The organism is Nocardia sp. NPDC102475, assembly GCF_055584605.1.
This window is the reverse complement of sequence record NZ_JBVJLS010000021.1, coordinates 115,344-160,968: the sequence shown is the minus strand read 5'-3', so window position 1 is coordinate 160,968 and position 45,625 is coordinate 115,344. Positions and strand designations below refer to the sequence as shown.

Annotated in this window: 46 protein-coding genes (1 of these 46 running past the window's edge); 22 read left to right on the top strand and 24 right to left on the bottom strand. The window is 65.0% G+C overall.

Translation table 11 applies throughout. The annotated features are described in order from the left end of the window. The first annotated feature begins 167 nt into the window (after positions 1-167). Together ACZ60G_RS32450 and ACZ60G_RS32445 are read left to right on the top strand one after the other, a co-directional pair. The gene (locus ACZ60G_RS32450) at positions 168-905 is read left to right on the top strand and encodes a response regulator transcription factor (RefSeq protein ID WP_063046655.1); all 738 of its coding nucleotides are present in this window, start codon (positions 168-170) and stop codon (positions 903-905) included. Continuing rightward, positions 902-2,398: a sensor histidine kinase gene (locus ACZ60G_RS32445; RefSeq protein WP_465815004.1), complete on the top strand. Its 1,497-nt coding sequence runs from the start codon at positions 902-904 to the stop codon at positions 2,396-2,398. Before ACZ60G_RS32450 ends, ACZ60G_RS32445 begins: the two co-directional genes overlap by 4 nt. Here ACZ60G_RS32445 and ACZ60G_RS32440 read toward each other — a convergent pair. From ACZ60G_RS32440 to ACZ60G_RS32385, 12 genes are all read right to left on the bottom strand, one after another. Beyond that, positions 2,395-2,880, bottom strand: a complete 486-nt coding sequence (locus ACZ60G_RS32440; protein ID WP_465815002.1) for a h domain protein — start codon at positions 2,878-2,880, stop codon at positions 2,395-2,397. The genes ACZ60G_RS32445 and ACZ60G_RS32440 overlap by 4 nt on opposite strands. After that, positions 2,877-3,605, bottom strand: a complete 729-nt coding sequence (locus ACZ60G_RS32435; protein WP_465815000.1) for a hypothetical protein — start codon at positions 3,603-3,605, stop codon at positions 2,877-2,879. The genes ACZ60G_RS32440 and ACZ60G_RS32435 overlap by 4 nt, the downstream gene beginning before the upstream one ends. Before the next feature lie 73 nt (positions 3,606-3,678). Beyond that, positions 3,679-5,088, bottom strand: a complete 1,410-nt coding sequence (locus ACZ60G_RS32430) for an MCE family protein (RefSeq protein ID WP_465814999.1) — start codon at positions 5,086-5,088, stop codon at positions 3,679-3,681. Continuing rightward, positions 5,085-6,305 carry an MCE family protein gene (locus ACZ60G_RS32425; RefSeq protein WP_465814997.1) on the bottom strand — a complete coding sequence of 407 codons (1,221 nt, stop codon included), beginning with the start codon at positions 6,303-6,305 and terminating at the stop codon, positions 5,085-5,087. The genes ACZ60G_RS32430 and ACZ60G_RS32425 overlap by 4 nt, the downstream gene beginning before the upstream one ends. Next, entirely contained in the window at positions 6,302-7,570 is a 1,269-nt protein-coding gene (locus ACZ60G_RS32420; protein ID WP_465814995.1) for an MCE family protein, read from the bottom strand. The genes ACZ60G_RS32425 and ACZ60G_RS32420 overlap by 4 nt, the downstream gene beginning before the upstream one ends. Beyond that, the gene (locus ACZ60G_RS32415; protein WP_063046661.1) at positions 7,567-8,634 is read right to left on the bottom strand and encodes an MCE family protein; all 1,068 of its coding nucleotides are present in this window, start codon (positions 8,632-8,634) and stop codon (positions 7,567-7,569) included. The genes ACZ60G_RS32420 and ACZ60G_RS32415 overlap by 4 nt, the downstream gene beginning before the upstream one ends. After that, on the bottom strand, positions 8,631-9,659 hold the full coding sequence (locus ACZ60G_RS32410; RefSeq protein ID WP_465815029.1) for an MCE family protein: 1,029 nt from the start codon (positions 9,657-9,659) through the stop codon (positions 8,631-8,633). Before ACZ60G_RS32410 ends, ACZ60G_RS32415 begins: the two co-directional genes overlap by 4 nt. 2 nt (positions 9,660-9,661) lie before the next feature. Next, positions 9,662-10,795 (bottom strand): MCE family protein, encoded by a 1,134-nt coding sequence (locus tag ACZ60G_RS32405; protein ID WP_465815028.1) that lies wholly within the window; start codon positions 10,793-10,795, stop codon positions 9,662-9,664. Positions 10,796-10,894: 99 nt separating this feature from the next. Continuing rightward, entirely contained in the window at positions 10,895-11,746 is an 852-nt protein-coding gene (locus tag ACZ60G_RS32400) for an MlaE family ABC transporter permease (RefSeq protein WP_040686323.1), read from the bottom strand. A gap of 4 nt (positions 11,747-11,750) precedes the next feature. Further along, entirely contained in the window at positions 11,751-12,515 is a 765-nt protein-coding gene (locus ACZ60G_RS32395) for an MlaE family ABC transporter permease (RefSeq protein WP_387286415.1), read from the bottom strand. Between the two features lie 296 nt (positions 12,516-12,811). Beyond that, positions 12,812-13,729 carry a 3-oxoacyl-ACP reductase gene (locus ACZ60G_RS32390; RefSeq protein WP_465814993.1) on the bottom strand — a complete coding sequence of 306 codons (918 nt, stop codon included), beginning with the start codon at positions 13,727-13,729 and terminating at the stop codon, positions 12,812-12,814. Between the two features lie 120 nt (positions 13,730-13,849). Beyond that, the gene (locus ACZ60G_RS32385) at positions 13,850-14,038 is read right to left on the bottom strand and encodes a ferredoxin (protein ID WP_063046666.1); all 189 of its coding nucleotides are present in this window, start codon (positions 14,036-14,038) and stop codon (positions 13,850-13,852) included. A gap of 208 nt (positions 14,039-14,246) precedes the next feature. Between ACZ60G_RS32385 and ACZ60G_RS32380 the strand changes: the two genes are divergently transcribed. The 4 genes from ACZ60G_RS32380 to ACZ60G_RS32365 all read left to right on the top strand — a co-directional run bounded on the left by ACZ60G_RS32380 (position 14,247) and on the right by ACZ60G_RS32365 (position 17,407). After that, entirely contained in the window at positions 14,247-15,440 is a 1,194-nt protein-coding gene (locus ACZ60G_RS32380; protein WP_465814990.1) for an acyl-CoA dehydrogenase family protein, read from the top strand. A 20-nt stretch (positions 15,441-15,460) separates the two neighbouring features. Next, positions 15,461-16,567 (top strand): acyl-CoA dehydrogenase family protein, encoded by a 1,107-nt coding sequence (locus ACZ60G_RS32375; RefSeq protein WP_465814989.1) that lies wholly within the window; start codon positions 15,461-15,463, stop codon positions 16,565-16,567. 170 nt (positions 16,568-16,737) lie between these two features. Continuing rightward, positions 16,738-16,980, top strand: coding sequence for an AbrB/MazE/SpoVT family DNA-binding domain-containing protein (locus tag ACZ60G_RS32370; RefSeq protein WP_465814987.1), 243 nt, complete (start codon positions 16,738-16,740; stop codon positions 16,978-16,980). Then, complete coding sequence (locus ACZ60G_RS32365) at positions 16,970-17,407, top strand: type II toxin-antitoxin system VapC family toxin (RefSeq protein WP_465814985.1); 438 nt, start codon at positions 16,970-16,972, stop codon at positions 17,405-17,407. Before ACZ60G_RS32370 ends, ACZ60G_RS32365 begins: the two co-directional genes overlap by 11 nt. Before the next feature lie 35 nt (positions 17,408-17,442). Here the strand turns inward: ACZ60G_RS32365 and ACZ60G_RS32360 are convergent, their stop codons facing one another. Both ACZ60G_RS32360 and ACZ60G_RS32355 read right to left on the bottom strand, forming a co-directional pair. Continuing rightward, complete coding sequence (locus ACZ60G_RS32360; RefSeq protein WP_465814983.1) at positions 17,443-18,201, bottom strand: helix-turn-helix domain-containing protein; 759 nt, start codon at positions 18,199-18,201, stop codon at positions 17,443-17,445. Positions 18,202-18,248: 47 nt separating this feature from the next. Continuing rightward, a complete protein-coding gene (locus ACZ60G_RS32355) occupies positions 18,249-18,860 on the bottom strand; it encodes a TetR/AcrR family transcriptional regulator (protein ID WP_245721287.1) in 612 nt (203 codons plus the stop codon). An 86-nt stretch (positions 18,861-18,946) separates the two neighbouring features. On the opposite strand from ACZ60G_RS32355, the gene ACZ60G_RS32350 reads away from it, so the two are divergent. The 6 genes from ACZ60G_RS32350 (at position 18,947) to ACZ60G_RS32325 (ending at position 24,920) form a co-directional block, all read left to right on the top strand. Continuing rightward, positions 18,947-20,092 (top strand): cytochrome P450, encoded by a 1,146-nt coding sequence (locus ACZ60G_RS32350; protein WP_465814980.1) that lies wholly within the window; start codon positions 18,947-18,949, stop codon positions 20,090-20,092. After that, positions 20,086-20,988, top strand: a complete 903-nt coding sequence (locus tag ACZ60G_RS32345) for an SMP-30/gluconolactonase/LRE family protein (protein WP_465814979.1) — start codon at positions 20,086-20,088, stop codon at positions 20,986-20,988. Before ACZ60G_RS32350 ends, ACZ60G_RS32345 begins: the two co-directional genes overlap by 7 nt. A gap of 37 nt (positions 20,989-21,025) precedes the next feature. Then, positions 21,026-22,135: a cytochrome P450 gene (locus tag ACZ60G_RS32340; RefSeq protein WP_465814977.1), complete on the top strand. Its 1,110-nt coding sequence runs from the start codon at positions 21,026-21,028 to the stop codon at positions 22,133-22,135. Between the two features lie 71 nt (positions 22,136-22,206). Continuing rightward, on the top strand, positions 22,207-22,998 hold the full coding sequence (locus ACZ60G_RS32335) for an alpha/beta fold hydrolase (RefSeq protein WP_465814975.1): 792 nt from the start codon (positions 22,207-22,209) through the stop codon (positions 22,996-22,998). Between the two features lie 189 nt (positions 22,999-23,187). After that, entirely contained in the window at positions 23,188-24,162 is a 975-nt protein-coding gene (locus tag ACZ60G_RS32330; RefSeq protein ID WP_465814973.1) for a hypothetical protein, read from the top strand. Next, the gene (locus tag ACZ60G_RS32325) at positions 24,159-24,920 is read left to right on the top strand and encodes an SDR family NAD(P)-dependent oxidoreductase (RefSeq protein ID WP_465814972.1); all 762 of its coding nucleotides are present in this window, start codon (positions 24,159-24,161) and stop codon (positions 24,918-24,920) included. Before ACZ60G_RS32330 ends, ACZ60G_RS32325 begins: the two co-directional genes overlap by 4 nt. On the opposite strand, the gene ACZ60G_RS32320 is transcribed toward ACZ60G_RS32325, so the two are convergent. After that, the gene (locus tag ACZ60G_RS32320; RefSeq protein ID WP_387286445.1) at positions 24,917-25,507 is read right to left on the bottom strand and encodes a TetR/AcrR family transcriptional regulator; all 591 of its coding nucleotides are present in this window, start codon (positions 25,505-25,507) and stop codon (positions 24,917-24,919) included. The two genes, ACZ60G_RS32325 and ACZ60G_RS32320, sit on opposite strands and share 4 nt — an antisense overlap. A 100-nt stretch (positions 25,508-25,607) precedes the next feature. Between ACZ60G_RS32320 and ACZ60G_RS32315 the strand changes: the two genes are divergently transcribed. Further along, a complete protein-coding gene (locus ACZ60G_RS32315; protein WP_465814970.1) occupies positions 25,608-26,789 on the top strand; it encodes an FAD-dependent oxidoreductase in 1,182 nt (393 codons plus the stop codon). A gap of 42 nt (positions 26,790-26,831) precedes the next feature. On the opposite strand, the gene ACZ60G_RS32310 is transcribed toward ACZ60G_RS32315, so the two are convergent. Further along, positions 26,832-27,662 carry a thioesterase family protein gene (locus tag ACZ60G_RS32310; RefSeq protein WP_465815026.1) on the bottom strand — a complete coding sequence of 277 codons (831 nt, stop codon included), beginning with the start codon at positions 27,660-27,662 and terminating at the stop codon, positions 26,832-26,834. 7 nt (positions 27,663-27,669) lie between these two features. Next, on the bottom strand, positions 27,670-29,319 hold the full coding sequence (locus ACZ60G_RS32305) for an acyl-CoA synthetase (protein WP_465814968.1): 1,650 nt from the start codon (positions 29,317-29,319) through the stop codon (positions 27,670-27,672). 86 nt (positions 29,320-29,405) lie between these two features. On the opposite strand from ACZ60G_RS32305, the gene ACZ60G_RS32300 reads away from it, so the two are divergent. Beyond that, positions 29,406-30,182 carry a crotonase/enoyl-CoA hydratase family protein gene (locus tag ACZ60G_RS32300; RefSeq protein ID WP_465814966.1) on the top strand — a complete coding sequence of 259 codons (777 nt, stop codon included), beginning with the start codon at positions 29,406-29,408 and terminating at the stop codon, positions 30,180-30,182. Positions 30,183-30,258: 76 nt separating this feature from the next. On the opposite strand, the gene ACZ60G_RS32295 is transcribed toward ACZ60G_RS32300, so the two are convergent. Continuing rightward, on the bottom strand, positions 30,259-30,675 hold the full coding sequence (locus ACZ60G_RS32295; protein ID WP_387286451.1) for a VOC family protein: 417 nt from the start codon (positions 30,673-30,675) through the stop codon (positions 30,259-30,261). Between the two features lie 183 nt (positions 30,676-30,858). Here ACZ60G_RS32295 and ACZ60G_RS32290 point away from each other — a divergent pair, with 183 nt between their 5' ends. Continuing rightward, positions 30,859-31,848 carry a sigma-70 family RNA polymerase sigma factor gene (locus ACZ60G_RS32290; RefSeq protein ID WP_465814964.1) on the top strand — a complete coding sequence of 330 codons (990 nt, stop codon included), beginning with the start codon at positions 30,859-30,861 and terminating at the stop codon, positions 31,846-31,848. A 45-nt stretch (positions 31,849-31,893) separates the two neighbouring features. On the opposite strand, the gene ACZ60G_RS32285 is transcribed toward ACZ60G_RS32290, so the two are convergent. Beyond that, positions 31,894-33,426: an acyl-CoA synthetase gene (locus tag ACZ60G_RS32285; protein WP_465815024.1), complete on the bottom strand. Its 1,533-nt coding sequence runs from the start codon at positions 33,424-33,426 to the stop codon at positions 31,894-31,896. Positions 33,427-33,511: 85 nt separating this feature from the next. Next, positions 33,512-34,549, bottom strand: coding sequence for an LLM class F420-dependent oxidoreductase (locus tag ACZ60G_RS32280; RefSeq protein ID WP_387286455.1), 1,038 nt, complete (start codon positions 34,547-34,549; stop codon positions 33,512-33,514). A gap of 169 nt (positions 34,550-34,718) precedes the next feature. Between ACZ60G_RS32280 and ACZ60G_RS32275 the strand changes: the two genes are divergently transcribed. Genes ACZ60G_RS32275 through ACZ60G_RS32255 form a run of 5 tightly spaced genes read left to right on the top strand, consistent with a single transcriptional unit; the run spans position 34,719 to position 39,212 of the window. Next, a complete protein-coding gene (locus tag ACZ60G_RS32275) occupies positions 34,719-35,684 on the top strand; it encodes a Zn-ribbon domain-containing OB-fold protein (RefSeq protein ID WP_465814962.1) in 966 nt (321 codons plus the stop codon). Positions 35,685-35,693: 9 nt separating this feature from the next. Beyond that, on the top strand, positions 35,694-36,734 hold the full coding sequence (locus ACZ60G_RS32270) for a thiolase domain-containing protein (protein ID WP_465814960.1): 1,041 nt from the start codon (positions 35,694-35,696) through the stop codon (positions 36,732-36,734). Beyond that, entirely contained in the window at positions 36,731-37,900 is a 1,170-nt protein-coding gene (locus ACZ60G_RS32265; protein ID WP_387286459.1) for a thiolase domain-containing protein, read from the top strand. The genes ACZ60G_RS32270 and ACZ60G_RS32265 overlap by 4 nt, the downstream gene beginning before the upstream one ends. A gap of 8 nt (positions 37,901-37,908) precedes the next feature. Further along, positions 37,909-38,799, top strand: a complete 891-nt coding sequence (locus ACZ60G_RS32260) for a TIGR03619 family F420-dependent LLM class oxidoreductase (protein ID WP_465815023.1) — start codon at positions 37,909-37,911, stop codon at positions 38,797-38,799. After that, positions 38,796-39,212 (top strand): nuclear transport factor 2 family protein, encoded by a 417-nt coding sequence (locus tag ACZ60G_RS32255; protein ID WP_433599996.1) that lies wholly within the window; start codon positions 38,796-38,798, stop codon positions 39,210-39,212. The genes ACZ60G_RS32260 and ACZ60G_RS32255 overlap by 4 nt, the downstream gene beginning before the upstream one ends. A 137-nt stretch (positions 39,213-39,349) precedes the next feature. Here the strand turns inward: ACZ60G_RS32255 and ACZ60G_RS32250 are convergent, their stop codons facing one another. Further along, positions 39,350-40,657: a cytochrome P450 gene (locus ACZ60G_RS32250; protein WP_465814957.1), complete on the bottom strand. Its 1,308-nt coding sequence runs from the start codon at positions 40,655-40,657 to the stop codon at positions 39,350-39,352. A gap of 98 nt (positions 40,658-40,755) precedes the next feature. Here ACZ60G_RS32250 and ACZ60G_RS32245 point away from each other — a divergent pair, with 98 nt between their 5' ends. Further along, positions 40,756-41,919, top strand: a complete 1,164-nt coding sequence (locus tag ACZ60G_RS32245) for a steroid 3-ketoacyl-CoA thiolase (protein ID WP_465814955.1) — start codon at positions 40,756-40,758, stop codon at positions 41,917-41,919. A gap of 361 nt (positions 41,920-42,280) precedes the next feature. Next, entirely contained in the window at positions 42,281-42,697 is a 417-nt protein-coding gene (locus tag ACZ60G_RS32240; protein WP_011207048.1) for a helix-turn-helix domain-containing protein, read from the top strand. Between the two features lie 303 nt (positions 42,698-43,000). Here ACZ60G_RS32240 and ACZ60G_RS32235 read toward each other — a convergent pair whose 3' ends face one another. The 3 genes in view from ACZ60G_RS32235 to ACZ60G_RS32225 are tightly spaced (at most 11 nt apart) and all read right to left on the bottom strand, a layout consistent with a single transcriptional unit that may run on beyond the window. Continuing rightward, positions 43,001-44,011, bottom strand: a complete 1,011-nt coding sequence (locus ACZ60G_RS32235; protein WP_465814952.1) for a hypothetical protein — start codon at positions 44,009-44,011, stop codon at positions 43,001-43,003. Then, complete coding sequence (locus tag ACZ60G_RS32230; protein WP_465814950.1) at positions 44,008-44,523, bottom strand: ImmA/IrrE family metallo-endopeptidase; 516 nt, start codon at positions 44,521-44,523, stop codon at positions 44,008-44,010. The genes ACZ60G_RS32235 and ACZ60G_RS32230 overlap by 4 nt, the downstream gene beginning before the upstream one ends. Before the next feature lie 11 nt (positions 44,524-44,534). Beyond that, on the bottom strand, positions 44,535-45,625 hold the 3' portion of the coding sequence (locus ACZ60G_RS32225; protein WP_465814948.1) for a hypothetical protein. The gene runs 16 nt beyond the window's last position; only the last 1,091 of its 1,107 coding nucleotides appear in the window; its start codon lies off the right edge, out of view; the stop codon is at positions 44,535-44,537.

The window sequence follows — 45,625 nt, the reverse complement described above, 5'->3', positions numbered from 1 at the left end:
CGTCGAAGCGCATGCGACGAAGTCGCGAGTCTCGACGGCTCGGACGCGAGACACCAGGGGGCCGCGAACACGCCGCGCCGCAGGCGCGGCAAATCCAACAGAGCACTCACAGGAATCACCCAGCCAAGGTCCAGACAGTTCCCAGTCGATTGCCGGACTATGAAGCAATGAGTGGTGCGCCTGCGGAGTCCACGCCCGAGGCCCGTGTGCTGGTGGTGGACGACGAACCCATGATCGTGGAGTTGCTGTCGGTGAGCCTGCGCTATCAGGGGTTCGCGGTCGATACTGCTATCGACGGGGCGCAGGCGCTGGACAAGGCGCGCACCTTCCGGCCGCAGGCGCTGATCGTCGATGTGATGATGCCCGGCATGGACGGCTTCGGGCTGCTGCGCCGACTGCGCGCCGACGGCATCGACGCACCGGTGCTGTTCCTGACCGCGCGCGACGATGTGCAGGACAAGGTCGCCGGACTCACCCTCGGCGCCGACGACTACATCACCAAACCGTTCAGCCTCGAGGAAGTGGTGGCCCGGCTGCGAGTTGTCCTGCGCCGCTTCGGTCATGCCGCGCCGCAGCGCGAGAGTTCGCGACTCCGGTTCGAGGACATCGAACTCGACGACGATACGCACGAGGTGTGGAAGGCGGGCGAGCCGGTTGCGTTGTCGCCCACCGAATTCACCCTGCTGCGGTATTTCATGGTCAATGCCGGGACGGTGTTGAGTAAGCCGCGCATCCTGGACCATGTGTGGCGCTACGACTTCGGGGGTGAGGTCGGCGTGGTCGAAACCTATGTCTCGTATCTGCGCAAGAAGGTCGACACGGGCGATCAGCGCTTGATTCACACGCTGCGTGGTGTGGGCTACGTGATGCGCGCACCGAATCGCACACGCCAGTCCGACAAATGATCACGTCCCGGCTCGAACAGACCCGTCGCAAACTGGCAAGCGCTTCTTCGGCGATTCCGCTGCGGGTCACGCTGGTGCTGGCGCTCGTACTGCTTTCCGCGCTCGGCCTGTTCGCATCCGGCATGGTCGTCACCTCGGCGCTGGAGAATTCGCTGCTGCACCGGACCGATCAGCAACTTCGCGATGCGGTGATGGCGTGGTCGCGGCCACGGCCGCCGACTCCTTCGAATCCGTCGCATCCGTCCAGCACCTTCTATGTCCACATCGAGCCGACCCCGGGCGGCAACGGCACGACGTATCTCGAGACCAGACCGTTCAACGAGGAGGCCGAGCCGGAACTGCCGCGACTGCCCGATGTGCGGCCGACCGCGGATCCGCCGGGCAGCAAGGTCCTCACCAGAGCGGTAACCGTCGGCTCCAGGAACGGTTCGACGGTCAAATGGCGGACCATGACGGCGGTGTCACCCGATACGACGACGACGGTCGCGATACCGCTCACCGAGAACATCGACACGGTCAATCGACTGATCATGTTGCAGCTCATGGTCGGTGCCGCGGTGCTCGCCGCGCTGGCGGTGCTCGCCTACTTCGTGATCCGACGCAGTCTGCGGCCGTTGCGCGCGGTCGAGAAGACCGCCGCCGCCATCGCCGCCGGTGACCTGCATCGCCGAGTTCCGGTGCGCGGCACCAACACCGAGGTCGACCGGCTTTCCCAATCGCTCAACGGCATGCTGGCCCAGATCCAACGGGCCTTCGCCGCGACGGAAGCCTCCGAATCGGCGGCCCGGCGCTCCGAGGCGAAGATGCGCCGCTTCGTCGCCGACGCGAGCCATGAACTGCGCACCCCGCTCACCACCATCAGCGGCTTCGCCGAACTGTATCGGCAAGGCGCGACCGCGGACCCGGCCATGTTCATGGACCGCATCGAACACGAGGCCCAACGCATGGGGCTCTTGGTCGAGGACCTGTTGATGCTGGCCCGATTGGACGCCCAGCGTCCGCTGGAACTGGGCCCGGTCGACCTGCTCGCTATCGCCAGCGACGCCGTGCACAACGCCCGCGCCGTCACAGCGGCCAACGGCGACGACGGTCCGCGCCGCTCCGTCGAGCTGGAAATCCGTTCGGGCACAGGAACATTGGAAGTAACCGGCGACGAGGCGCGGCTGCGTCAGATACTGGCCAACCTGCTGAACAACGCACTCACGCACACGCCCCCGGACGCCGACGTCAAGGTCCGGCTGACCCCCACCGACGACGAGGTCCTGCTGGAGGTCGCCGACACGGGTCAGGGCTTGCCGCCCGAGGAGGCCGAGCGCATCTTCGAACGCTTCTACCGCACCGACACTTCCCGCACCCGCGCCAGCGGCGGCACCGGCCTCGGCCTGTCCATCGTCCAAGCCCTGGTCGACGCACACAACGGCACCGTGAGCGTCGAAAGCGCCGAGGGCGAAGGCACCACCTTCACCGTCCGCCTACCCCGCGAAATCCACTAGATCGGGGTTACCGCGGAGACGAGCCAGTGGCTGTCGGTTTTGTCGAGGGTTACTCGGACTCGGCTGGTGCTGATGTTGGCTTGGGGGGAGTCCTTGCCGGTGCTTACCTGGTTCAGGTAGAGCATGACTACGGCGTGGGAGGGGTCGGCGGAGACTACGCCGGTGGCCTGGGTGGTGGCCTGGACGTTGAGTTCCTTTTCCTTGGCGCCGGGGGCGATGGCTTCCTTGATCAGTTTCAGGTAATCGTCGCGGAAGCTGCCGCCGAGATTGTCGGCGGCCTTCGGCAATTCGGCGTCCACCGTTTTGAAGTTGTAGGTGAACATCGCTTCGACGGTGCGTTGGGCCGCGGGGACGGCCTGGGTGCGCGCCTGTTCGCTCTTGCGGTCGTTCCAGTACTTGTATCCGGTGACGCCGCAGATGGCCGCCAGCGCGACGATCACGAGGGCGACCGCGGAAGCCACCAGAATCAGACGCCTGCTCATGCGACGAACTCCACTTGTGAGGCGGTGATCCCGTTGTCGCCGCGAGTGACGGTAACCCGGAATCGGTAGAACCGCGTCTGCGGATCCGCCATACCCGCATTGGTCAGGGTCTGCTTGGCGGCGACCAGCACGCGTGCCGAATCCCCGTCCTCGCTCTCGATGGCGGATTCGATGATCTCACCGGTGGCCTTCACCTTGGCCTGTTCGACCACGCTCGCGTAGGCGTCCTTGCGCTGCGAATATTCGGCCTTGAGTTCGCCGGAGGCCACCGCGAGGACGCGATCGATATCGGCCTTGGCGGTGTCGTCCTTGATGGTGGTGAGATTGAGGATCGCCTGCTTGGCGGTCTGCACGTAGTCCGCGCGCCGCGCATCGCGGTCGGATGCGGTGTGCAGGTTGTAGGCGAAGAATCCGGTTCCGATCACCAGCGCGATCGCCACGACCGCGGCCGCGGCGGCACCTGCGATGAGCACCCAGCGCGGCGGCCCGGACTTCGGAGCGTCGTCGACGACATCCGCGACGCTGGGTATTTCCAGCGTGGTCACGGGTTCGGCATCCTCGCTCGGACTGTCCGACTCCGACTTCGTCACCTCGACGGTGACATCGACGGCCTTGGTCAGCTCGACACCTTCGGTCTCGAGCGGGAGGGTGTCCTCCGGCGGCGGACCCGCCGAACGCACCGCCCGTCGCCTGGACCGGGCCTTGACCACACTGGGTTCACTCATGCCTGCACCTCGCTGACGCTCGGTTCCGGCATGCGCGAAGCACGCTGTGACATGGTTCGTTCGCTGCGCTCTCTCACTGCTGCTGCTCCTGAAGCATCGCCTGCCAACTCGACGGTATCGTGCCGGATCCGTCCTTTCCGATATCCCCCTGACGGTACGTGCGTCCGTCCGGTCCTATGAAAGTCCCACTGCTGGGATCCAATGTCGTACTGTGTGCGGCCGGGTGGGTCGAGCCCTGATCGCCGATCGGGTCACCCGACGGTGTCACCGGCTGCGGCGGACCGAAGGCCGGGTTATTGCCTTCGGGCACATAGCCGTTCGGGTCGCGGCACAGCTCCGGCGACGGCGCCCGCTTACCCGGCACCTCCATGCACGGCGTATTGCGGATACCGCGCACGGCTTCCTTGGCGTTCTGCGCCACCTTGCAGTACAGCCCGGGCGGCGTGTCCGGGGTGTCCAGCTGGGCGGGTGAGCGGCGCTGCTCCGGCGTGAGGAAGCCGGTGGTACAGCCGGGCGGATCGTTGAGTTCCAGGTGGAAGTCCACCACGGCACCGTATTCGACGGGACCGCGGATGGCCGTCAGGAACGCGGCGGTCAGCGGTGGAAAAATCACCAGGATCTGTTCCAGACCCGAGTGATAGGTCACCCCCACCTGACCCACACTGACCAGATTCGACAGCAGGATCGGCAGGGTCGGGCGCAGGTCCTGGAACAGCGAACTCACCTGCTGTGCCGCGCCGGGCGTCTTCTCGATGACATTGCGTAGCGCCGGATCATGGGCGCGCAGTTGGTCGGTGACCGTCGCCAGGTCCTGGGTCCACGACCGGATCGCCGCATCGGACCGATTCTGCGTATCCAGCAGCGGCCCGATCTTTTCCAGCAGATCCTTGGTCGGCTCGGCATTCGCCTGGGCCTCCTGCACCAGCAGCGATGCGGAATCGATGAACTTCTGCAGATCCGGTCCGGCCCCGTTGAAGGCCTTGAACGCATCGTCGATCACCTGCCGCAGCTTGGTATCGGCAATGCTGGACAGCAGACGATCGGAGCGATCGAGCACAGTGCCGATATCCTCGGGCAGCTTGGTGCGATCCACCGGAATCACCGAACCGTCGGAAAGGTTGCCGCCCTTGGCATTCGCGACCGGAACAAGATCGACGTACTGCTCACCGATGGCCGAGACGCTGCGCACCCACGCGTCGACATCGGACGGAATCTTGTAATCGCTCTTGATGGACAGCTTCGCGTCCACACCCGTCGGAGTGAGCCGAACCTCTTCCACCTTGCCGACATTCGTGCCGCGGTAGGCGACATTGGCCGTCGGATACAGCCCGCCGGTGGCCAACAGTTTGACGGTCACCTCGTAGCGGCCGATACCGAACATGGCGGGCAGTCCCACATAGGTACCGCCCATCACCACCAAGCCGATCACCGTCAGCACCGAGAAGATGGCCAATTGGATCTTGACGAATCGCGTGAGTTTCATCGGCCGGCACCTTCCTGCCCGGCGGGCGGAACGGTGAGGCCGGGAATCGCGGGCAGACCCGGAATCGGCGGCAGCCCAGGGATAGTCGGCGTCGGAGCCGGAGTCGCGCCCGGTGACTGCAGCGGTGCCGTCGCCGGATTGCTATTGCCCTCCGCCGTCCCGGCCAGACCACCGAGTGCACCCTCTACCCCACCGAACCGACCACCGAGCGGAGTGCCGGTGAGGAAGTTCGAATCCAATCGCTTGCCCGTGATATCGACGGTCATGATCAGGTTCATGTAATCGCCCTTGACCGCGTGATCGAGATTCTTCATCGGGAACGGGAAGGTGAAGAGTATCTTCAGGACCTCGACCAGGCTGTTCCCGGTGCTGGCCAGCGTCTCCAGCACGGGTGCCAGATTCGCCAGATTCGCCTTCAGATTGTCCCCACCCTGCGCGATGATCCGCTGCACCACATCGCTCAGATCACCGAGGGCGGTAAGGGTATGCGTGATGTCCTCGCGCCGATCGGCGAGCACGGTGAGCGCCGGATGGATCTGTTCGATCGCCGCGGCCACCCGGTCCTTCTGCTTGGCCAGTGTGCCTGCGAACCGGTCCAGTCCGCCCATCGCATCGATGATGTCTTTGGTCTGGGAATCCAGTGTGGTGGTCAGCTCGGTCAACTGCGGCAGCAGATCCCGGATCGCATCCTCGCGACCGTTGAATGCGGCATTGAGTTCGTGGGTAATGGTTTCGAGCTGACTGATGCCGCCGCCGTTGAGCACCACCGACAGCGATGACAGGGTCTGCTCGGTGGTCGGATAGACACCGGCCCGATCCAGCGGGATCAGATCGCCGTTCTTCAGCTCACCCTGTGCCGGAACATCTTTCGGTGCGGCGAGTTCGAGATGATTGCTGCCGAGCAGACTCGTCTGCCCGATTCGGGCGGTTGCGTTGGCGGGCAGCTTCACATCGTTGTTCAACGAGACGGTGACCAGCGCGTGCCAGCCCTCGACCTCGATCTTCGATACCGTGCCGACCGTCACGTCGTTCACGCGGACCGGCGAATTGCGGGTCAGCGTGGTGACATTGGGCATCTGGATCTCGACTTCGTAGGCGTTGTCACTTCCGGCCGTACCGGGCATGGGCAGCGAATTGAGCCCGTCCCACTCGCAGCCGCTGACTCCGAGCACGACGGCCAATCCGATTGCCGCACCGGCCATTCGCATGCGCATCATCGCCCTCCTCCCGGAATGGCCAGCCCGGCGATACCGTTCGGCACCGTGACCGGATCCGATTGCGGCACCGAATCACTCGGCCCGCGCGCCGCCAGACTCGGCGGACTGTAGACGAGCTGGTGCGGGAACGCGGTCTGGTTGGAGGCCGGATTCGCGAGCAGCGGTGGGTAATTCATCATGAGCTGCTGGATGACGGGTGCCAGGTACTGGCGGCACAGGGCGGCGCTCTGATCGGAACCGTTCGCATCGTTCGCCTCGACCGCGCCGCAGAGGAAGGCGAACGGATTGGCAAAGTTCGGCGCGACGACGGCACCGGTGAGACTGCCCTGCGCCGGGTCGTAGATCTGATAGAAGTTCGCCAGCGACGTCGGCCCGGAATGCAATACCTGCTCGAGCTGGGGCCGCTTATCCGCGAGGATCTGGGTGACCTCGGCCAGCCGCTGCACACCCTCGGTCAGCGCCCCGCCGCGCTCTTGGATGAACCGCTGCACATCTCCGACGGCGATGTCGAGATTGTCCAGTCCGGCACCGAGATCACCGGAAACATTCGCGAGCACCGACGAGACCGAGGCGAGCCGGCCGCCGAACTGCACGATCTGATCGTTGCTCTTGGACAGCACATCCACGAACTGCTGCAGATTGCGGATGGTGCCGAACAGATCGGTGCGCCCGTCCGACAACGTACTCAGCGTGTGCGACAGCTCGCGCAGGGTATCGCGCAACGCCTCCGCATTGCCATTGCCGAGATTGTCGGCGGCGGTATTCACGAAGCGCCCGAACGAGCCCTGCTTATCGTCGCCGACCGGACCCAATGTCGTTGCCAGCTTAGACAATTCGGCCTTGATGTCATCCCACTCGACCGGAACCGCGGTGTGCTCGATCGGAATCGAGCTGCCATCGTGCATTTTCGGCCCGCCGGTGTAGGCGGGGGCCAACTGGATGAATCGCGCCGACACCAGTGACGGCGAAATGATGACCGCCTTGGCGTCCGCGGGGATCTCGATGCCGCGATCGAGTGTCATCGCGACCCGGACCCGGTCCTTACCGGGATCGATAGAGTCGATCCGGCCGACCTTGACCCCGAGCACGCGCACCTCGTCACCGGCGTACAGGCCGGTCGTCGACGGGAAATACGCGGTGATCGAGGTCTTTCCGATCCGCGATATCAGTGCCCACCCGCCGGCGATCACCAGCGCGGCGATGACGACCAGCGCGAGCACCCGCACCCACTGCGGTGCCGAACGAACAGTGCGCAATGCATTCATCGCGGCGGCTCCTGAATCGCGGGCTCGATCGACGGCAACGCGGGGTCGGTCAGATAGGCGCGGAAGGAGTCCGGCACATGCTGCGGCCAGACCAGCGCGTCGACCAGGATCTGCAGGCCGCGCGTGGTCGCGTTCGAGACATACGCCTGGAAGTACGGGCCGCTGCCGACCTGCTCACCGAGCGCGGCCGAGAACGGACCGAGGCCATCGAGCGCCTTCGACAGGTTGTCTTTATTGGATTGCAGCAGTGCAAGCACCGAATTCAGCCGATCCAGTGTGGGTTTCAGCTGCGCCTCGTTGTCGTTGACGAGGCCGGTCAGCTGTTGGGCCAGCCCGTTGATGTACACGATCAACTGACTGAGCGCGCCGCGCCGCCGATCCAATTCGCCGAGCAGGTCATTGCCGTCGACCAGCAGCGCGTTGATCTGATTGCTGCGATCGGCGAGCACCTTCGTGACGTTCTGCGCCCGGCCGAGCAACTCGGTCAGCGCCTTGTCCCTGGCATTCAGGCTGCGCGAGAGTTGGGTGACGCCGTCGAGTGCCGACCGCAGCGGGGCCGGAGTGTCGGCGAAGGTCGTGGACAGCGCGTCCAGCGTCCGGTTGACCTGATCCATGTCCAGGCCCTTGACGGTATTCGTCAGATCGCCGAGCGCGTCGGTGAGCGAATACGGCGAGGTGGTGCGGTCCAGCGGAATCGTGTCGTTCGTCCGGGTCGAGCCGCTGCCCGACGGGGTCACTTCGAGCGATTTGCGGCCGAGCACCGTATTGGTCTTGATGGCGGCACTCGTCTTATTGCCCAGCACAATTCCCTCGTCCAGCGTGAACCGGACGTAGACCTTCGCACCGTCCAGCTTCACCTGCTCGACGCGTCCCGACTTCACACCAGCGACCTGCACATTGTCACCGGGAACCAGTCCGCCCGCATCGGCGAAGTACGCGGTGTAGGTCGCGCCGGAGCGGATGAACGGCAGCCGGTCGACCTGCAGTGCGGACAGCGAGACCGTGGTCGCGACGACAATGCCGATGATGCCGAGCGAGACTGCGCGTGATCGAGTTTCCTTCATCGGCTCTTCGCACACCTTCCCGTCGTCTGCATACCGGGCAGGGTGATGTGCATCGGCTTGCCGTCCGGCCCGTCGACAATGAAGTTCGTGCCGCACACGTACATATTCAGGAACGAACCGTAGGAACCGATCCGGACCAGCTTCTTGTAGGTTTCGGGCAGTCGGTCCAGCACCCACTGGACGGTGTCGGAGCCGTCGTCGAGGGTGGCGGCGACGGTGCCGGTCTGCTCGATGGTGGTCTTCAGATCGGGCCGGGCCTGCTGCAGCAGATCGGTCAGATCCCCTGTCGCGCCGGCGATCCGTGGCAGGGCGGCGCCGATCGGATCCTTGTCGGCGGCCAAACCGCTGACCAGCCGCTGCAATTCCTCGAGTGTGGTGGCGAACTGCTGATCGCGGTCATCGATCGTGGCGAGCACGGTCTTCAGATTCTCGATCACGCTGCCGATCAACGCATCTCGATCGGCGAGGGTTTTGGCGAATGATCCGGAACTGTTCAGCAGCGCGACAAGCGTGCCGCCCTGGCCTTGGAAAATCTGGAGCAGCGCCTCGGTCAGATCATTGACCTGAGCCGGATCGAGGCCGCGCAGCAGCGGTTTGAAGCCGCCGAGCAACATATCCAGATCGAGTGCGGGCGAGGTCCGATCGAGGCCGATGGTGCCGCCCTTGGACATCACCTTCGCGGAGCCAGGCCCCTCCAGCAGTTCGAGATACCGGTCCCCGACCAGGTTTTCGTAGCGGATGGTCGCCTTGGTGCTGGTGTAGAGCCGGTACTTGCTGTCCACATCGAAATCGACGTGGGCGAGATTGTCCTTGCCGACATGCACCCCGGTCACCGAACCCACCGGCACACCGGCGATTCGAACCTTCGCGCCGTCCAGCATTCCGGAGGAGTTGGTGAAGACCGCGTGATAGCCGGTCTCCCTGGCGAAACGCATCTGGCTGAACACCACCACCAGTCCGGCCAATACCAGGGCCATCACCAGCGTGAAGATCGTCAGCTTGACCGTTGTCGCACGGGGTTTGATGCTCACAGCTGCCCCACCCCCGGCAATCCGGCGAACAGCAGCTGGAACACCTTGGGCCCGTTCAGATGTGCCGTCGTCGACGGCGTCCACACGTGCCCCTCGGCGGTATCGGTGACCACGAAGTTCGCGTGGCTGTCGGGCACCCGGTCCAGCACGCCCTCGCAGTGCGGCCCGCCGGTGGCATTCACCTTCGGCAGATCCTGCGGGTACTGGTAGGCATCGGCGCCCGGCATGAAACTCGCATTCAGCGGCACCGCGTCGAACCGTCCGCCGAAGATGTCCTCACCGATCGGGAGCACATTGGCCAGGCCGACGACCAGGCAGTACAGCGCGGGCTTGTAGTCGTTGAGCAACTGGGTGGTCGGGCGCAGCAGATCCAGCGCCGTCACCAGCGGCTGTTCGTTCTCGTGCAGCACCGAGCCGGTGGTATCGGCCAATCCGATGAGGTTGGCCAGCATCGCATCGACGTTCTCCTGCTCCTCGACGAGCGTTTTGGCCGTCACGGTCACGTTATCGGTGGTGCGCAGCAGATCCGGCACGGTGTCGGCATACAGATTGGTGACACCGGTCGAGGAGACCAGATCCCGTTGCAGCGCGGGCAGACTCGGATTGATATCGCGCAGGTAGGCATCGCTACGGGCGAGCAGATCGCCGAGCTTCTCGCCGCGCCCCTGCAACGCGGTACCCAGCGCCGACAGTGTGGCATTGAGCTTTTCCGGCTCGATCTTCTGCAGCACATCGGTCAGATGCTGGAACAGCGTATTGAATTCGACGGTCACCGATTCGGCCGTCACGGTCGATCCCGGCTTCAGCGGAGTCGACGAAGCCTGGTCCGGCGCAGTGAAATTGATGTACTTGGCGCCGAATACGGTGGTGGACTTGATATCCACGGTCGCATTGGACGGGACCATTTTCAGCAGTTGGGGATCCATCGCCAGCGTCAGCTTCGCACCGTCGGCGGTCTGCTTGATCTCCGAGACGCGACCGATCTCCACACCGCGGATCTTCACCTTGGCGTCGGGATCGAGCACCAAGCCGCTGCGCGGCGCGTCCACCGTGACGGTCACCGTCTTGGTGAATCCGCCGAAGAACATGACCATCGCGATGGACACGACCACGGCCAGCGCGATCACCATGCCGAGCCCGGCGAGCTTGAGCCCGAGCCCGCCGCGCAGTGCCGCGGCCCAGGCTGAAGTGTTTGGGCCGCTTCCCGATTGCTTCGTTGCCATACCGCTCTACCCGGAGAGATGGAAGTTGCCGGAGGTGCCGTAGATGGCCAGCGAGATCAGCAGTGTCACCGTGACCACCGCGACCAGCGAGGCCCGCACCGCATTGCCGACCGCGATCCCGACGCCGACCGGTCCGCCCGCGGCGTTGTAGCCGTAGTAGGTGTGAATCATCATGACCGCCAAGGCCATGAAGATCGCCTGGGCGAAGGACCAGAGGATGTCGCTGGGGATCAGGAAGGTGGAGAAGTAGTGGTCGTAGACGCCCGCCGACTGCCCGTAGATGACCACGGTCGCGAATCGGCTGGCGATGAACGAGCAGATCACCGCGAGCGCGTACAGCGGCACGATCGCGATCATGCCCGCGAGCACCCGGGTGCCGACCAGATACGGCACCGGCCGGATCGCCATGGACTCGAGCGCGTCGATCTCCTCGGCCACCCGCATGGCGCCCAGCTGCGCGGTCGAACCCGCGCCGATGGTTGCGGCCAAACCGATTCCGGAGATCACCGGCGCCGCGATGCGCACATTGATGAATGCCGCAAAGAAGCCCGTCAGCGCCTCGACGCCGATATTGCCGAGCGAACTGTAACCCTGCACCGCGATGGTGCCGCCGGTGAACAGCGTAAGAAATCCGACGATGACCACCGTGCCGCCGATAACCGCCAAAGCACCTGTGCCCATGCTGATTTCGGCGATCAAACGAATGGTCTCGGTGCGATAGTAGATCAGTGCTCGTGGGATGGAACCGATTGTCTGCGCATAGAACACCGCATGTTTACCCAGCGAATCGAGCGAGTTCGAAAAGCGACGCACTCGCCGCACGGTACGCGGGAAGCGGGATTGGATTACGAATGCCATCGCCTCACCGCGCCGCGAACTTGATACCGACGGCGGTGACGACGACATTCACCACGAACAGGGCCATAAAGGCGAAGACAACGGTCTGATTCACCGCATCACCGACACTCTTGGGACCACCTTTGACATTCAGGCCGAGATAACAGGCCACCAGTCCGGCGATCAGCCCGAACAAACCGGCCTTCACTTCGGAGATGACCAGCTCGGGCAGATGGGTGAGCAGCGTGATGCCATTGACGAAAGCGCCCGGATTCACGTCCTGCAGCAGCACCGAGAACAGGAAGCCGCCGACGATGCCGATGGTGCACACCAGGCCGTTCAACATCAATGCCACGAACATCGAGGCCAGCACCCGCGGCACCACCAGCCGCTGCACCGGGTCGATACCGAGTACGCGCATCGCATCGATCTCTTCGCGAATGGTTCGCGCCCCGAGATCGGCGCAGATCGCGGTGGCGCCTGCGCCCGCCACGATCAATACGGTGACAATCGGCCCGACCTGGGTGACCGCACCGAATGCCGCACCGGCGCCACTGAGATCCGCGGCGCCGATTTCGCGCAGCAGAATGTTGAGCGTGAAGCTCACCAGCACGGTGAACGGAATCGCCACCAGCAGTGTCGGAATGATCGAAACGCGTGCGATGAACCAGGCCTGATCAATGAACTCGCGCCCTTGGAACGGACGTCGAATGCTGGCCCGCGCGACGTCGGCAACGAGTTCGAAGAATCCGCCGACTGCCCGCAATGGCACAGCAAGGACCTCGTTCATGCACGATCCTCCTTGCTCATCCTGCTGATTCTGCTCATCGCACGATGCCCCGCACTGGCCACATCGCCGCAACGATTAGAACACGTTCACATTGCTGTAGGAAGCTTTTTGGCATATTTGAACTGCCATTTTTCTCGAATTCGGCCCATGAATTTGTAACAGGTGTCATTTGAGGGTGGCCTAACCCTTGTGGGGCGTCACGCACCGTCGACTCCCATGTCTACCAAGCGCCGCATCGGTGATCAACAACTGGACGAGTGATCAGCTGGTTTCCGATGGCACCTGCCATCACAGTGTCAGTTGTCCAGATCGATCAAAGAAGACGCTGAAAACGTACGCCCCGTGGGCCGCTGCGCGAAGTAACCGCCGAGCGTGGCGGCGAGATCATTTACCGACCAGTGATCATCGGCGGCGTCGAAGCGCTCCTCGACGACCGGCGCGGCCATCAGGGCGACCATCGGCCCGTACACCACGAACAGTTGCCCGTTGACCGCATCGGCGGCGGGCGAAGCGAGATATGCGACCAAGCGCGCCACATGATCCGGCGAGAGCGGATCGATGCCGCCCTCCGGCGCCGCACTGAAGACCGCCTCGGTCATCGCGGTGCGCGCCCGCGGTGCAATGGCATTGGCGCGCACGCCGAATCGGGACAGACCGCGCGCGGCGGAGAGCGTCAGCGCGGTGATACCGGCCTTGGCCGCACCGTAGTTGGCCTGCCCCTCCGGACCGAGCAGGCCCGCCTCGGAAGAGGTGTTGACGAGCCTGCCGTAGATCGGCGCGCCCGCCGCCTTGGACTTGGCCCGCCAGTAGGCGCCCGCATTGCGGGTCAATAGGAAATGACCGCGCAGATGCACCGCGACCACCGCGTCGAAGTCCTCGTCGGACATGTTGAACAACATGCGGTCGCGGGTGATGCCCGCATTGTTCACCACGATGTCGACGCTGCCGAACGCTTCCTCGGCGGTGCTGATGAGCGCGTCGGCGGTCGCCCGCTCGGCAATGCTGCCCGCGACGAACTCGGCCTTGGCGCCGAGCGCACGGATATCGGCGAGAGTTTCGGCCACCGCATCCGACTCCGTAAGGTCGTTGACCACCACCGACGCGCCCGCCCCCGCCAAGGCCAGCGCCTCGGCGCGCCCCAGTCCGGCGCCGCCACCGGTAACGATGGCCACCCGCCCCGCAAGCCTCACACCCGTGTTGTCTACATCACTCACGGCTGCACCTCGCTGCGCTCGGTTCCGCCGTGTGTGATACACGCTGTGTCTTCGGTTCGTTCGCTGCGCTCACTCACGGGCCGACTCTAGAACGTGTTCCTATCTGACGGCAAGCACCGGCTACTGCAACTTCAGCGCCGCCTTCGGACACTGGGCCACCGCGTCCTCGACATCGGCGAGACGATCCGCAGGTACGTCGGCTTCCACGATGTGCAACACGTCCTCATCATCGAGTTCGAAGACGTCGGGGGCGATTCCGACACAGATTCCGTTGGCCTCGCACTGATCCAGATCGACCGTGACCTTCATGGGAACTCCTTAAATGCGACTCTGGTCGAAGCCTAACAACACCAGGTCATATCGGGTACCGCCATTGTGCGGATTCGGTAGCAATACTGGAACATGTTTCAGTTCGTATGCAATGATCGGTTGACCGACACCGAACGAGGGGCTGAGCTATACCCACCCCGCCAACTCCGCAAGCTCCGTCGGCTGACCATCCCCGAGAGGTATTGCCATGCGCATTGCGTACACGCCGCAGCAGGAAGAGCTCCGCGCGGAGCTGCGCGACTACTTCGCGCGGCTGATCACCCCGGAGCGCCGAGCCGCGCTGAGCGCGACCACCGGCGAGTACGGCCACGGCAACGTCTACCGCGAGGTGGTCCAGGAAATGGGCCGCGACGGCTGGCTCACCCTGGCCTGGCCCAAGGAGTTCGGCGGCCAGGACCGCCCGACCATGGACCAGCTGATCTTCACCGATGAGGCGGCCATCGCGGGTGCGCCGGTGCCCTTCCTCACCATCAATTCGGTGGCGCCGACGATCATGCACTACGGCAGCGAGGAGCAGAAGAAGTTCTTCCTGCCCAAGATCGCCGCGGGCGAACTGCACTTCTCCATCGGCTATTCGGAACCGGGCGCGGGCACCGACCTGGCCAGCCTGCGCACCACCGCCGTGCGCGACGGCGACGACTACGTGATCAACGGCCAGAAGATGTGGACCAGCCTGATCGCGTACGCCGACTATGTCTGGCTCGCGGTTCGCACCGATCCGACTGCCAAGAAGCACAAGGGCATCAGCATGCTCATCGTGCCGACCACCGCCGAGGGCTTCTCCTGGACCCCGGTGCACACCATGGCCGGACCGGATACCAGCGCCACCTACTACCAGGACGTCCGGGTACCGACCAGTTCGCTGGTCGGCCAGGAGAACGGCGGCTGGGCGCTGATCACCAATCAGCTCAACCACGAGCGCGTCGCACTCACCTCGGCCGGACCGCTCATGGTCGCGCTGAACCAGACCACCGAATGGGCACGCAACACCAAGGCGGGCGACGGTTCCCGGGTCATCGATCAAGAATGGGTGCGGCTCAATCTGGCCAGGGTGCAGGCCAAGGTCGAATATCTGAAGCTGCTGAACTGGGAGATCGCCAGCCGCGCCGATACGGGCGGGGATGCCGCACCGCGGCCGTGGGACGCCTCGACCTGCAAGGTCTACGGCACCGAACTGTCCACCGAGGCCTACCGGCTGCTGATGGAAATCCTCGGCCCGCAGGCCTATCTGCGTCAGGATTCGCCGGGCGCCGAGCTGCGCGGACGGTTGGAGCGGTTCCATCGCGCCGCGCTGATCCTCACCTTCGGTGGCGGCACCAACGAGGTCCAGCGCGACATCATCGCCATGACCGCACTGAAGCAACCCGCCGCGGCGCGCTGAGCAGAAAGCAGGTAGACACCATGGATTTCACACCCACCGAAGCTCAGCTCGATCTGACCCGCCTGACCGCCGAGGTCTGCGCCAAATTGGTCACCGCAGACCGGATCCGCGAACTCGATGCCGAGGGCCGCTTCGACGGGCCGCTATGGCAGTCGCTCGCGGAGACCGGCGTTTTGGCCGCCGCACTGCCGGAGTCGGTGGGCGGCGGCGATTTCGGCGCGCTCGAGCAGAGTGCCGTGCTGCGCGAGCTCGGCAAGCACGTCGCCGCGGTCCCGTACCTGTGGTCGATCGTGGTTGGCGCGGGTGCGCTCGCGCGTTTCGGCTCGGACGCTCAACAGGATTGGGCGCGCCAGGCGGGTGAGGGCAGCGTCATCCTCACCGCCGGACTCGCCGAGGAGCACAACTGGGAGCCGACCAAACCGACCACCGTGGCTCACGAGGCCGATGGCGGCTGGCGACTCACCGGCGCGAAGACCACGGTGCCCTATGCCGATCGTGCGGCCCGAATCCTGGTCCCCGCCACGGTTTCCGGAGCTCCCGCGCTATTCCTGGTGGATCCCTCCGATGCGACCGTGAACGTGACCGCTCAGCGTGTGGTCGATTTCAGCGCCGAGTTCGGCGTCGAATTCCATGACACCCCGGCCGAATTGGTCGCGACGGTGGACTCCGGTGCGGAGATCCTGGACTGGATCCTGACCCGCGCCTGGCTCGGCCTGAGCGCCCAGCAATTGGGCACCCTGGAACGCGCACTCGAGCTGGTCGCCGAATACGCCCGCGAACGTGAGCAATTCGGCAAGGCCGTCGGCAGTTTCCAGGCCGTCGCGCAACGCCTCGCCGACGCCTACATCGACGTCCAGGGACTGCGGCTGGCGGTCACCCAGGCCGCCTGGCGGGTTTCCGAGGATCTGGCCAGCGCGGAAGCCGTACACACGGCCAAGTTCTGGGCCGCCGATGCCGGACACCGGGTGGCACACACCGTGGTTCACGTACACGGCGGCGTCGGCATCGACCGCGACCACATCGTGCACAACTACTTCACCGCCGCGAAGCACAATGAATTCGCACTGGGCGGGGCGAGTGACCACCTGCGGGCCATCGGCTCTCTGCTCGCGGAAACTCCTGCCTGACCGAGCGCTGGCGACTGCTTGCAGGTCGCTCGAAAGGGTCGGTATCCGCACCCCCAATCGGCCCGCCGGACCTGCCACCGGCGGGCCGATTGCTGTTCACACAGCTATGTTGATCAGCCGTTCGCTAGTATTACGTAATACACGTATTACAGATACGGGTCGAGGAGGGCATGGTGCTGCTCAACAGCAAGGGCCAAGTGACAATCCCCGCACAGTTGCGTGCCAAGCACAATCTGCGCGAGGGCGACGACGTCGAAATCATCGAAGTCGATGACACCCTTCGGATCGTGCGTACCGAAGGCGCCCCCACTCGTGGGCAACGCCTCGTCCGACGCCTGCGCGGAACCGCGGACAGCCGAGATATCGAAGGTATGAGCACGGACGAGATCATGGACCTGCTCCGTGGCGAGTAGTCCAACTCCTATCGGCGGGCCCGCAGTCCTGATCGATTCGTGTGTCCTACTCGATGTCATGACCAATGACGAGAACTGGGCGGAGTGGTCAATGGACCGAATCACCGAGGCTCTCGATTCCGGCCGGGTGGTCATCAACCCGATCATCTACGCAGAGGTCTCCGTCGGGTACGACACCGTCGAAGAGCTGGACGATTTGCTGCCCGCCGACGAGTTCGAGCGTGAGGCCCTACCATTCCGCGCCGGCTTCCTGGCGGGCAAGGCATTTCAGCGCTATCGCCGTAACAGCGGCGAGAAGCGGTCCCCGATGCCCGACTTCTACATCGGCGCCCATGCCGCAGTCGCCGGATATCGACTCCTGACACGTGACGCCGGCCGGTATCGCGGCTATTTTCCGACCGTAGAACTGATCGCCCCCATGCCATGAAAACGGGGGCGCACTGATTTGCGCTCCGGCAGGGGTTATCCGGCCTCATCGTCCTCGAGCAACCCGACGAAAAGTTGTCGGGTCGGCTCGGGCAGCGTGGTGCGGAATCGTTGGACGTGGATTTCGAACGGCTTGCCGGTCTTGCGATTTCGGAGCCGGATGGTCGGGTCGCGACGGCCGAGGTACACCCGGCCGGTATTCCACAGGCGGTGAAAGTCAGGCTGTGCGCCCAGCTCGCGCAGTAGCAGCTGGACATCGGCTCGTGCACCGGCACGGCCCGCGTAGCCGCGAAAACGCCCGACCATCAGATCGGCCTCGCGCTCCCATTCCTCGATCACCAGACGTGCCCGGGGATCGGTGAACATCCAGCGCAGTGCATGTCCGTTCGGTCGCAGACCGGGGAAGGCTTCGTCGAAGGCGTCGTTGCAGTCGATGACGCGCCAGCCGTCGTCGAGCGCCGCCGCGAGATGCGGGGTCAAGGCGTCGAGGGTCTTGCGCACGGGCGGCCGCACCGGGCCGGCCCGACGCGGACCGCCGCTGAATCGCTGCTGCGCAAGGTGATACAGATGGATGCGCTCGTCCGGATCCAGTGCGAAGGCCTCGGCGAGCGCATCGAGAATCGATGGGCTCGGATTGAACGCACCACCCTGTTCGATCTTGGCGAGATAGCCGACGCTGGAGTGGATCGCCTCGGCGAGCTGCTGTCGGCTCAGGCCGCCCGGATGCGCGGCGGTCGGCCGCTGCCGCCGCATCCGCACGAATTCGGCGAGAGTCGGCACCTGTAGTTCATCCATGTTCCTCCTTCGGGTCGCCGCCCATGGATGACGTTATGCCTTGCCGCTCAATCCTTCTGGGGCAATTCGCCGCCGGCCACCTCGATGAGCGCACGGGCCGCGCGATTGATCCGTTCGGCGGCATCGTCGAGATCCGGCTGTCCGGCATCGAGCCAGGCGATCACCGCGTCCAGGATGAAGGTGGGGATGACCTGCGCGGCCCAGTCCTGCCACGGCCCCGCAGGCACGGCATCGGTGAGATACCGCTGCGCGATCATCGTCGAATAGCTGCGGACCATATCGATGACATCGCGGAATTCGGGCTCGCGGACCGCGTGCCGGAACAGCAGCCGGAAGGCGTCGGGATCCGCGGCGGCCGCCCGCAGCAGCGCGGAAATGCTGGTGCCGTCCAGTTTTTCGGTGCCGACGGCATCGCCGAGCCTGGTGTAGGCCCGTTCCAGCACGGCGCGGTACAGATCGGCCTTCGAAGCGAAGTGCCGGTAGAGGATCACGTGCGTAATCCCGGCCTCGGCAGCGATATCGGGCAGGCCAGTCCCGGTGAATCCGTTGCGGGCCACCGCGCGAGTGGCCGCGGCGAGGATCTGCTCGCGCCGCTGGGCGCGCGGCATGCGCCGGACGGGTTGCGCCGAAGTCTCGGCGGGCGTTGGGCTTTCGGGCACGACATCACCTCCTTGTTCAAGTGGAATAGTACAAGCAATTATGTTTAAGCTTGCTTGTACAAGAGCTTGTTAGCAAGGAGTGAGCCATGACCACCGACGCATCGGAACTCGCATGCCCCTTCACCGGAACCGACGCCGCACCCAGCTCGATCAGCCGCGTCCGCACGGCGACGGGCGACGAGGCCTGGAAGGTCTGCGGCTATCACAAGGTGAAAGAGCTGTTCACCGATGTGCGTCTGGGCCGTTCCCATCCGACACCGGAGACGGCGGCACGGTCGTCGGAGTCGGTGTTCTTCGGCCGCCCGTTCGGGAACTTCGAGACCGAACCCGCCGATAACGCGCGCATGCGCGGGCTGCTGAACCCACTGTTCTCGGCCAAGCGGATGCGCGAACTCACGCCGCGGGTGGCCGCGTTCACCACACAGCTGCTCGACGATATGGCCGAAAAGGGCTCGCCCGCCGACCTGCACAAGGCCTTCGCCGAACCGCTGCCGCTGCTGGTCATCAGCGAACTACTCGGTGTGCCCTACGAGGATCGCGCGCAGTTCCGGATCTGGAGCGAGGCGCTGTTCGACACCAGCGACGGCGCGAAGTCGGGACAGGCCGGGGCCGAATGGTTCCTGTACTGCAAGTCGCTGGTCGAACGGCTGCGCCGGGAACCGGGCGAGGGCGTGATCGCCAAGCTGTGCGAGGTGCCGGACCTGGCCGACGATGCCATCGCGACGCTGGCCATGGGTTTGCTCTTGGCCGGGCATGAGACCACTGTCGTCGAAATCGGCCTGTGCACCGTGCAATTGCTGCGGAATCCGGCGCAGTGGCAGCAGCTGGTCGAGCAGCCGGAACTGGTGCCCGCCGCGATCGAGGAACTGCTGCGCGTACACGATTCCACCGCCTTCGCCCGCTATGCGCGCACCGATATGGAGATCGACGGCGTCACCGTCCGAACGGGCGATCTGGTGCTGCTGGACGTCGATTCCGCCAACCACGATCCGGAGATCTTCACCAATGCGCGCCAACTCGACGTGACCCGCGCGGAGGGGCAGCATCTGGCGTTCGGCTACGGCCTGCACTACTGCACCGGTGCGCCGCTGGCTCGCATCGAATTGCAGGTCGCCTTCGGTCAGCTGATATCTCGCTTCCCGACACTGCATCTGACCGTCGACCCGGACGAGTTGCAGGTGCGCGAGAACGTTGTCACCAAGGGCCTGACCTCGTTGCCCGTCGCATGGTGAACGCGGCACGGGTCGGCACCGCGATCGCCTGCGCGTTCGTCGGCGTGATTCCGGTTTCGGCTGCGGCCAAATCGGTTTCGTGCGGAACAGCCACCGCGACGATCGCGGCGGTCGCTGTCGTTCGGGATGAGGACTGGGCCGAAGGCCTGGCCTATGACGCGCGCGGTGACCTCTGGGTCTCGCGGGTGCGACGCAACGAAGTGGTTCGCTATGACCCGTCCGGCCGCGTTACCGCAAGGGTCACGGTCGCGTATCCCGGTGCGGTGAAACTCGGCCCGGACCAGCTGATCTACGTGACGTACGGCAACTTCCCGACCAATCTGGTACCTGGCTCGACCGGTGGCGGCGTTATCCGCATTGATCCCACAGCCGAAGCGCCGCAGGCCGAGATCTTCGCCTCCGGTCTGGGTATGGCCAATGGCGCCGCATTCGATACCGCGGGAAACCTTTTCGTCGCCGACACCTCGACCGGCGTTGTCCGGATCCGGACGGACGGCCGCGTCGACACCGAATGGTCGAACCGGGCAAAGCATTTCGGTGCCGACGGCATTCTGGTCGACGGCGACGCGCTCTACGTCACGCTGTATCTCAGCCCGAACGGCCGCATCCTGCGCATCCCGCTCGACGATCCATCGCACGTCACCGTCGTCGCGGATCTGGCCGCCGAACCCGGCGCGCCACCGCTTCCCGACGATCTCGCCATCGGCCCGGACGGCATGCTCTACGACGCCACCACCTCGGGCCGACTCGTGCGCATCAATCCGGCGGATCACTCGACATGCACCGTCCTGGCAGGCGAGCCGATGACCTCGATCGTCGTATCACGGAGCGCCGAAAGGGAATTCGTCGTCGGCACCGCCAGCGGCAATCTGCTGCGGGTGCGCTTGCCCGAATGAGTCCGACCCGAGAACTACGTAAGGAGTGACTGTGGACATGGGCTGCCCCGTCACAGGTGAAACCATCCAGCGGACGCGCACCGCGCTCGGCCATGAAGGCTGGTTGGCCACCAGCTACGCGCAGGTGCGGACGTTATTCGCCGATCCGCGCCTCGGCCGCGCCCATCCAACGCCGGAAACGGCTGCGCGGGCTTCGGATTCGATGTTCTTCGGCGGGCCGCTCGGCAATTTCGAGACCGAACCCGCCGATCAGGCCCGACTGCGCGAGTTGGTGGTGCCGTTCTTCTCGCCGCGACGGATGCGCGACTTGCGGCCCAGGGTGGATGAGCTCACCACGCGGTTGTTCGACGAGATGTCCGCGCAGGGCTCCCCCGCCGACCTGCACACCGCTGTGGCGCTTCCGCTGCCGCTATTGGTCATCTGCGAACTGCTCGGTGTGCCCTATGCCGACCGCGATCAGTTCCGCGCCTGGACCGAGGCCCTCGGCGAGCAGCAGGACGCCGCGAAGGTGCAGCAGGGTGTCGCCGGATTGTTCGAGTACTTCATGGCATTGGTCCAACGCAAACGGCACGACCAGGCCGATGATGTGCTGTCGCATCTGTGCGCCCGCGACGATCTGTCCGATCAGGGCATTGCCACGCTCGGCCTCGGTTTGTTGTTCGGCGGGCACGAGACCACGGTGGTCCAGATCGGGGTCGGCGCCAAACGGCTGCTGGAAAACCTCGACCAATGGCAGGCTCTGGTCGACAACCCCGAACTGGTGCCGACCGCGATCGAAGAACTGCTTCGGACCGCGGATGCCACTCGGATGCCCCGCTATGCGCGCACCGATATGGAAATCGACGGCAACGACGTTCGCACCGGCGATCTCGTCCTGCTGGATCTGACCGCGGCAAATCATGATCCGACGGTCTTCACCGATCCCGATCGCATCGACGTGGCCCGAAAGGACGGCTCCCATGTGACTTTCGGCTACGGTGCGCGGCACTGCATCGGCGCACCGCTGGCCCGCATCGAATTGCACACTGTATTCACCCAATTGGTGACCCGGTTCCCAACCATGCGCCTGGCCGTCGACCCTGCCGCGGTGCCGATGCGCACCAGCAGCTTCACCGGCGGTGTCGAGGAGTTGCCCGTGATGTGGTGAAAACCGTTGGTATAACCGGTTCTTGTTAGGCTGCTCCCTTTCGGGGGACGCAGTCTGACAGGAGCACGGTTATGCCCTTCGTAACCTCCGCCGGCGCGAAAGTGCACTTCGTCGACAGCGGAGGATCCGGGCCCTCGGTGGTGCTCGGGCACGCCTTCTTCATGGATCACGAAATGTTCGCGAACCAGATTGCCGCGCTTGCCCCGGAATACCGCGTGATCTCGATCGATGCGCGCGGCCACGGACTGACCGAACACGACGACAGCGCATACAGTTTCTGGGATCTGGCCCGCGATGCCTGGTCGGTGGTCGACCACCTCGGCATCGACCGGGTGGTGGTGGGCGGTGTCGGACAGGGCGGATTCACCGCACTGCGGATGGCCCTGCTGTGCCCGCCGCGAGTGGATGGCCTGATCCTGCTCGGCTGTTCGGCGCAGGCCTACAGCGACGTGCAGCGGGTCGGCTATCGCCAGGTCACCGATGCCTGGATCGGCGCCGGGCCGCTGACCGTGATCGCGAAGATGGTGGCGGGCTTGATCATCGGCGGTGATCGGTCCGATCATCAACCGTGGCTGGCCAAATGGTTGAGCGGTGACCGGGAACGGGTCGCGGCGGCGGCCGACTGCCTGATCAATGTGGACGACATCTCCGATCTCATCGGCGATATCACCTGCCCCGCGCTATTGGTCCGCGGCGCCTCCGATCCGGCCTTCGATCACGACGCCGTGGATTTACTGACAAAGGGACTCGGTGGTCCAGCGGAATTCCACCCCATCGAGGGCGCCGCGCACACACCGAATCTCACGCACACATGTGAAATCGACCAGTTGATGCTGCAATTCCTCGGGCGACTCGGCCGGTAGTACTACCGATCAGGGGTACTACCGGCCAGTGGGTGGCCGATGCCTGGTCCGGGGAAACTCTTGCCCACAGGGGCACCCGCTTGATGTATTCGATACGGCGGCGCCGCCAATTCCGTTCCGGTCGAACGTGATTCACAGATACGCAGTGGGTGTCGCCATTGTGCGCCCCGGGCGTGGGTAGGACATGCAATGAGGGTTTCTTTTCTGTTCGGTGGACAGGTCAGTCTGACCGCCGAAGTCATCGATGAGTTCTGCGAGCGGTGCCCGTCCATCGCACTCGCCTACGAAGAAGCCGCCGCGGTGACCGGACTATCGGTGGACCGACTGCGCGCGCGGGAATCGGCCGTGGAAATGGCGAGCGAACCGGAGGATCGGCACAGCCTCGGCGCATTGCGTCAGGCCGCATTCGCACTCGGTCTCGCCGAGGATCTGGCGGCACGCGGTTTCGAGCCGGAGGCCGCCGGTGGGCTGAGCCTGGGCGCGCTGATCAGCACCTGTGTGGCCGGAGCCGTGGAGCGGCACGAATTGTTCGGCATGCTGCATTACCGCAGGCTCGTGCCGGAATCGCCGGAAGGTGTTGCCGCACAAGGGATGGGGCTGATGTACACGCCGATCGAGGACGATCCGGCGAACTATTACGGTGCACGCCGCCCCGGTGTGCATCTGGCCGTCGACACCGGCCCGATCGATGACGTGCACCGATCATTCGTGATCTCGGGTTATCTCACGGCACTGCAAGAGATCCTGGCCGAAATCGAGGCGTCCTCGGATACCCGCCAAATGTTCGTACTCGACGCGTACAAGGGCGCGTTCCATTCGCCGCTGCAACAGCATGCCGCGGATTTCATGCGCGGTTTCGTCGACGATATGACCTTCCGCGATCCGAAATTCCCGGTCTGCTCACCGGTGCGGCAGCGCAGTTTGACCACCGCCGACGATATTCGAGATTTTGTGCTGCACAACAACTTGCAGCCCGCCCGCTACGAGCCGTTGATCCAGGAAATGGATCGCATCGGCATCCGCGGTGGCCTGATCCTCGGCCCCGGCCTGCCACAGCCCGCAGTTCGGCCCTTCCCGGTCGAGTTGGTTGCCGAGCCGATCGATCTCGACCGGCTGCCCGAGATAGCGCAGTTGCCGGCCGAGCGGGATGTGCAGAGCGTATGAAACGTTTCACGCAACGCCGAGCGCTGGTGACGGGCGCGGGTTCCGGCATCGGGCGGGCCATCGTCTTGCGACTGCTCGAGGAGGGAGCGGAGGTGATCGGCGTGAGCAGAACCGGCGATGGTCTCGCCAAGACCGCTCAGCTCGCCATGGATCAGGACTCGGGCGACCGGCTCACCGTCGCGTCGCTCGATATCGCGGACGAGGCCGCTGTCGAGCAGACGGTGCCCGGACTGCTGGCCGGTGGCCTGGATGTGCTGGTGAATGCCGCTGGGATCGTGCGCATGTCGCATACCCACGAGACCACCACCGAGCTGTGGAATACCGTCCTCGGCACCAATCTGACCGGAACGTTCCTGGTGACCCGGACTGCCCTGCCCGCACTACTCGAGTCCGGGCGCGGGGTGGTGGTCAATATCAGCTCTAATGCCGCGTCCTATGCCGCGCCGTATCGCGCGGCGTACGCGGCGAGCAAGGGCGGACTGGAGGCCTTCACGCGGGTGCTGGCGCTGGAGTACAGCAAGCGGAATCTACGCGCGGTCTGCGTCTCGCCCGGCGGCATCGAGACGGCCATGACCTACAGCCTGCTCGATGTGCCACCGGATATCGATCCGGGCCTGATGAGCAAGATGGCTCCGGCCATCGGGCCGCTGCTCGGATCGCCCGAGATGGTCGCAGGCGTGGTCGCGATGGCCGCTTCAGCAGACGGCGAATTCATCACGGGCACAACGATTCACGTCGACGGTGGCGCGCACGTCTAGGCACTGATCGGCTCCGATGTCAGGTAGCGCTGGAGGGTCGGTGCGATATCGGCGATGATCTGCTCCCGCGTCAGGCCGACCACCGGTGGCAGCTCGAGCACATAGCGGCACAGCGCGAGCCCGAGCAGCTGAGTGACGATCAAACCCCCGCGGCGCTGCGCGTCGGCCGGATCGCCGAAGCGCAGCACCGCGGGCAGCACCTGTTCGGCGAAGATCTGCCGAAAGCGTTGACTCACACCCTCATCGGTGATGGACGAGCGCAGCAAGATCACCAGCACCTTGTCATCGGCCTGGTCCTCCCAGATCGCCAAGAATCGGCGAACCAGTAACTCCCCGAGGGCATCTGGCTCGGCCGCGGCGAGATCCGGCAGGTCGAGGCGCACATCGACGGCCGCGGCGAAAAGCCCGTCCTTACTGCCGAAGTAACGCATCACCATCGACGGATCGATCGCGGCATCGGCGGCGATGGCGCGGATGGTCGCCTTGCGAAACCCCTCGGCGGCGAAGCGGGTGCGCGCCGCCGCCAGGATCGCGGCGCGAGTGGCATCGGAGCGACGTGCAGGCGGTTGATCAGGCTCGATGTTCATGCCAACAAGTGTATGCCAACAACTGTTGACTTCCGCAAGCCGATCGCGCTACGGTTATGCCAACAAGCGTTGGCCTACAGATGTTGACCTAGGAGTTCCGATGAACACCACCCCGCTGCCGGAGACCACTTCCGTCGTCATCGTCGGGGCCGGTCCGGCCGGACTGACCACCGCGATCACCCTGGCCGACGCCGGTATCGACTTCGTACTGCTGGACCGGCTCGCCGAGGGCGCGAACACTTCGCGCGCCGCCGTCGTACACGCCAGGACCCTGGAGGTGCTACAGGAACTGGGCATCGCCGAGGAACTCGTCGAGCGCGGCATCGTGGTGCCGACCTTCCGGGTGCTGGACGGCAACCGCACACTGGCCACAGTGCCGTTCGGCGGACTGCCCACCGAGTACCCGTACACGCTGATGGTTCCGCAGGACACCACCGAGGCCGTACTGCTGGCACAGTTGCGCAAGGCGGGCGGAGATGTGCACCGGCCCTATCGGATCACCGAGGTCGTCGATGAAAATGACGGCGTCACAGTCGAATACGTCGATGCTGCGGGCGCGACCGGCACGATCCGCGCGGACTATGTGGTCGGCGCGGACGGTATGCACAGCGTCGTCCGTGAGCAGGCGGGTATCGGCTTCACCGGCGACACCTACCCGGAATCCTTCGTCCTCGCCGATGTCCGGATGGACTGGCCGATCGCGCGTGACGAAGTGGCACTGCACCTTTCGCCGGAGGGCGTGACGGTTGTCGCGCCGCTGCCGGACGAGACCGATCCGAATCGGTACCGGGTCGTCGCGACCGTCGACGAGACACCCGAGCACCCGGGTGTCGAGGATATTCAGAAGATCCTGGACACCCGGGGCCCCGGCGGCACCGTGAAAGTCCGTGAGGTGCTGTGGAGCTCGCGCTTCCGGGTGCACCACCGCGTCGCGGATCACTACCGCGCGGGCCGTCTGCTGCTGGCCGGCGATGCCGCACATGTGCACAGCCCGGCGGGCGGACAAGGTATGAACACCGGCATCCAGGATGCGGCCTTCCTCGGTCCGCTGCTGGCCCGGGTCGTCAGCGGCGAGCCCGACAGCGTGCTCGATACCTACGAAACCACCCGTCGCCCAGTGGCTCTCGGCGTCGTCGCCTTCACCGATCGGATGACGAAGATGGCCACCTTGCGCCCGCTCCCGGCACGCATCGTCCGCAATACCGCTATGACGGTGGCGACCAGCATCCCGGCGGTCCGGAACAAGCTGGCATTCCGCCTCGCGGAACTCGCCAACCGATAGTCCCTGCCTGAACGGCCCGCCCGGCAAGTTGCCTGGCGGGCCTTACCTATTCGCGGCCTCGACGTGGTCGACCCCGTTGGAGAAATCGACCTGACGTTCGGCATTCGACAGTGCGGTCACCACACAGGTCCCGAAAGACCCGTGCCGATCGAACAGTGTCGCGGTGCCCACCGCGACGCCCTCCGCGCTGATGTGCATATCGGCCTCGAGTCCGATTTCCCTGCCGACGGCGGCCCGCGCCAATGCCAGGGTCAGATCGGTATTGATGAATCCGATTCCGGCGCTGCCCCAATTGGTCATCATGCTGGTTCCCTCGCCGATGATGGTCGCACCGACGAATGCGGACGGCGCCTGCCCCTCGATCAACGACATCGGCACCTGCCAGGTCCGTTTGCGACTGCCGTTCTGATGTTCACCGATCCGCGTCGACCAGCCGTCGGCATGGGCATCGCTGCCCCACATCGGAGCACGGGGCAGATCCGTCGGCGGCGAGATCTCGACCGGCGGCGGCGCGGGTTGGTCCGGTCGGGTCCACAGCTCCCCCGGCGGCTGTACCGACTTCTTCAAGAAGACCGCCGTCGCCCTGGCCACATCGACACCGTCCTGCATCAGCGCGGCATCCGCGACCCGGATCCGCCGCCCGTCGCGCACCGATTCGGTGACCACCTGGACCGGCTGCCTGCGCGTCGGCCGGAACAGGTCGACGGTGAGCCTGGCCGGCACGAATCCGTCCTGACCGTGTTCACGCTCGAGCGCCTGCGCCAGCAGTCCGCAGATGGCGGGACCGTTGATCATATCCGGCGACCAGGCACTCGCGGCGAAGGGCAACGGCTCGAAGCCGAGTGTGGTCTCCTCGAAAAACCCCAGGCGAATAGCCAATTTACTTGCTGCTCGCCTCGATGTGCTCGTCGGCCGGACGCTCCTCGGTTTGCGCCTTGGCCCAACGGTAATCGGGCTTGCCCGCCGGATTGCGCTTGATCTGATCGACGAACCACACGCTGCGCGGCAGCTTGTAGGGCGCGATCTCCTGGATGAGCACCGGACGCAGTTCGTCGAGGGTGGGACGCTTGTCGCCACGACACTGCACGACCGCGGCCACCCGCTGTCCCCACCGCTCGTCCGGAACGCCGACCACGAGCGCATCGAAGATCTCGGGGTGGATCTTGAGCGCGCCCTCGACCTCCTCCGGATAGATCTTCTCGCCGCCGCTATTGATGCTCACCGAACCGCGGCCGAGCATGGTGACGGTGCCGTCCTCCTCGACCCGGGCGTAGTCGCCGGGGATGGAGTAGCGAATTCCGTTGAACTCCTTGAACGTTGCCTTGGTCTTGGCCTCGTCCTTGTAGTAGCCGACCGGGATGTGGCCGCTGCGCGCGAGGAACCCGACCTGCCCGGAGCCCGGTGCCACCGGATTGCCCTGGTCGTCGAGCACCTGGGTGGCGGCATCGATCTTCACCCGCGGGCCGCCGGTGTGGTTGGCACCCTTGGCGACAACGGAGAGACCGCCGAAGCCGGTCTCGGAGGAGCCGATGGAGTCGGTGATCATCCGGTTCGGCAGGCGTTCCAGGAACTGGTCTTTGAGCGTCGGCGAGAACAGCGCCGCACTACTGGCGATCAGATAGAGGCTCGAAAGGTCGTACGGCTCACCGGTTTCCGGATTGCCCTCGGCCAGCGCATCCATCATCGGCCGAGCCATGGCGTCACCGGTGATGAAGATGAGGTTGATCTTGTGCCGGTCGATGTGCTGCCACACGCCGTGTCCGGTGAACTCCGGAATCATCACGGCCTTACCGCCGTCGAACAGGCTGTGGAAGGTCGCGGTCTGCGAGCCGCCGTGGATCATCGGCGGAATCGGGAACCGCACCATCTGCGGATTGCCCGCACCGGTCTTGGCCTGATGCCATTCGTCCTCGACGTATTCGCCGGTGAGGAAGTTGATGCCGCCGCCGAGCACGCGCCACCAGTCCTCGTGCCGCCACATGACGCCCTTGGGCAGGCCGGTGGTGCCGCCGGTGTAGAGCATGAAGATGTCATCGGACGAGCGCTCGCCGAAGTCGCGCTCACCAGAGGACTCGGCCAGCACCGTCTCGTATTCCACCGAATCGGCTGCGGTCGCAATGGTGCCGGTCGTATCGTCGTCCACGACGATGACCGTCTTCAGCAGGGGCGTATTCGGGCGAACCCCGGCCACCCGGTCGCTGTAGCGGCGCTCGTGGATCAGCGCGACCATATCCGAATTGTCGAAAATGTACTGCAACTCGTTCTCGACGTAACGGAAGTTCACGTTGATCATCACGGCGCGCGCCTTGAAGACCGCGACCATGGCCTCGACGGCCTCGACCGTGTTCCGCGAATAGATGCCCACCTTGTCACCCGGTTGGACACCCTGTTGCAGCAGGTAGTTCGCGAGTTTATTGGCCCGCTCCTCCAGCTGCGCGTAAGTCACCTCGCGGCCGTCGTCGGCCAGCGCTACGCGGTCGGGCATCAGATCGATGGCGTGTTCGACTAGGTCCGCTATGTTGTAGCTCACAGAGCTAAAAATAGAACGTGTTACTGTTTCTGACAAGGCTGAATTTGACCCACCCCGGCCCCCTGGAAAGTCAGGAGAATCTCCCAATGCCCGATTGCCTCGTCGAGAAACGCGATCACGTCCTCATCGTCACCATGAATCGGCCCGAGGCCCGCAATGCCCTTTCGGCCGAGATGATGGCGATCATGCGCGACGCCTGGGACCAGGTGGACAACGATTCCGATATCCGCGTCGCGATCCTGACCGGTGCGGGTGGCGCGTTCTGTGCGGGCATGGACCTCAAGGCGATGACCGCACGGCACCCCGGTGACAACGCGAGCAGCTTCGATCCGACCAAATTGGAGGCGCTACTCAAGGGCCGTCGACTCACCAAACCGCTGATCGCGGCGGTGGAGGGCCCGGCCATCGCCGGTGGCACCGAAATCCTGCAGGGGACCGATATCCGGGTGGCCGCCGAAAGCGCGAAATTCGGTGTATCCGAAGCGCGTTGGGGTCTGTTTCCGCTCGGTGGCTCGGCCGTGCGGCTGGTCCGCCAGATTCCCTACACCGTCGCCGCCGACATTCTGCTGACCGGCAGGCACATCACCGCCGGCGAGGCCAAGGAGATCGGGCTGATCGGGCATGTGGTGCCGGACGGCACCGCATTGGACAAGGCGCTCGAACTCGCCGCGCAGATCGCGGCCAACGGTCCCCTCGCGGTGCAGGCGATTCTGCGCACCATTCGGGAGACCGAGGCCATGCCGGAAGAGGACGCCTTCCAGATCGAGGCGAAACTCGGCATGTCGGTCTTCCGGTCGGCCGATGCCAAAGAGGGCCCGAAGGCCTTCGCCGAGAAGCGCAAGCCCACCTTCACCGGCAGCTGAACTACGTTCGCGCCGAGGCAAGTCGAGTGGTGCCACCGGATCACTCGGGCCACCATTCGACCGGCATCGGCGTCGATCAGTTGCCGGGGTAGTCCATCCAGAAGGGCTCCCACTGGTGGCCATCCGGATCGATGAAAGTGCGGCCGAACATGCCGACCTGGGCTTCCTGGGCGCGGCGATCGTCGTTGATTTCCTCGGTGGCGCCTGCGGCCAGGGCGGCATTGGTGAGTGCGTCGACCTCCTGTGCGCTGGCCAGGGATAACGCGTACGCGCCGCCGCTGGTCGCGATCGTGTCGGCGATCGGGCGCTTGCTGAAGTTCGAATAGAAGTCCTTGGTCAGCAGCATCGCGCAGATGTTGTCGTCGATGACGATGCACGCGGCATTCTCATCGGTGAAGTCCTGATTCACCTTCCAGCCGATCGCCTCGTAGAAGTTTCTGGACCGGCCCAGGTCCGCGACGGGGAGGTTGATGAAGATCATCTTGCTGGGCATGCGGGATCCCTTACGTCGGCTTCGGCGGTCTCTATGTAGAGACGGATCGAGCGCGCGAAACTCATCGGTTCCGGGCACTGTGTGGCCGAACACATCTGCCACACCGCAGCGATGATCTTGAAACCGCTGGTAGAGGCAATTCAGGTCTCGAATGTGTCGGTGGGCTGTGGCAGGGTGACACCCATGAACGACTCCGTCGGCCTCACCCCGGAAGTCCTCGAATCCTTCGAAGGACACCGGCGGGAACTGTGCGCCTACGCCTATCGCATGCTCGGCTCCTCCTTCGAAGCGGAGGACGCGGTGCAGGAGACCTTCACCCGCGCGTGGAAGTCCTACGACTCATTCGAGGGTCGCGCCAGCCTACGGTCCTGGCTGTACAAGATCACCACCAATGTCTGCCTCGATATGCTCGACGGCCCGCAACGCCGCGCCCGGCCGATGGATCTGTCCGGTCCGTCGCGGCCGGATTCGCCGATGCCGATGCCGCAACCGGATTACGTCTGGATCGAACCGATCCCGAACGCACTGGCCTTCGGATCGGATCCGGCCGAGCACGCCTCGGCCAAGGACACATTGCGGCTGGCGTTCGTCGCGGCCTGTCAGCATCTGCCCGCTACCCAGCGCGCCATCCTGATCATGCGCGAGGTGCTGCGCTTCTCGGCCAGCGAGACGGCCGAGGCACTCACCATGTCCCCCGCCTCGGTGAACAGCGCACTGCAGCGCGCCAGGGCCACCATGTCGAAGGTGCAGCCGACCGCCACCGACACCTATGACGAAACCGATGACGATCAGCGCAAACTCGTCGACGATTTCGTCAAGGCCTTCGAGGCCTACGATATGGACACCCTGACCACCCTGCTGAAAACCGATGTGGCGCTGTCCATGCCGCCGATCGAACTCTGGGTCTCGGGCCCCGAGAATGTGGCCGCGTTCATGCTCGGCCACGGCAAGGGCTGCCGCGATTCCCGCATGATCCGGTTGGCAGGCGCCAACGGGCTGCCCGCGTTCGGCCACTACAAGCCGAGCGAGACCGAGCCTGGCGTCTGGGTGCCGTGGTCCATCACGGTGCTGGAGTTGGACGGCGACTCGATCGCCGGACTCAACTTCTTCCTCGACACCGAAAAGCTGTTCCCGCTCTTCGGTTTGGCGCCGGAACTGCGCGAAGCTGCCTGAACGAGTCGAGCCCTCCGCGCAAAGGCACGGAGGGCTCGATTCGTGTTACGACGCCGGGATGTAGCGGTCGCGGAGCTTGCGCTTGTAGAGCTTGCCGTTGGGGTCGCGAGGGAGTTCGTCCAGGTAGTCGATGGAGCGAGGCATTTTGTATTTCGCCAATTGGGCTGCGGCGAAGGCCAATAGCTCGGCGGTGAGTTCGTCGTTGCCCTCGACACCCGCGACCGGCTGGACGACGGCCTTGACCTCCTGGCCCCAATCCGGATGGGGCAGACCGAAGACCGCGACATCCTCGACCTTCGGGTGGGTGGTCAGCACGTTCTCGATCTCGGCCGGATAGATGTTCACACCGCCGGACAGGATCAGATCGGAGCGGCGGTCGTGCAGGTAGAGGTAGCCGTCCTCGTCGAGGTGGCCGATATCGCCGACCGTGAAAAGGTCACCGACCCTTGCCTCTTCGGTCTTCTCCTTGGCGTGGTGGTATTCGAAGCTGGACGCGCCCATACGCATGTAGACCAGACCGGTCTCGCCCGCGGGAACTTCGGAGCCGTCTTCCTCGCTCAGCACCTTGATCACCGACCAGGGCCAGGCCTTGCCGACCGAGCCGGGCTTCGCGAGCCATTCGGTTCCGTTGATCACCGTGCCGCCGCCCTCGGTGGCCGCGTAGTACTCGGTGACCGTCGGGCCCCACCACTCCAGCATCTGCCGCTTGGTCTCGGCCGGGCACGGCGCCGCGCCGTGCACCATGCTGCGCAGCGACGAAACGTCGTATTTGGCGCGCACATCCGCGGGCAGCGCGAGCAGGCGGTGGAATTGGGTCGGCACCATATGGCTGTGGGTGACCCGATGCTTGTCGATGAGCCGCAGCATTTCCTCGGCGTCCCAGCGATCCATCAGAACGACCTTGTGCCCCAACTGGATCGAGATCGTCGCGAAGTTCAGCACGGCGGTGTGGTACAGCGGCGAACCACAAATGTGCACGTGATCGTCGTAGGGCTTCAGCCCGAACAGGCCGAAGAAGGCGGGCGAATGCGGCGGTACGACATCGGGGTCGGTGCCGGTGAGCGGACGCCGAACGCCCTTGGGCCGCCCCGTAGTTCCCGAGGTGTAGAGCATCGGCGCGCCGGTGGTCCGGTTATCGGGGCGACCGGTATCGGCGGCACCCAGCCACGACACCGACTTGAAGCCCTCGATCTCGCCGACCGCGAAGCGCGCGGTGGCGGGCAGCCCGGCCTCATCCGCGGCGGCGATCGCGGCGGCGGCGAACCGATCGCTGGCGATGAAGGCCTTGGCCTCGCTGTCGCCGAGGATGTAGGCGACCTCCGGGCCGGTCAGATGCCAGTTCACCGCGACGATGTACAGCCCGGCCTGATAGGCCGCGAAGTAGGCGGCGACCGCCTCGACGCAGTTGTGCACCATGCTGACCAGCACGTCGCCGGGCTGCAGGCCGAGCGCCCGCAGTCCGGTGCCGTAGCGGTTTGCGAGCGTGGCCAATTCGCGATAGCTCACCTCGCGCCCGGATGGATCCACCAGTGCGATCCGATCGGGTTCCGCGTTCGCGATGTTCCAGAGACCGAGAATTTCTACTGACTCCCTCGGGGGATGGTGAGGAGGCGGAGCCGACGGGGTGGGTGAATCAGTCACCCCTACGAATCTAGAACGTGTTCTACATCTGTACAAGGGGTGCGAGCCGATGCAATTGCTCGATATCTGGAACCGACACCAGCATCTCGGTGACGCCTGCGGCTTCCCACACGCCGAGTTGCTTACGCACATGCTCCTCGTCACCGATGATCGATGTATCCAGAATCAGCTCATCCGGCACCATGGCGGCGGCCTCGGCCTTCTTTCCGGATTGGAAAAGCCTGCCGATCTCGTCGACCTCGCGCTCATAGCCCATCCGGCGGTAGACCTGGGCATGGAAATTCAGTTCGGGTGCGCCCATGCCGCCGATGTAGAGCGCCATGATCCAGCGCATCCGCTCCAACTCGCTCTTGGGATCGTCGGTGATCACCACCTGACAGCTCGCGGCAATTTCGAAATCCGCCCGCGAACGCCGTGCGCCGGCCCTGGCGAAGCCCTCGTCGAGCCAGTCGTTGTACATGCCGGCCAGCCGCGGCGCGTAGTAGATCGCCAGCCAGCCGTCGGCGATCTCGGCCGTCAGCGCCACATTCTTCGGCCCCTCCGCACCCAGCCAGATCGGCAAATCCGCTCGTAGCGGATGCACGATCGGCTTGAGCGGCTTGCCGAGTCCGGTGGCGCCGGGTCCGGTGTAGGGCAGCGGGTACTGCGGCCCGTCATTGGTGACCGGCGCCTGCCGCTCCAGAATGCGGCGAATGATGCCGACGTACTCCCTGGTGCGCTGCAACGGCTTGGCGAACGGCTGTCCGTACCAGCCCTCGACCACTTGCGGACCCGAAACGCCGAGCCCGAGGATGGCCCGGCCACCGCTGAGATGGTCCAGCGTCAGTGCGTGCATGGCCGTCGCGGCGGGCGTGCGCGCCGACAGCTGCACCACCGAGGTGCCCAGCCGCACCCGATTCGTCGACGAGCCCCACCACATCAGCGGCCCGAAGGCATCCGATCCCCAGGATTCGGCCGCGAAGACCGCGTCGAAACCGGCCGCTTCGGCGGCGACCACCATCTCACCGGCATTCTGTGGCGGCTGCGCCATCCAGTACCCGAGTTGCAATCCGAACTTCATGGGAGACCTCTTTCCAGCCAACTTCTTGCCACCAGAATAAGAACCTGTTCTACTCGATTTCGTGGCTGATGAAAATACTGCGTCGCGGAGCGACTCCTCGAGGGGTGGTGGTCGGGCGACGGGTGGGCATACCGCATCCGGGACAATCGCGGATGAGAGAGGGTCGGAATTGAACACTGCCGCGCCCGACGTACTCAGTGCACCCCTCCGGGTGCAATTCGACTACACGCGATCGGTCGGACCGACCATCGGCACCTTCCTGGCCAAGCTGCGCGCCCGCCGGATCGCCGGTGTGCGTGGCTCGGACGGGCGGGTATTGGTGCCGCCGCCCGAATACGATCCGGTCACCTCCGCACCGCTGACCGAATTCGTCGATGTGGCCGATACCGGCACCGTCCAGTCGTGGACCTTCGTGCGCGATCCGCTGCCCGGTCAGCCGTTCGACCGCCCGTTCGCCTGGGCACTGATCAAGCTCGACGGCGCGGACACCACGCTGCTGCACGCCGTCGATGTTTCCACACCCGAGGACATCCACACCGGACTGCGCGTGGTCGCACGCTGGGCCGAGGAGACCATCGGCAGCATCAAGGACATCGCCTGCTTCGAACCGGGCGAGACGTCCACCGCACCGGCGGAATCCAGCGCGGACGGCGAGCCGATCGAGGTGCTCATCACCCCGGTCGACCTGCAGTACATGCACAGCGCGTCGCCGCAGGAGACCATCTACCTGCGCGGTCTGGCCGAGGGCAAGCTGCTCGGCGGGCGCACGGACGCCGCGGGCAAGGTGTACTTCCCGCCGCGCGGCGCCAATCCGACCGACGGCAGGCCGACCGACGAAATCGTCCAACTGCCCGACCGCGGCATCGTCACCACCTTCTGCATCGTGAATGTGCCGTTCATGGGCCAGCGGATCAAACCGCCGTACGTGGCCGCATATGTGCTGCTCGACGGCGCGGATATCCCGGTGCTGCACCTGGTGCTCGGATGCGACGCGAGCGAGGTGCGGATGGGCATGCGGGTGGAGGCGGTGTGGAAACCGCGCGAGGAGTGGGGCTTCGGGCTCAGCAATGTGGACCACTTCCGACCCACCGGCGAGCCGGATGCCGACTACGAGACCTATAAGCACCATCTCTGAGAGGCCACGTTGACGAACAACGATACCGACATCGCGGTTGTGGGCTTCGCTCACGCACCGCATGTGCCGGAGACCTTCGGCACCACCAATGGTGTCGAGATGCTGGTGCCGATCTTCCAGCAGCTCTACGCCCGACTCGGCATTACCAAGTCCGATATCGACTTCTGGTGCTCGGGTTCCTCGGATTACCTTGCCGGCCGCGCCTTCTCGTTCATCTCGGCGGTCGATGCCATCGGCGCGGTGCCGCCGATCAACGAATCGCATGTCGAAATGGACGCCGCGTGGGCGCTCTACGAGGCATTCGTGAAACTCCGCTCCGGCCAGGCGCAGACGGCGCTGGTGTACGGGTTCGGCAAGTCCTCGGCGGGTACGCTGCGCCAGGTTCTGACCATGCAGCTCGATCCGTATCTGGTCACTCCGCTGTGGCCGGACGCACTTTCCATCGCGGGTCTGCAGGCGCAGGCCGGACTGGATGCGGGACGCTGGACCGAGCGCGATATGGCGGCGGTGGCCGCCGGTGATTCCGGCGATATCGAAACTCTGCTCGCCACACCGTATGTCGCCGATCCGCTGCGCGCGCACGATGTCGCACCGGTCACCGACGGCGCGGCAGCCATTGTGCTCGCGGTCGGCGACCGGGCGCGCGAACTGTGCGAGCGTCCGGCCTGGATCACCGGCATGGCGCATCGGGTGGACACCCCCAATCTCGGCGCCCGCGATCTGACCGTCTCTGCGTCGACTTCCGCGGCGGCACAGTCGGTTACCGGCGGCGATACCAGCGGCTTCGATATCGCCGAACTGCATGCGCAGTTCAGCCATCAGCAGCTGATTCTCGCCGAGGCCATCGGCCTGCGGTCCGAGACCAAGGTGAATCCGTCGGGCGGCGCACTCGCCGCCAATCCGATGTTCTCGGCGGGTCTGGAGCGCATCGGCTTCGCGGCCGAGGCGATTATCGCGGGTACCGCGAATCGCGCGCTCGCCCATGCCAGCAGCGGTCCGGCCCTGCAACAGAACCTGGTAGCCGTTTTGGATTCGGAGGCGAGCCGATGAGTTTCCCTGCTGCGGTGCTCGGCACCGGACAAACCCATCACGTGACGAAACGAACCGATGTGTCCATGGCGGGCATGTGCCGCGAGGCGATCGATCGTGCACTCGTCGATGCCGGACTCACCATCGCCGATATCGATGCGGTGGTGGTCGGTAAGGCGCCGGACTTCTTCGAGGGTGTCATGATGCCCGAGCTGTATATGGCGGATGCGTTGGGCGCCACCGGAAAACCGCTGCTGCGCGTGCACACCGCCGGATCCGTCGGCGGCTCCACCGGTATCGTCGCCGCCAATCTGGTGCAGGCCGGGGTGCACAAGCGCGTGCTCGCGATCGCCTGGGAGAAGCAGTCGGAATCGAATGCCATGTGGGCGTTGTCGTTTCCGGTGCCCTTCACCATGCCGGTCGGTGCGGGTGCGGGCGGCTACTTCGCACCACACGTGCGTTCCTACATCCGCCGTTCGAATGCGCCGGGCCATATCGGCGCGATGGTGGCGGTGAAGGATCGCCGCAACGGCGCGAAGAATCCGCTGGCCCATCTGCACCAGCCGGATATCACGCTGGAGAAGGTGCTCTCCTCCCAAATGCTGTGGGATCCCATCCGATTCGACGAGACCTGCCCGTCCTCGGACGGTGCGTGCGCCGTGGTGATCGGTGACGAGGATGCCGCGAAGGCCGTCGAGGCCACCGGTAAGAAGGTCGCGTGGGTGCACGGCACCGCCATGCGCACCGAGCCGACCACCTTCGCCGGACGCGATCAGGTCAATCCACAGGCCGGACAGGATGCGGCGGCCGCACTGTGGCAGGCCGCCGGAATCACCGACCCGCTCAACGAAATCGATGTCGCCGAGATCTACGTGCCGTTCTCCTGGTTCGAGCCGATGTGGCTGGAGAACCTGGGCTTCGTCCCGCAGGGTGACGGCTGGAAGCTCACCGATAAGGGTGAGACCGAGATCGGCGGCACGCTGCCGGTCAATCCGTCCGGCGGCGTGCTCTCCTCGAATCCGATCGGCGCCTCCGGGCTCATCCGATTCGCCGAGGCCGCCAAGCAGGTCATGGGCCGGGCCGGGGACTACCAGGTCGCGAATGCCAAGAAGGCGCTCGGACACGCGTATGGCGGTGGGTCGCAGTACTTCTCGATGTGGGTGGTCGGCTCGGAGCAGCCGAACTGATGACCGCGCTGAAGTTCACCGTCGGTATCGCGCTGAGTCCGCTGGAGCAGCTACCGGAATTGGCGAAAACCGCTGAGGAGTGCGGGTTTTCGTCGATCGCACTACCGGATTCACTGTTCTATATGAAGTCGGCGGCCGCGAAGTACCCCTACACCGCCGACGGCAGCCGCTTCTGGGGCCCGGAGACACCGTGGGTCGACCCGCTCATCGGTGCGACCGCCATGGCGGCGGTGACCAGCCGGATTCGCTTCTACACCAACGTGCTCAAGCTCGGCTCACGCAATCCGCTGCTGCTTGCACGCCAGGTGGGCTCGGTCGCCAACCTGTCCGGTAACCGGTTCGGGTTCGGTGTCGGAATCGGCTGGGCACCTGAGGAATTCGAATGGTGCGGCGTGCCCTACGCCGACCGCGGCGCACGGGTCGACGAGATGATCGAGGTCATCAAGCTGGTACTCGGCGGCGGCATGGTCGAGTACCACGGGAAGTTCTTCGACTTCGAGCCGCTGCAGATCAGCCCGGCGCCGAGCGAGCCGGTGCCGTTCTACATCGGCGGCCACACCGCGCCCGCACTGCGCCGGGCAGCCAAGGTCGGTGACGGCTGGACCTCGGCGATGATGACCTACGACGAACTGTGCGTCACCATCGGCAAGCTCGGCGCACTGCGCACCGAATTCGGCCGGGAGAGTGCACCTTTCGAAATCCAGGCGGTGTGCATCGACAAGTTCGGGCGCTCCGGTTATCAGGATCTGGCCGATGCCGGGGTGACCGATGCGATCGTGGTCCCGTGGCTGGCCGACGGCATCGGCTTCGACGGTGAGCTGGCGGCAAAGCAGGATTCGCTGCGCCGCTTCGCCGCGAAGAATATCGAGGACCCCATCGTCGCGAAGGCACGCGTATGAGTACTTCCGAACATCCAGCAAGGACCGCCGGACTCGCCTCGCAGGCCGCGGTGCGGGCCAGGGACAAGCAGGCCTGGGTCGATCTGTTCGCAACCGACGGCATTGTCGAAGATCCCATCGGCCCTTCAGGTTTCGATCCGGAAGGCAAGGGCCATCGCGGTAAGGAGGCCATCGCGGCCTTCTGGGATATGGCGATCGCGAAGACCGATTCGATCGAGTTCCTGTTCGAGGACTCCTTCGCCTGCGGTAACGAGATCGCCTTCACCGGTCTGATCCGCACCAAGATGGGCGGGCACCAGATCGATGCCGAGGGCGTATTCACCTACAAGGTCGACGAATCAGGCAAAATCGCCGCGCTGCGGGCCTTCTGGGAGGTCGACCGCGCCATGGCTACGGCCGAACCGATTACCTGAGCGCGCTGCCTCTCCCCTCGGGGGCAGCACAACAAGGGCCCTCGCACCGGCTATTGGGCAAACCGGTGCGGGGGCCCTTATCTGTCACCGAGGGCCGGGGACCCAGGCTGCCGACACAAGCCTGGATCCCCGGCGATTCAGTGCGCGACCGGGCAGCCCGAGGCCTTGTAGTCGACCTGGAATTCCTTGACCCCGTTGAGCCAGCCGGAACGCAGCCGCTTGGGGTCACCGAGCTTGGTGATATCGGGCATGGCGTCGGCAATGGCGTTGAAGATCAGATCGACCTCCATCCGCGCCAGATTGGCGCCGATGCAGAAGTGCGCGCCGGTACCGCCGAAGGACAAGTGCTGATTGTCCTTTCGCATGATGTCGAATTTCTCCGCGTTCTCGAAGACCTCTTCGTCGAAGTTGGCCGAGCGGTAGAGCATGACCACCCGCTGGCCCTTCTTGATCTGCACGCCACCGAGTTCGGTGTCCTCCAGCGCGGTCCGCTGGAACGAAGTGACCGGGGTGGCCCAGCGAATGATCTCGTCGGCGGCGGTGGCCGGACGCTCCTTCTTGAACAGCTCCCACTGCTCCGGATGCTCCAGGAAGGCCGCCATGCCGTGGGTGATCGCATTGCGGGTGGTCTCATTGCCCGCGACGGCCAGCATGATCACGAAGAAGCCGAACTCCTCCGGCGTCAGCTCATCGCCGTCGACATCCGCCTCGATCAGCTTGGTCACGATATCGTCGGCCGGGCATTCCTTACGCGCCGCGGCCATTTGGTACGCGTAGCCGAGCACCTCGGCGGAGGCGGCGACCGGATCGGCCGTGCTCTCCGGATCGTCATAGCCGGTCATATCGTTCGACCAGGTGAAGACCTTCCTGCGGTCCTCCTGCGGGATGCCGATCAACTCGGCGATGGCCTGCAGCGGCAGTTCGGAGGCGACCTGGGTGACGAAGTCGCCCGCGCCGTTCTCCATCGCTTCCTTCACGATGGCCTCGGCTCTGGTCTTCAGTTCGGCACGCAGGCCGTTGATCACGCGCGGGGTGAAGCCGCGGGAGATGATCTTGCGCAGTTTGGTGTGCTGCGGTGCGTCCATGTTCAACAGGACGAAGCGCTGCAATTCGATCTGCTCGCGGGTGATGTCGTCGTTGAAGCGCGGGATCGCGGTGTTTTCGAAGGTGGAGAACACCTCGCTGCGACGCGACACCTCCTTGACGTCCGCATGCTTGCTCACCACCCAGAAGCCTTCGTCGTGAAAGCCGCCGACCTCGGGGGGCTGTGGATTCCACCAGATCGGTGCGGTACGGCGCAGTTCGGCGTACTCCTCGACCGGAACACGCTCGGCATAAATGTCCGGGTCCGTGAAATCGAACCCATCCGGCAGATTTGGCCGGGCATTCCGCTGGTCTACCACCAGATGTCTCCTTCGACAAACTGAAACACGTTCTACAATCATTCAAGCATAGGCTGCATAATGAGGGAAGAACAGGACAGATTCCGCCGTCACAGGCGTGAACACACGTTTCAGTTTCTGTCCCAGAGGAAAGGTTGGACATGGGCACACCCGTCATCGTCGAGGCCGCTCGCACCCCCATCGGCAAGCGCGGCGGCTGGCTCGCCGGTCTGCACGCCGCCGAACTGCTCGGCGTCGCCCAGCGCGGATTGCTCGAGCAGGCGCACCTGGATCCCGCGGCGGTGGAACAGGTCATCGGCGGCTGCGTCACCCAGGCCGGCGAACAGTCCAATAACGTGACCCGCGTCGCCTGGCTGCACGCCGGACTGCCGTGGCAGGTCGGCGCCACCACCATCGACGCGCAGTGCGGATCGGCGCAGCAGGCCAACCATCTGATCGCCGGACTGATCGCGACCGGCGCCATCGATATCGGCATGGCCTGCGGCGTGGAGGCGATGAGCCGAGTTCCGTTGGGCGCCAACGTCGGCGAAAACGCGGGCCCGCGTCGCCCGGCCTCCTGGAATATCGATCTGCCGAATCAATTCGAGGCTGCCGAGCGTATTGCCAAGCGGCGCGGCTTCACTCGCGACGATCTCGATGAACTCGGCGTCCGCTCGCAGCGGCTGGCCGCCCAGGCCTGGGCCGAGGGACGCTTCGATCGCGAGGTGCTCACCGTGACCGCGCCCGCCGTCGACAAGGAAGGCAAGCTCACCGGCGAAAAGCTGGACGTGACAAGGGATCAGGGCCTGCGCGACACCTCGCCCGAGGGCTTGGCCAAGCTGAAGCCGGTACTCGAGGGTGGAATCCACACCGCGGGCACCTCCTCGCAGATCTCCGACGGCGCGGCCGCCGTACTGCTGATGGACGAAAAGGCCGCGCAGCGAGCGGGTTTGCGCCCGCGCGCGCGGATCGTGAGCCAGGTGCTCGTCGGCGCGGAGCCCGAGTTCCATCTCGACGGTCCGGTGCAGGCCTGCACGCGGCTGCTCGAACGCTCCGGAATGAATATCGGCGACATCGACCTTTTCGAGATCAATGAAGCCTTTGCGGCAGTGGCACTTTCATGGGCTTCTGTACACAAACCAGACATGGACCGGGTGAATGTAAACGGTGGCGCGATTGCCCTCGGACATCCCGTCGGTTCAACCGGATCTCGGCTCATCACAACGGCTTTGCACGAACTGGAGCGATCCGGCGGCAGCACCGCGATGGTGCTCATGTGCGCAGGTGGCGCATTGGCGACAGGCACCATCATCGAGCGTTTGTAGCAGTTTCAACCAATTCTGCTCCAAAGTTGAACGTTCATCCCAATGAGCCCAAAACGTGTCGTACGCCACACAAACTCCAGTACAGGCACGTAGATGACCTATCAGCTATCTTTTCGCTATCATAGACCTATCGGGGAAGACCCTCGCGACGGGCCAGAACCGGTTCACACCACCCCTTCTCAAGAGCCGTTGGCGTGACCCGCAAACGCAACCGTCGCAGTGACTTCACCGGAGCGGTACCTAGAAGCTTCAAGGAAATCCTGAATCAGGCGTAGGTTTTCAGTTACTGAGCCGCTAATATCAATGATACGTATCCGAGATAACGACTGTTAGTACAGCGAAGGGAATTGGGCGGCTCACAATGGCTGATTTCGCGGCGCGGCTGAACAAGCTGTTCGAAACCGTGCATCCCCCGGGGCGCAAGCCGCACACCAACGCGGAGGTTGCGGCTGCGCTGACGGCCTCCGGGCATCCGATCTCGAAACCGTACCTCTCGCAGTTGCGGTCGGGACAACGGACCAACCCGTCGGACGAAACGGTGGCTGCACTGGCCAAGTTCTTCAAGGTCAAGCCGGACTACTTCTTCAACGACATCTATGCCGCCAAGATCGATCACGATCTGGAGTTGCTGTCCCAGCTGCAGGGCTACGGGCTGCGACGGTTGTCGAGTAGGGCGTTCGATCTGTCCGAAGAATCACAGAACCTCCTCACCTCCATGGCGGAGAAATTGCGGGCAAGCGAAGGTCTGCCCGAAATTCCTCCGGACGGTACCGAATAGGTTCTCCCACAGCGCAGTACGGTGCGACCCACAGGGTCGCACCGTACTGCGTCATGGGTATGGATGCTTCTCGACTTGCACCACCCATGAATTATGGGCTTGGCAACAAGTGCAGGGTTGCGATAAAAGCGCGCGCCTGGAGTGTCCGCGTTGTGACGAAATCAGTTGTGCGGATACGTCGGTAGACACATGGAATCCGGCAGGCCATCAGACCTTGCCGGATTCCTTGCTATGTCAACCGTATTGAATACCCGGAGCGAGTCCTCGGAATGCTTCGGACTGATCGGTTTTGATTGCACACGATCAATTTCGGGCAGCGGCTCCGGCGTCCGCTTCGTAGGCGCGCGCGATTGCCTGGACCCAACCGCGGGGACTAATGCCCTCGGGCGGAGCAATCCACCGTGCGTCTACTACAACATCGCCCAATGGGTTTCGCGCCCACTGCGCAACTCGGTCCGCACGCGCCGATACCAGTGGCGGCGGCGGGCCCGCGGTGACAATTTCGACCCCGCCGCCGGATTGCAGATACAGCGCGTCCATGATCTGCGCGACCTGATCGGATGCCCTGAGCTGCGTCGAGGTACCGGTCTGCTCGTGGGCGACCACCTCCGGAAACCGGCCGACCATAATGCGGTGCAGAACCTTGATCTGCCGCAACAGGATTCGCGCACGCACCCACAACTCCACCACTATCCAGACCGCGCCGAACGCGATGAGCAGCGCGGCCGCCGCCCAGATCGGCCAGGCCCAGTCCGGTTCACCGGCCCGCGTGGGCGGCGCATCGGTGTAGGCCCGGCGGACCTGCAGCACGGCCAGTACCGCGACGACCGCGGTGCCCGCGGTATAGATCGCGATACCGCGACCGAGGGTGGTCCAGTCCAGATTGCGCACACCGGTGACGACGATGAATACACAGCCGAGTGCGACGACTATCCAGCCGAAGGTGTTGGACCAGAACAGATTCACCGCCACCACGAGCACACCGGCGCCATAGATGACGAAGGCGATCCGGCGCAGATTGCTGCGGGAGACGACCGGCCACGCGGCCGAGGCGACCACCGATGTCGCGGCCGCGAAGAGGATCCAGGCCGAGGCGATGACGCCGTCGGAGAGCATGCCCGAACGCAGGCCGCGCGGTAGCAGGTTGTCCAGCGCCAGCGCGATCTCCGGAACCGCGACGGTGGCCGCGACCGCGACCGCCGCGACCGCGACGACGATCGCCACCCGGGCGGTCGTCGCGGGCTTCACCAGCACGCGCCCCACACGCGCACCGGCGGCAACCCAGACCAGCATGGCCGTCAACCAGAGGGTCATCCCAGCGCCTCATCGAATCGGAGGACCGAGACGCCTGCGCCCCGGCTGTTGAATACGCGGAGTCGGGTCATCAACATGGCGGCGAAGGTTTCGGCCTCCCATTCGGCGAGTTCGTCCGCACCGTCGTCGACGATCTGCTGATGCGCCCGCTGACTGAGCATGTAGGCGATCAGATCGTCGCTGGCCTCCAGCGTCACCTCCGGCGCGGGCGCACCCTCGTGATCGAAGACGATATGGCCCAATTCGTGTGCGAGCGTGTGGTCGCGGCTCGGCAGTGCCGTGGCGAGCACGATGACATCGCGGTCCGGATAGAACCGGCGCTGGCCGCAGACACCGGGACCCAGCTCGGCACTGGCGATTTCGATTTCGCGGCGCCGCTCGCTGGCTATGGAGGCGACGACCTCCTCCAGGGTGGTCGCATCGGAATCCGCGGCGACGGCGCATACCGCGTCGACCGCCGCCGCGACCCGGCGGTAGGCCCGGAGTCCGCTTTGGGTCCTGCTCTCATTCATCGAACGCCCCCTTACGTTCTCGGTCCGAAGAATTCGGCACGAGCGGCATCGATGCGGGCCTGCGCGGCCGACGCGCTCTGGAAACTCACTGCGCCGGAGCCGGTTCCGGCCAGTGCGAGCGCGATCAGGCCGCCGACGACACCCAGTACGTTGGGCCTCGGCAGGCCGTCGTCTGCGCTGGTGGGCCGGACGTCCAGATTCGGCTTGGCCGATGGCGCGGGCGGCGCGGCGGGCGATGCCGGAGGCGCTGGTGGCGGAGGTGCCTGCTCGAGAGCGGGGGCGGGTGGCGCGGCCACCGGGACCGGGGCGAGGTGTGGTGCACCCGGTGCGGGCGGAACAATGATCGGAACGGGCGGTACCGCGGGCGGTGTCGGCAGCGGGATCAAGAGCAGCAGCAGCGGCGAAGCCGAACCGACCGCAGCGGAACCGACGGCTGCCGAACCCACAGCGGCAGAACCGGTTCCAGCCGAGCCGACGCCCGCGGAACCGACACCGGCCGAGCCGACCGCGGCTGAACCCGTACCCGCCAGCGCCGAGCCGGCGGAACCGACTGCGGCGGAACCAGTTCCGAGCACAGCGGAACCGGTACCGAGCGCGGCCGAGCCGGTCCCCACGGCCGCGGAACCGACGGCAGCGGAACCAGTTCCGAGTACAGCCGAACCCGTACCGGCGGCCGCGGAACCGACGGCAGCGGATCCGGTACCGAGAATGGTGGCGACACCGGCCGAGCCGGTGCCGATGATCGCGCCGACACCCGCGGAGCCGGTGCCGATGATGGTGGCCATGCCTACCGAGCCACCGCCGAGGAGTACGCCGAGCAGACCCGTCGCGGCTGAACCAGCTGTGGCTGAACCGGCGGCGGCCGAGCCGGGACCGGCAGCGGGGTTCACACCGGCTGCGGCGTAGGTCGGATCGACCGGCGAACTCACACTCGACTGGCCCGGAATCGTCAGCGGCATCCAGACATCGCCGTTCGAATCCGGCGTCGGATTATTCGGGTCCGTGCACTGCGCACAGGCGCCGCCGGGCTGTGCTTCGGCCGAAACGCCCCCGAGTAGCGCAAAGCCGGCGATAGTCGCAAGTACTGCAACCACACGCGACG

Excerpts from the sequence above, each read along its gene's own strand:
- ACZ60G_RS32295 (WP_387286451.1), bottom strand. The coding sequence starts at position 30,675 with ATGCCCAGCAAGATGATCTTCATCAACCTCCCCGTCGCGGACCTGGGC.
- ACZ60G_RS32325 (WP_465814972.1), top strand. The coding sequence starts at position 24,159 with ATGAAACGTTTCACGCAACGCCGAGCGCTGGTGACGGGCGCGGGTTCC.
- ACZ60G_RS32430 (WP_465814999.1), bottom strand. The coding sequence starts at position 5,088 with ATGAAACTCACGCGATTCGTCAAGATCCAATTGGCCATCTTCTCGGTG.
- ACZ60G_RS32280 (WP_387286455.1), bottom strand. The coding sequence starts at position 34,549 with ATGAAGTTCGGATTGCAACTCGGGTACTGGATGGCGCAGCCGCCACAG.
- ACZ60G_RS32360 (WP_465814983.1), bottom strand. The coding sequence starts at position 18,201 with ATGGATGAACTACAGGTGCCGACTCTCGCCGAATTCGTGCGGATGCGG.
- ACZ60G_RS32335 (WP_465814975.1), top strand. The coding sequence starts at position 22,207 with ATGCCCTTCGTAACCTCCGCCGGCGCGAAAGTGCACTTCGTCGACAGC.
- ACZ60G_RS32330 (WP_465814973.1), top strand. The coding sequence starts at position 23,188 with ATGAGGGTTTCTTTTCTGTTCGGTGGACAGGTCAGTCTGACCGCCGAA.
- ACZ60G_RS32300 (WP_465814966.1), top strand. The coding sequence starts at position 29,406 with ATGCCCGATTGCCTCGTCGAGAAACGCGATCACGTCCTCATCGTCACC.
- ACZ60G_RS32425 (WP_465814997.1), bottom strand. The coding sequence starts at position 6,305 with ATGATGCGCATGCGAATGGCCGGTGCGGCAATCGGATTGGCCGTCGTG.
- ACZ60G_RS32375 (WP_465814989.1), top strand. The coding sequence starts at position 15,461 with ATGGATTTCACACCCACCGAAGCTCAGCTCGATCTGACCCGCCTGACC.
- ACZ60G_RS32395 (WP_387286415.1), bottom strand. The coding sequence starts at position 12,515 with ATGAACGAGGTCCTTGCTGTGCCATTGCGGGCAGTCGGCGGATTCTTC.
- ACZ60G_RS32370 (WP_465814987.1), top strand. The coding sequence starts at position 16,738 with ATGGTGCTGCTCAACAGCAAGGGCCAAGTGACAATCCCCGCACAGTTG.
- ACZ60G_RS32265 (WP_387286459.1), top strand. The coding sequence starts at position 36,731 with ATGAGTTTCCCTGCTGCGGTGCTCGGCACCGGACAAACCCATCACGTG.
- ACZ60G_RS32340 (WP_465814977.1), top strand. The coding sequence starts at position 21,026 with ATGGGCTGCCCCGTCACAGGTGAAACCATCCAGCGGACGCGCACCGCG.
- ACZ60G_RS32235 (WP_465814952.1), bottom strand. The coding sequence starts at position 44,011 with ATGACCCTCTGGTTGACGGCCATGCTGGTCTGGGTTGCCGCCGGTGCG.
- ACZ60G_RS32405 (WP_465815028.1), bottom strand. The coding sequence starts at position 10,795 with ATGGTGATCGCGCTGGCCGTGGTCGTGTCCATCGCGATGGTCATGTTC.
- ACZ60G_RS32385 (WP_063046666.1), bottom strand. The coding sequence starts at position 14,038 with ATGAAGGTCACGGTCGATCTGGATCAGTGCGAGGCCAACGGAATCTGT.
- ACZ60G_RS32245 (WP_465814955.1), top strand. The coding sequence starts at position 40,756 with ATGGGCACACCCGTCATCGTCGAGGCCGCTCGCACCCCCATCGGCAAG.
- ACZ60G_RS32320 (WP_387286445.1), bottom strand. The coding sequence starts at position 25,507 with ATGAACATCGAGCCTGATCAACCGCCTGCACGTCGCTCCGATGCCACT.
- ACZ60G_RS32440 (WP_465815002.1), bottom strand. The coding sequence starts at position 2,880 with ATGAGCAGGCGTCTGATTCTGGTGGCTTCCGCGGTCGCCCTCGTGATC.
- ACZ60G_RS32380 (WP_465814990.1), top strand. The coding sequence starts at position 14,247 with ATGCGCATTGCGTACACGCCGCAGCAGGAAGAGCTCCGCGCGGAGCTG.
- ACZ60G_RS32240 (WP_011207048.1), top strand. The coding sequence starts at position 42,281 with ATGGCTGATTTCGCGGCGCGGCTGAACAAGCTGTTCGAAACCGTGCAT.
- ACZ60G_RS32255 (WP_433599996.1), top strand. The coding sequence starts at position 38,796 with ATGAGTACTTCCGAACATCCAGCAAGGACCGCCGGACTCGCCTCGCAG.
- ACZ60G_RS32345 (WP_465814979.1), top strand. The coding sequence starts at position 20,086 with ATGGTGAACGCGGCACGGGTCGGCACCGCGATCGCCTGCGCGTTCGTC.
- ACZ60G_RS32290 (WP_465814964.1), top strand. The coding sequence starts at position 30,859 with ATGAACGACTCCGTCGGCCTCACCCCGGAAGTCCTCGAATCCTTCGAA.
- ACZ60G_RS32350 (WP_465814980.1), top strand. The coding sequence starts at position 18,947 with ATGACCACCGACGCATCGGAACTCGCATGCCCCTTCACCGGAACCGAC.
- ACZ60G_RS32250 (WP_465814957.1), bottom strand. The coding sequence starts at position 40,657 with ATGATTGTAGAACGTGTTTCAGTTTGTCGAAGGAGACATCTGGTGGTA.
- ACZ60G_RS32445 (WP_465815004.1), top strand. The coding sequence starts at position 902 with ATGATCACGTCCCGGCTCGAACAGACCCGTCGCAAACTGGCAAGCGCT.
- ACZ60G_RS32230 (WP_465814950.1), bottom strand. The coding sequence starts at position 44,523 with ATGAATGAGAGCAGGACCCAAAGCGGACTCCGGGCCTACCGCCGGGTC.
- ACZ60G_RS32435 (WP_465815000.1), bottom strand. The coding sequence starts at position 3,605 with ATGAGTGAACCCAGTGTGGTCAAGGCCCGGTCCAGGCGACGGGCGGTG.
- ACZ60G_RS32415 (WP_063046661.1), bottom strand. The coding sequence starts at position 8,634 with ATGAAGGAAACTCGATCACGCGCAGTCTCGCTCGGCATCATCGGCATT.
- ACZ60G_RS32450 (WP_063046655.1), top strand. The coding sequence starts at position 168 with ATGAGTGGTGCGCCTGCGGAGTCCACGCCCGAGGCCCGTGTGCTGGTG.
- ACZ60G_RS32400 (WP_040686323.1), bottom strand. The coding sequence starts at position 11,746 with ATGGCATTCGTAATCCAATCCCGCTTCCCGCGTACCGTGCGGCGAGTG.
- ACZ60G_RS32420 (WP_465814995.1), bottom strand. The coding sequence starts at position 7,570 with ATGAATGCATTGCGCACTGTTCGTTCGGCACCGCAGTGGGTGCGGGTG.
- ACZ60G_RS32315 (WP_465814970.1), top strand. The coding sequence starts at position 25,608 with ATGAACACCACCCCGCTGCCGGAGACCACTTCCGTCGTCATCGTCGGG.